A 57542-nucleotide genomic window follows, 5' to 3' on the forward strand; every position below is an offset into this window, starting at 1 on the left:
ACCGCGACCACCCCCACCATCGACGAGGCGGTGATACTCCCCGAGATCACCGCCGCCTAAACTAACGACAGCTGATCATCGCAACGAAGCGAAAGACCACCACTCAAACGGACGCGGCCGTCCGCGAATTGTTGAGGTTGCAGCTTCGCTCCGTAAGAACGCCCTGACAGGCTTTCAGAAGCAACTTCGTAAGGTGGCGCCGCTCGATGGACCGTTCAGCTTCGAACTTGACTTCGCCAGCGATCCTGATTATCGGCTTCTCCTTCCGAGCCTCGCGATCACCGTTAAGGAAGGCGGGCAATCTATCCGGCTTGAAGATTCCGGGTCGGGCACGCAAAGCATGGCGATCTTCGCTCTTTACGCATACCTCGCGGAGATCGAAGGAAAGGTCTTCATCCTTGGAATGGAGGAGCCCGAACAAAACCTGCACCCCCAGGCGCAGCGGCAGCTCATGAGCAACCTGGTCGGGATGGGGCTCCAGGTGATCTTCACAACCCACTCCCCAACGATCGTTGATGCCCTGGAGCATGAGCAGGTTATCTTGTGCCGTCGCGCGCAAGGGAAGACCCGGGGGCTGGAGTCTCGGCTGTCTCAAGTAAAGCCCGACTTCTTTAGCAGATCCGGGATCGATCGCGTTTCCTACTACCGATTCCACAGACGCCTAAACTCCGAGTTCCTGTTTGCGGACTTCGTCGTGGTGGTGGAAGGGCCAGCAGATGCAGCGGTCGTCGCGTCGCTCCTTGCCGACGCGGGCGCTGATGTGGCTTCTCTAGGCATCAACATCGTCACGCTCGGCAGCGTGACTTCGATTGGTCATATGTATCATCTGATGAAAGAACTTGAGATTGCGTCCGCATACATCGTGGATAAGGATTACTTTCTTCCCTACAGCAAGGATGACCGCCAGCGCAGCCTGAATGCATCTGGCTATCCCCAGTATCGAGCCGTAGCGAAGTCTGGAACTCTTCTTTCGACATTGTTTCCGAAAACAGGCGACCATTCAAAGTTAGTCCATAGCCTTCACTCAAATCACACGGAAGCAATGAAAATGTTGCGCACTGTTGGCGTATTTTGTTTCCGATACGCACTTGAGATCGACTTGGTGGCAGCACGGGAAACTCGACAGCGCCTGTTTCAATACATGGCGATACCTCCGGCGGAGCAGACTGAGTTACACCTTCTGACGAAACGCCATACCAACAAGGGGCTGAAAAGCATCGATGCAATAGTTGACGCGATTTCTGGTCTGCCGCCAACGTCCCTACCAAATTCCTTTAAAGCAATCCGTAGAGAAATTCCGATAATGGCGATCGCCGCAAAAAAGCACCCCTAGCTTCCTTGGATTCTTGCCCTGGGTTCAACCAGATGCAAGTGGTCCACGGGCGAGCCGCCGGTGTCAGCCTCGTCAAATTGAACTTCGCTCGGATGGCGCGCGACCCGTAGGCTCGAGCACCATGGCAGCCGGCGCAGTGATGCACACGTTCACGGGGCCGCTCGCCGACGTCGACCGGGGCGTGTACGAGGAGCTTTCGCTGCGGGTGGCGCGGCACCCGTCAGAGACCGACTCCTACATGCTCGTGCGCGTGCTGGCGTTCTGCCTCGAATGGGATGAGGGCGCCCAGTTCAGCGAGGGGGTCTCGGCGGTCGACGAGCCCGCGGTGGTCATCCGCGATCGCACCGGGCGGGTGACGGGCTGGATCGAGGTCGGCGCACCCGACGCCGACCGGCTGCACCGCGGCAGCAAGCTCGCCGAGCGCACCGCGATCTACACGCACCGCGACCCCGCCAAGGTGCTCGCGCTGTGGGCGGGCAAGAAGATCCACGAGGCGGAGCGCATCAGCCTGTACAGCTTCGCCCCCGGCTTCATCGACGAGGCCGTGGCGGTGCTCGAGCGCCGCAACACGATCACCGTGTCGGTGACCGAGCGGCAGCTGTACCTCGAGCTGAACGGGTCGATGTTCAGCACGGTGGTGCACGAGCATCCGCTCGCGTGATGGGGTAGGCGCATGGATGTGCGCGAACTGACCGCCGACGACTGCCACCTCGCGTATCTCGCGATGCGCGAGCTGCGACCGCAGGTCGGCGAGCTCGAGTCGTTCATCGCGCGGGTGACGCGGCAGTTCGCGCAGGGGTACCGACTCATCGGCGCGTTCGACGGCTCCGATGGCGGGCAGGAGCACGCGATCTCGGTCGCGGGGTTCCGCATCGACGAGAAGCTCGCGTGGGGCCGGCACGTCTACATCGACGACCTGTCGACGCTGCCGGAGGGGCGCGGCCGGGGCGGCGCGACGGCGCTGCTGCGGTGGATCGACGCGCTCGCCGCGGCGGAGGACATCACCGAGGTGCACCTCGACTCCGGCGTGCAGCCCGAGCGGCAGGCGGCGCACGCGCTGTACTTCCGTGAGGGGCACCGCATCAGCTCGTACCACTTCCAGAAGGCGTTGCCGTCGAGCTGAGCATCCACATGCACTGATAGTGCAGTATTCTGCACTGCATGGAGGACGAGATCACGGGCCTCGCGGTCGCCATCGGCGCGCGCGTGCGCTCAGAGCGCCAGGCGCGGCAGTGGACGCTCGACCAGCTCGCCGAGGCCGCGGGCGTCAGCCGCCGCATGCTAGTCACCGTCGAGCAGGGCGCCGCGAACCCCAGCCTGGGCACGCTGCTGAAGCTCAGCGAGGCGCTCGGGGTGGCCCTGCCGGTGCTCGTCGAGCTCCCTGCGCGCGAGTCCGCGACGGTCACGCGCGCTGGCACGGGCACGGTGCTGTGGCGCGGCGACCATGGCGGTCGTGGCACGCTCGTCGCGAGCGCGACGCTGCCCGACGCCTTCGAGCTGTGGGAGTGGACACTCGAGCCCGGCGACCGCCTCGACTCGGCCGCGCACACTCCCGGCACGCGCGAGCTGCTGCAGGTGCTCGACGGCGCCGTGATCGTCGAGGTCGACGACGTCGCGCACGAGCTGGCGGCGGGGGATGCGCTGGCCTTCGCCGGCGACGTCGCACACGCCTACGCGGCGGCGGGCCGCGATCGCGCGCGCTTCACCCTCGCGGTGTACGAGCCGGCGGCGGGCGGCGTGCGCTCAGCGGGGGTGCACTCGTGAGCGTCGGAGTCAGCCCGCTCACCCGCGTGCCGCCGTGGAGCTACGCCCTGCTCGCCATGCTCTCGGTGCAGCTGGGCTCAGCGCTCTCGGTCGGGCTCATCGACGAGGTCGGCGCGGCTGGCACGGCGTGGCTGCGGCTCAGCATGGGCGCGGTGCTCTTCATCGTCATCGCTCGGCCGCGGCTGTCGGCGATCCGTCGCGCCGACGTCGTGCCGCTGCTCGTGCTCGGCGTCGCGACCGGGCTCATGACCGTGTTCTTCCTCGCGGCGCTCGAGCGCATCCCGCTCGGCACGGCGGTCGCGATCGAGTTCCTCGGCCCGCTCACCGTCGCCGCCGCGCGCAGCGGCAGCCGTCGCGCGCTCGTCTGGCCGATCGTCGCGTTCGTCGGCGTCGTGCTGCTGACCGAGCCGTGGCTCGGCGAGATCGACCTGCTCGGCGTCGGCTTCGCGGCCATCGCCGCCGTCGGCTGGGGAACGTACATCCTCTACACGCAGCGCATCGGCGACCGGTTCGACGGCATCCAGGGGCTCGCGCTGACGATTCCGGTGGCGGCGCTCGCCGCGGCGGTCGTCGGCGTTCCGCAGGCGTGGGGCGCCATCGACGGCCGCGTGCTGCTCATCGCCCTCGGGCTCGCCGTGCTGCTGCCCGTGCTGCCGTTCGCGCTCGAGATGCTCGCCCTGCGGCGCATGACCCACACCGCCTTCGGCACGCTCATGGCCGTCGAGCCGGCCATCGGCCTGACGCTCGGCCTGCTCGTGCTTGCGCAGTCGCCGTCGCTCGTGCAGGTGGTCGGCATCGCCGTCGTCGTGCTCGCGGGCGCGGCCGCGCAGCGTGGCGGGCGGCGCGCGGCGGCGGATGCTCGGCGCGAGCCGAGCGACGGGGATCAGCTGCCCGAGCTCATCGGCTGAGCCGCGCCGCCCCGCGCGGTCGCGCTCGCACCCGCTCCGGCTCGCGCGAGCGCCCGGTCGCCGAGCGCGACGAGCACCATGTGCGGCACGGTCAGCGCGGCCAGCCCGATGAACACGACGCGCAGCAGCTGCTCGTCGAGGGTCGCGGCCGTCGCCGTCGCGGCCACGAACCACGCGGCGACCAGCAGCGGCACGATCGTGTACGCGACGACGACGAGTGCGACGACCCGGCGGGGCTGCTCGCGCTCCTCCGCGAAGCCCTCGCGCAGGTGCCGGGCGCTGTGCAGCGTGCAGAAGTAGACGATGAAGAACACCAGGGGCGGCGTGGTGAGGGCGAGCAGCGCGACGAGGGCCAGCTCGCCGGCCTCGTGCGGGGCGCGTCGAGCGGCGATGATCGCGGTGCCGAGCAGCAGGACGAGCAGCGGGATGCCCAGCGCGGCCTGCGCCGCGGCGACCGAGCGGGCGCCCTCGCCGGCGAGGGTCGCGTAGAGGCCGGCCACGGCATCCGTGTCGCGCAGCGCCGGCAGCGAGAGCATGCCCGCACCGGCGGCGAACCGCAGCACCGCGGGCCCCTCGCGCAGCCAGTCGCCGCCGAAGTGCGCCGCCGACACCACCAGGAACAGCACGAGCGCCGGCACCGGCGCCACGAGCCACAACCCGACGACCGCCGCCGCGACGCCGGCGTAGACGAGGTTGAACGCCGCGAACCCGACCGGCCCGCGCCACAGGCCGAGGCGGCGCGCGATGAGCGGGTCGAGGGCTCCGTGCGGCATGCCGAGCACGGCGGCGAGCAGCGCGATCGCCGCGATCTGCACGACGAGCGGCGGCTCGGGGTCGGCGAGCAGGAACGCGAGCGTCGTCGCGAGGGCGGTGCCGGTGAAGAGCCAGGTCTCGAGCGGCGGTCGGCGGCGACGGATGCCCGGGGCCGGGCCGCCGAGGCGCGTCGCCGTCGCCGGCGGGGTCGCCGTCGCGGTCACGACGCGACCTGCTCGAGGGGCTCCGGCTTGCCGATCGCCGCCGCGCGGGCCGGCCGCGGCCGCCGCGCCCCGAGGCCGACGAGGTCGCCGCGCCGGCGCCCGAGCGGTTCGGCGAGCCGCCGCGACCGGTCGGGCAGCTGCGCGAGGAACGGCAGCAGCGGCAGGCTCGCGATGATCGCGAGCAGGTCGCTGAGGCGCGCGCGATCGGTCAGGAACCGCAGCAGCCGCTCGGGCGCGACCCCCCGAGCCATGCGGGCGAAGTACTCGGCCGAGCGCTCCGGGTGCGCGCGCAGGGCCTGCAGGAAGATGCGGTCCATGTGCCGCCGCACGAACGGCTCGGGCGGGTGGCCGACGGGCGCCTCGCCGCGCGCGAGCCGCGCTGCGCAGTCGTCGGCCCACTGCTGCATGCGCGCGAAGCCGTAGCCGGTCGCGTCGCGCAGGGCGCCGCCGGCCGCGCCAGCGACGACGAGGCCGGGGATGCGCGGCGCGGGCACGTCGTCGGCGACGCGCCCCATCGGCAGCACGCCGCCCTCCTCGCGCAGCACGCGCACGCCCGGCTCGCCGAGTCGCACCCCGAGGTCGGCGAGCGCGGCGTCGCGCCCCGCCCGCACCTCAGCGGCGCGCAGCGGGTGGGGGGCGAAGCGCGTCCACTCGACGAGGGCCGTGGAGTGCGACAGCGGCAGCACGTAGACGAAGCCGAGGCCGGAGGCGTCGGCGCGCATCCCCGTCATGAGGCCCACCGCATCCGCCCCGATGCCGAGTGCGGCGAGATCGAGGCGACCGCCGTGGTCGACCTCCACGCCCGTGAAGCACTGGAACAGCAGCGCCCGCTGCCGCCTGGGCCGCGTGTCGACCACCCAGCGGGCGCGCAGCTCGCCCGCCGACGTCGAGACGACGAGCGCCTCGCCGTCGCGGCGCACCGCGCCCGCGGCGACGCCCAGGCGCAGCTCGACGTGCTCGCTCGCGGCGATGCGGGCGCGGCAGTGCGCGTAGTAGTCGGCAGCGCGCACGTAGCGGTAGGCCACGCCGTCGACGCGGTGCGGATGCGCGGCGCCGGCCTCGGCCTGGTAGACCCAGTCGTTCCAGGCGCGGGCGGTGAGCCCCTCGAGCCCGGCCGGCTCGTCGCCCCAGAAGCACCACGACCGGTCGTCGTCGTACCGGGTGCGCACGTCGACCGCGATCGCGCGCACGCTCGGCGCCGTCGTGGCGAGTCGCGCCGCGAGGGCCAGCCCGGCGCAGCCCGCGCCGAGGATCACCACGTCGGCGTCGTACGCGGGGGAGGGCTGCAATCCGGGCTCCGTCGCTCGAAGAGACGCGGCGCCGGGGGCCGGGCGCCGCTGGCGCGACGCTAAAGACGCTGGCTGGATGCTCGCCGCGCGTTCGATGACGAACAGCCGATCGTCTGCTCACCGTTCGTCGGGGGTACCCCGGCCGCCCGCTTCACATACCCGGGTGGGGTATGTCAGACTGGTCGTATGGAGACCAACGACACCCCTCGACTGAACCTGCTCGGCGACCAGAGCGCGAGCGCGGGCGGCTGCTGCGGCGGCGGCTCGTGCGGCTGCGGCCACGGCGCCGCCGAGACCGCGAGCGCCCCGGCCTCGAGCGACGCGGCCGCCACCGAATACCTCGTCACCGGCATGACCTGCGGCCACTGCGTCGCGAGCGTCAAGGAGGAGGTCGGCGCCGTCGCCGGCGTGCGGGCCGTCGACGTCGCGCTCGTCAAGGGCGGCGCCTCGCGCGTCACCGTCACCGCCGAGGGCCCCATCGACGAGGCCGCGATCCGCGCCGCCGTCGAGGAGGCGGGCTACCAGCTGGCCTGACGACACGAGTGCGACCACCGGCCCTCGGGCCGCGCCCGACGGGGCCGCGGACCGGGGGCCGCACTCGTTCCGCACGTCCGCTTGCGATACCCCCCTGGGGTATGCGAGACTCGACGGGTCGGCCCGCCACAACCGCGCCCGTGACCACCTCAGGAGGCTCACCATGACTCGCACGACCACCCGCCGCCGCGCATCCGTGGCCCTCGCCGGCGTCGCCGCGCTCGCCCTCGCCCTCACCGGCTGCGTCACCGTCAACACCGGCGGCTCGGGCGGCGGCATGGGCGGCATGGGCGACGGCATGGACGACCTGCCCGCGGGCGTGAACCGCGCCGACGCGATGTTCGCGATGATGATGATCCCCCACCACGAGCAGGCCGTCGAGATGAGCGAGCTCATGCTCGGCCGCGACGACATCGACGCCGAGATCGTCGACCTCGCCGAGCAGATCATCGCCGCGCAGGCCCCCGAGATAGAGCTCATGGAGGGCTGGCTCGACGACTGGGGCGTGCCCAGCATGGGCGGCGCCATGGGCGACGGCCACGGGGGTCACGGCGACGGCGGCCCCGGCGGCATGATGAGCGACGACGACCTCGACGCGATCGCCGAGGCCCAGGGCGACGAGGCCGAGCTGCTCTACCTCGAGGGCATGATCGAGCACCACGAGGGCGCCATCGACATGGCGCAGGACGTGCTCGACGACGGCGAATCGACCGAGGTCGCCGAGCTCGCCGAGACGATCATCACCACGCAGCAGGACGAGATCGACGACATGCGCGACCTCATCGCCGCCCGCAGCTGACCGGAGCCCCCAGCATGACCACCACCGCCACCCCCAGCACGAGCGGGCAGCCCACCCCGGCGAGCACCGCCCCCGAGCTACAGCTCGACCTCGTCGGCATGACGTGCGCCTCGTGCGCCAACCGCATCGAACGCGGGCTCAACAAGCTGCCCGGCGTGGAGGCGACCGTCAACTACGCCACCGAGCGCGCCACCGTGCGGCTCGCGCCCGACGCGGCCGCGGCAGCGGATGCGCGGCTCGACCCCGACGCGCTCGTCGCGGCGGTCGAGAAGGCCGGGTACCGGGCGTCGCTCGTCGTCCCTCGCAGCGCGAGCGCAGCATCCGCCGCCCCCGGATCGGGCTCGGCCGAGGCCGGCGCCGCCGGCGAGGCGCGCCCCGACGCGCTCGCGGCGCTGAAACAGCGGCTGCTCATCTCGACCGCGCTGACGGTGCCGGTGCTGCTGATGTCGATGATCCCGGCGCTGCAGTTCACGTACTGGCAGTGGCTCGCCCTCACCCTCGCGGCGCCCGTCGCCGTGTGGGGGGCGTGGCCGTTCCACCGGGCCGCGGCCGTCAACGCGCGGCACCTCAACGCCACCATGGACACCCTGATCTCGGTCGGCGTCTCGGCGGCGTTCCTCTGGTCGCTGTACGCGCTCTTCTTCGGCGAGGCCGGCATGCCCGGCATGACGATGACGCTGCAGCTGCTCGGCACGCCCGAGGCCGGCGCCCACGAGATCTACCTCGAGGTCGCCGCGGCCGTGACCGTGTTCATCCTGCTCGGCCGCTACCTCGAGGCCCGCGCCAAGCGCGACTCGAGCGCCGCGCTCAACGCCCTGCTCGACCTCGCCGCGCGCGACGCCGCCGTGCTGCGCGACGGCGTCGAGGTGCGCGTGCCCATCGACCAGCTGCAGCTCAACGACCGCTTCGTCGTGCGCCCCGGCGAGAAGATCGCCACCGACGGCGTCGTCGTCGAGGGCACGTCGACCGTCGACGCCTCGCTGCTCACGGGCGAGAGCGTGCCCGTCGACGTCGAGGTCGACAGCCGCGTCGTCGGCGGCACCATCAACGTCTCCGGCCGCATCGTCGTCGAGGCCTCGCGCATCGGCGCCGACACCGAGCTCGCCCGCCTCGCCCGCCTGGTCGAGGAGGCGCAGACCGGCAAGGCGCAGGTCCAGCGCCTCGCCGACCGCGTCTCGGGCGTCTTCGTGCCGATCGTGTTCGTGCTCGCGCTCGGCACGCTGCTCGGCTGGGTGCTGCTGAACGGGTCGATCGAGATCGCCTTCACCGCCGCCGTCGCGACGCTCATCATCGCCTGCCCGTGCGCGCTCGGCCTTGCCACACCGACAGCGCTGCTCGTCGGCACCGGTCGCGGCTCGCAGCTGGGCATCCTCATCAAGGGGCCCCAGGTGCTCGAGAGCACCCGCCGCATCGACACCGTCGTGCTCGACAAGACCGGCACCGTGACCACCGGGCACATGGAGGTGAGCGCCGTGGTGCCTGCGTCGGGAATCTCGGCCACCGACCTGCTGACCTTCGCCGCCGCCGCCGAGGAGGGCAGCGAGCACCCGCTCGCCCGCGCCGTCGTCGACCACGCGCGCGCCACGGGCACCGCGCTGCCTCGCGCGTCGGAGTTCGCCTCGCACGCCGGGCTCGGCGTCACCGCCGTCGTCGACGGACGGGCGGTCGCCGTCGGCCGTGCGTCGTGGCTCGCCTCCGAGTGGGCGATCGAGGTGCCGGATGCCGCGCTCGCGCCGCACGAAGCACAGGGCTCCACCCCCATCGCCGTCGCGATCGACGGAGCCTTCGCCGGCGTCGTCGTGCTCGCCGACGAGCTCAAGCCGACGTCGCGGCTCGCGGTCGCGCGGCTGCGCGAGCTCGGCCTCGAGCCGGTGCTGCTCACGGGTGACAACGCCGGAGCGGCCGCGGCCGTGGGCTCTGCGCTCGGCATCACGGATGTGCGGGCCGGGGTGACGCCGGCGGGCAAGCTCGAGGTGATCCGGTCGTTGCAGGCGTCCGGTCGCGTGGTCGCGATGGTCGGCGACGGGGTCAACGACGCGGCGGCGCTCGCGGCGGCCGACCTGGGCATCGCGATGGGCGGCGGCACCGACGCCGCGATCGCCGCGTCGGACCTCACGATCGTCTCCGGCGACTTGGCTCTCGTGGCCGACGGCATCCGGTTGGCGCGCCGCACGCTGCGCACCATCATCGGCAACCTCTTCTGGGCCTTCGGGTACAACGTCGCGGCGATCCCCGTCGCGATGCTCGGGCTGCTCAACCCGCTGCTCGCGGGGCTCGCCATGGCGTTCTCGAGCGTGTTCGTGGTGACGAACTCGCTGCGGCTGCGGTCGTTCCGGCCGCTGCCGCGGCCGTAGGGCGGGGCGGAGCGCCGCGGTGCGGGCCGGGGCGGGCTAGCGCGGCTGCGGCTCCGCCGCACGCACGCGCGGCATCGGCAGGGCGACCGGCGCGCCCGGGAGGCGCAGCTCGCCGACCGCGCCGGCCGGCACCACGGGCGACCGCGGGGGCACGGGCGGCAGCGGCACGTAGGCGGCGCCGAGCGGCGGGCGAGCATCCGCCTCGCCGCGATTCGGCCACAGGGCGAAGGCGCGCTCCGCCTGCGCGGCGATCGTGAGCGACGGGTTGACGCCGAGGTTCGCCGAGATCGCCGCGCCGTCGACGACGTGCAGGCCCTCGTGCCCGAACACGCGGTGGTACGGGTCGACGACGCCGGTCGCGGCGCTGCCGCCGATCGGGCATCCCCCGAGGAAGTGCGCCGTCATGGGCACGTCGAACACCTCGCTGATGCCCGACTGGGCGAATCCGTTCATGTGCTGCGCCATGAGCCCGTAGGCCTCGTTCGCCTCGGGGATGAACGTCGGGTTCGGTTCGCCGTGCCCCTGCTCCGACCGCAAGCGGAACCGCCCGAACAGCCCGCGCCCGGCGCGCACCGTGAGCGAGTTGTCGCGGTTCTGCATGACGAGGCCGACGATCGTGCGCTCGCTCCAGCTGCCGAGTCCGACGATCATCGAGGCGACGCGGGCGGGGTGGCGCAGCAGCTGGCCGATCCACAGCAGCCAGCGCGGCGTGCGCCGACCGCCCGGAACCGCGAGCGTCGCGAGCAGTGCGAGAGCGTTCGAGCCGTGGCCGTAGCGACAGGGCTCGATGTGCGTGTGCTCGTCGGGGTGGATCGACGACGTGATCGCGACGCCGCGGGTGAAGTCGACGCCGCGCGCGTGGCGCAGGGCGGTGGATGCTCCGCCGAGGGCCTCCGAGTTCGTGCGGGTCAGCTCGCCCAGCCGATCGGAGATGCCCGGCAGGTGCCCCTCGGCCTTCATGCGGTGCAGCAGCTGCTGGGTGCCCCAGGCTCCCGCGGCGACGACGACCTGATCGGCCGTGAGCGTGCGCTCGGTGCGACGGCCCTTGCCGGTGCGGCGCGTGGTCACCGCGTACCCGCCGCCGGGCCTCGGGGCGACCCGGGTGACCGTCGTGAGCGGCCGCACCTCGGCGCCCGCCGACTCGGCCAGATGCAGGTAGTTCTTCACGAGCGTGTTCTTCGCGTCGTGCCGGCAGCCCGTCATGCACTCGCCGCACTCGCGGCAGCCGCGCCGCGCCGGACCGGCGCCGCCGAAGTACGGGTCGGGCGACTCGACGCCCGCGCCCTCGCCGAAGTACACCCCGACCGGCGTGAGGTGGAAGCTGTCGGCGACGCCCAGGTCGGCCGCGACCTTGCGCATGACCTCGTCGGCGGGCGTGACGGTTGGGTTCATCGCCACGCCGAGCATGCGGCTCGCCTGGTCGTAGTACGGGTCGAGCTCGGCCTTCCAGTCGGTGATGTGCGCCCACTGCCGGTCGGTGAAGAACGCGTCGCTCGCCGGCCGGTAGAGCGTGTTCGCGTAGACGAGCGAGCCGCCGCCGACGCCGGCCCCGGCGAGGATCATGACGTCGTCGAGCAGGTGGATGCGCTGGATGCCCAGCAGGCCGAGTCTCGGCGCCCAGAAGAACCGCTTGAGATCCCACGAGGTGCGGGCGAACTCGTCGTCCGCGAAGCGGCGGCCCGCCTCGAGCACCGTCACGCGGTAGCCCTTCTCGACCAGGCGCAGGGCGGCGACCGAGCCGCCGAAGCCGGAGCCGATGACGATGACGTCGTGGTGGTCGGGCGACTCGTCCGTGCGCGTGCGTGCGTCGAGCATCCGCTAACCCCTCACGTAGCTGGCGATCGTGGCGACCGCGGCGGGCACGGCGGCGGGGGAGTCGTCGGCGGCGAAGCGGGTCAGGCGCTCGGCCGTGACGTGCGCGGTGCGGTTGTCGACCGACCACAGCGGCGTCGGCGACGGGCGCCACGGGCCGTGGCCGACCGTGCGCTCGACGTGCTCGGGGTCGAGCAGCAGCGCGTTGTGCACGACGCCGATGCCGCTGCCGACGTCGTGGATCTCGTGGCCGGGGAACGCGCCCCACGTCGCACCCGGCATGCCGAAGAGCGGGCCGACCCAGCAGTTGACGCCGACCGTGCCGTACTCCAAGCGCGAGACCGCGGCGTCGAGGGCGGGGCCGAGCGCGGCGTGCGTGCGGGGGTGCACGACCAGGCCCGCGCCGAGCGTGCCGGCGAGGCGCTCGTTGCAGACGGTGACTGCGGCGTCGAGGAACGCGGCCGGCTCGGCCGAGCCCGGCACGCGCACGACGCCGAGCACGGGGCCAAATACCTCGGTCGTGAACAGCGGCTCGGCGTCGTCGGCGGGGTCGAGGTGGTCGACGAGGGCGCGGGCGGCGGCCGGGTCGCCGCCGAGGTCGAGCGCGTCGGGGTGATGAGCGACGGCGGCGGCGCGGCGCTCGGCGGCGCCGGGGTAGTAGGCGGGGCGGGTCGGAGCGGCGGCGAGGTGCCCGCGCAGCATCGCCACGAGCGCGTCGGCGTGCGCCCACTCGGCCGGGATCACGACGAGCTGCGTCGCGATGCAGTTGAAGCCCGAGTTGTGCAGACGCTCGGTCGCGATGCCGCGCGCGACGGCGTCGAGGTCGGCGTCGCTCCAGTCGTCGCGGCCCTTCGCCGCACGCGCGCCCCCCGGCACGACGATGACCGGGCCGACGCCGCCGAGCTCGCTCGTGATCGGCTTGTCGAGCAGGGGGCGCTGCTCGCGTCGACGCTGCTCGTGCTCGGCTCCGGTGCCGTAGACGATCGCGTCGTGGCTCGCGCGGCTGCCGGTGATGTGCACGCGGTCGACCTGCGGGTGGTGGATGAGCGCCTGGCCGACCCGGGCATCCCCCTCGATGATGCGCACCAGATCGCGCTCGATCGCGGGGGCGAAGGCGGCGCGCAGCGCGTCGCCGACGGCCGCGTTGACGGGGTTGAGCTTGACGATCGCCGCGCTCGCCTCCTGGTACAACGCCGTCAGCACGTCGAGGGCGGGGATGCCCGTGATGTTGCCGGCGCCCAGCACCGCCGTGATCGTCGGGGCGCGCTCCGCATCGCGCAGGGCCCGCGCGACGCCCTCGCGCGCCTCGGCCAGGCTCACGCCGGGGCGCAGCCAGACGTCGGCGGAGTAGCCGGCGAGCACAACGTCCTTCACGGTGTACGGGAACGCTCGGATCGCGACCCGCCCCCGCGGCGCTCGCCGCAGCCGCCGCTCGGTGAGGGGCGTGCCGCCGGCCTCGATCGTGCGCAGCGTCTTCTCGAGCGCACTGGTGGCGCTGATGACGGCATAGGGGCCGCTCGACCACTCCTCGCCCGCGGCCGGGGTCGCCGGGTCGATGCGCTTCACGGCGCACGCAGCGGCCACCCAATCGGCCGCGGCGGCGGCAGTGCTGCGGCGCAGCTCGCGCAGCAGGGCACGCTTCTCGGCGAGGCTGCTCGCGACCCAGGCGGCGGCGCCGGCGCGCAGCGCGTCGAGGTCGGCATCGAGGGCGCTCGGCAGGGCGAGCGGGGTCGCCCCGGTCTGGTCCGCCACACCCATGACGCCTCGTCCTTCCCTCGCCGCACGCCGTCGTGCGCGACTGGGTCGAGCGTACGACGCGGTGGGGCGCGTCGGAGCACTCCCGCCTCCACCCCTTACCGCCGACGACCTGGACGCCCCCGAAGCCCCGCGTGGCAGGATGCGCGCATGCCCCGCATCGCCGCCGTCGCGCCTGTGCTGCCCGAGAACGTGCACGAGCAGCGCGAGATCACGGCGGCGCTCGCCGACCGGCTCGCGGGCGACACCGCCGCGCGCTCGGTGCTCGAGCGCGTGCACGCCGCGAGCGGCATCACGCGGCGGCACCTCGCCCTGCCGCTCGATCGGTACGCAGACCTCGACTCGTTCAGCGAGACCAACGCCCTGTTCGTCGAGCTGGCGATGCCCCTCGTCGAGCGGGCCGTGCGGGCGGCGCTCGACAGCGCTGGGCTCGCGCCGGCCGACGTCGATCACCTCTTCTTCACGACCGTCACGGGCGTGCAGGCTCCCTCGCTCGACGCGCTGCTGGCGACCTCGATGGGGTTCCGCCCCGACCTCAAGCGCGTGCCGAGTTTCGGGCTGGGCTGCGTCGCCGGCGCCGCCGGGATCGCGCGCGTCGCCGACTACCTCGCCGGGCATCCCACCGGGGTCGCGCTGCTCGTGAGCGTCGAGCTGTGCTCGCTGACGCTGCAGTGGGGCGACCAGTCGATGGCGAACGTCGTCGGCACCGGCATCTTCGGCGACGGGGCCGCGGCGGTCGTGATGGTGGGTGACGAGCATCCGCTCGCCGCTCGTCGCGGGGCCGACGTCGTCGCCACCCGCAGCGCCCTCTACCCCGACAGCGCCGAGATGATCGGCTGGCAGATCGGCGCGAGCGGCTTCACCCTCATGCTCGCCGCCGGCGTGCCCGCGCTCATCGACGGGCACTTCGCGGCCGGCGTCGACGAGCTGCTCGCGGCCGAGGGGCTGACCCGCGACGACGTCGACCGGTGGATCGCCCACCCGGGCGGCCCGCGCATCCTCGAATCGTTCACGGCCGCGCTCGACTTGCCGCCGGCCGCCCTCGACGCCTCGTGGCAGGTCATGGCGCGCACCGGCAACCTGTCGTCGGCCGCCGTGCTGCACGTGCTCGCCGAGGTCGGCGACCAGCCGGCCGGCACCCGCGCCGTGCTCTTCGCCCTCGGCCCCGGCGTCACCGCCGAGCTCGTCCTCCTGGAGTGGTCATGAGCGTCATCCTCTACTCGCTGCTCGTGCTCGCCACCGGCGTCGAGCGCCTCGTCGAGCTCGTCATCTCGAAGCGGCACGCCGCGGCCGCCTTCGCGCGCGGCGGCGTCGAGCACGGGCAGCGGCACTTCCCCTTCATGGTCGCCCTGCATACGGGGCTGCTCGTCGCGTGCATCGCCGAGGTCGTACTGCTCGACCGCCCCTTCATCGGCGCGCTCGGGTGGCCCATGCTCGTCATCGCGCTGCTGTGCCAGGCGGGCCGGTACTGGGTGATCGCCTCGCTCGGCGAGCAGTGGAACACGCGCGTCATCGTCGTGCCCGGCGCAGCGCGCGTCACCCGCGGGCCGTACCGGTTCGCCTGGCTGCGGCACCCCAACTACTGGATCGTCGCCATCGAGGGCATCGCCCTGCCGCTCGTGCACACCGCGTGGCTGACCGCGATCGTCTTCACCGTGCTCAACGCCGTGCTGCTGCTCGGCTTCCGCATCCCCGTCGAGAACCGGGCGCTGAGCGCTCTGCGAACTCCCGCATGATGCACTTTCGGCACCGCAGTGTCACACTGAGCGCATGATCCCGGCGGACGCCGATGTCGTCATCGCCGGCGGGGGCCCCGTCGGTCTCGCTCTCGCGCTCGAGCTGCACGGCCGGGGCCTCAGCGCGATCGTGCTCGAGCCGCGCACCGGCGACATCGACAAGGCCTGCGGCGAAGGCCTGATGCCCGGCGCGATCGAGGCGCTCGGCCGACTCGGCGTCGACCCGCCGGGGCATGCGATCAGAGGCATACAGTACGAGGATGCCCGTGGCGCGGTCACGCACCGCTACCGCTCGCGAGAGGGACGCGGCGTGCGACGCACGACGCTGAGCGCCCACCTCCGCGCGGCAGCCGAGGCGCGCGGGGTCGAGCTGCGCCCCGAGCGTGTCGAGCACTTCGTGCACGACGACCTCGGCGTCACCGTCAACGGCCTTCGCGCACGCTGGCTCGTCGGGGCCGACGGACTGCATTCCCGCGTGCGCATGGAAGCGGGGCTCGACGACTCGGTGCAGGGCCGTCGCCGGTACGGGCTGCGGCGGCACTACCGCGTCGCCCCCTGGAACGACGTCGTCGAAGTCACGTACGGCCCCGACTGGGAGCTCTACGCTACGCCCGTCGACGAGCGCACCGTCGGCGTCGCCGTGCTCGGGCCCAAGGGCGTCGACCTCGACGCGGCGATCACCGCGCACCCACGGCTTCGCGAGCGTCTCGCCGGCGCCGAGCTCGCCTCCGAGACCCGGGGCGCCGGCTCGCTGCGGCAGCGCGCCATCACCCGCACTCGCGGGCGCATCGCGCTCGTCGGCGACGCCTCCGGCTACGTCGACGCCATCACCGGTGAGGGCATGCGCGTCGGCTTCGCGCAGGCGGAGGTGCTCGCGGCCTGCCTCGCGCGCGACGATCTGCCCGCCTACGAGCGGGCGTGGGCGCGCTCGACGCGCGACTTCCGGCTGCTGACCGAGGGGCTCGTGCGACTCGCCGGGTCTCCGGCTCGACCGGCCATCGTGCCCGCCGCGCGGGCGATGCCCTGGCTCTTCGGCGCCGTCGTCGAACGACTCGCTCGCTAGCGCGGCCGGTGGTGGCTCAGGCCGCCGGGCGCGCCTTGGCGGGCAGCCCGAGCAGCGATCGCAGCTCGTCCGTCGACGAGGCGACGAGCGCCGCCTCGGCGTGCTCGGCATCCGAGCCGTACCCCCACGTCACGGCGATCGTCGGCACGCCATGTGCGGCGGCGCCCTCGATGTCGTGGATGCGGTCGCCGACCATGACGACGTTGTCGAGGGGCACGTCGAGCTCGCGCAGGCGCCGCAGGGCCTCCTCGACGACGTCGGCCTTCTCGCTGCGGGTCTCGTCGGCGGAGGCGCCCGTGATGACCGTGAAGCACTGCGCGATCGTGAAGTGCTCGAGCATGAGCGTCGCCGGCAGCTCGGGCTTCGATGTCGCCAGGCTCAGCGGGATGCCCGCCGCCGCGATCTGCTGCACGAGCGTGCCCATGCCGTCGAAGAGCGTCGCGTCGTAGGCGCCGCGGTCGAGGTACCGTTCGCGGTAGATGGCGAGGGCGCGGTCGGCGGTGGCCGCATCCATGCCCGCGAGATCGCGGAACGAGTCCATGATCGGTGGGCCCACCCAGCGCAGCAGCTGCTCGTATTCCGGAACCGGCATGCCGAGCTGCTCGAAGGTGTACGCGAGCGTGTCGGTGATGCCCGGCGCCGAGTCGGTGATCGTGCCGTCGAGGTCGAGCAGGATCGCCGAGAACGGCGGGCGGGGGGTCGGCAGCATGCCTCGAGCCTAGGCGAGCGCCCTCAGAACAGCCGGGGCACCCCGTCGTCGAGGCCGCGCATCGCGTCGTAGTCGAGCAGCAGGCAGCGGATGCCGCGATCCTCGGCGAGGGTGCGCGCCTGCGGGGCGATCTCCTGCGCGGCGAAGACGCCGGCGACCGGCGCCAGCAGCGGGTCGCGGTTCATGAGCTCGAGGTAGCGGGTCAGCTGCTCGACGCCGTCGATGCCGCCGCGGCGCTTGATCTCGACCGCGACGGAGCCGCCCTCGGGGTCGCGCGCGAGGATGTCGACCGGGCCGATCGCCGTCATGTACTCGCGGCGCACGAGCGTGTGCCCGGGACCCAGCAGCTCGATCTGCTCGGCGAGCAGCTTCTGCAGGTGCGCCTCGACGCCGTCCTTCTGCAGGCCGGGGTCGACGCCGAGGTCGTGGGCGGTCTCGTGCAGCACCTCGTGCACGCTCACGACGAGCATGTCGGCGGTCTTCGCGTGCGTGACGCGCCACAGCTCGACGACGCCGGCCTCGCGCTGGTCGTCGTCGGGCTCCTCGACGGTGAGGGTGCACGGGGGGCTCATCCAGTTGAGCGGCTTGTACGAGCCGCCGTCGGAGTGCACGAGCAGACTGCCGTCGTTCTTGTGGATGAGCAGCCGCGTCGCGAGCGGCAGGTGCGCGCTGAGGCGTCCGGCGTAGTCGACGGAGCAGCGGGCGATCACGAGTCTCACCGCTTTACGCTACCGGCCCGAGGTGCGGACGAGCGTCGTGCAAGATGGTCCGATGGGGCAGCGGGAGCACGTGGTCGAGCAGATCGCCGCGAACCTGTCGGGGCGACGGCTCGGGCATCCTCATCGAGTCGGCGTGGACGGGCTCGTGGGCGCCGGCAAGTCCGTCTTCGCGCGCGAGCTCGTGGCGGCGCTCCGCGCGCACGGCCGGCAAGCAGTGCACCTGGATTCCGACGGCTTCCATCATCCGCGGGCGATCCGATACCGGCAGGGCCGCGACTCCGCGCGGGGCTACTACGAGGACGCCTACGATCTGGAGGCGCTCGCCGACCGTGTGCTGAGACCTCTCGGGACGCCCGGATCCTCGACATACGCGATGAGAGTCCACGACATGTCGACCGACGAGACGATCAGCGGCGCGACGGCCACGGCCGATTGCGATGCGATCATCGTTTTCGACGGCACGTTCCTCCAGCGCGGCCAGTTGCGCGAGCTGTGGGACGACGTGATCTGGCTCGAGGTCGACCGGGCGACGGCGCTCGCTCGCGGTGCGGCGCGCGACGCGGTGAGTCTCGGGGGCGAGGCAGCCGCATTCGCCGCATTCGCGTCGCGCTACATGGCCGCGTGCGACCTCTCCACGATCGAGGAGCGTCCAGCTGAGCGCGCCTCCATCGTCATCGAGCACACCGACCCGATGGCGCCGCGCGTGATCCGGCTGCCAGGCGAGCCCGCGTCAGACTGACAGGCCGGCTCAGCCCCACAGCCCGGGGCGACGCTCCTCGGCCACCGAATTGCCGCCGTCGACGACGACGAGCTGCCCGGTGATGTAGCTCGCGCCGGGGGAGGCGAGCCACGCGATCGCGCTCGCGACCTCGTCGGGGCGACCGCTGCGCCCGAGCGGCACGAGCTCGCCCTCGACGGTTTCCTGCGCCAGCTGCGAGGCCGTCGCGATCCACCCGGGAGCGACCGCGTTCACCGAGATCCCGTGCCGGGCCTCGTCGATCGCGAGCCCGCGCGTGAAGCCCAGCACCCCGGCCTTCGCGGTCGCGTAGCCGAGGTCGTCGCGCGCCGCCTGCACCGCCCCGGTCGTGCTCGCGACCGTGACGATGCGGCCCCACCCGCGTTCGCGCATCCGCCCGATGACGGCCCGCGTCACCAGGAAGACGCTCGTGAGGTTGACGTCCACCGCGCTGCGCCACTCGTCGACGCTCATGCCGATGTCGCCGCGCGGGAACTCCTCGCCGACCGCGACCATGCCGGCGTTATTGACGAGGATGTCCGGCTCGGCGCCCAGCGCCCGCACCGCCCCGATCGCGGCGTGCGCCGCACTCTCGGTCTCGAGCCGCGCGACGACGCCGTCGGCGTCGTGCCCCTCGGCGCGCAGCTCGGCCACGCGCTGCTCGATGCGGTCGGTCGTGGCGGTCATGACGACGCGGGCACCGAGCTGCGCGAGCGCGCGGGCGCAGGCGAAGCCGATGCCCTCGGCCGAGCCGCACCCGGTGACGAGGGCGGTGCGACCCGAGAGGTCGAGCGCGGCGGGGAGGGGGTGCGCGGCGGCGGCCGGCTGCGCGGCGGCGGTGGAGGTGCTCATGCGCTCATCCTCGCGCGGTCGGGGCGTCCGGTCCGTTCGCCGATGCGATCTGCAGGAGTCGGCGGGTTCGTCGGCGCCGACTGACGCGTCACGTCGGGGCTCGGCGCTCCACGCTCCTGCAGATCGCACTGAGTGCGGCGGGGGCGCCGCGAGGGGGATGCCGCGGCGGGGGCGCCGCGACGGGGGCGCCGCGGCGAGGGCGTCGCGACGAGGGATCGCCGCGTCGGGTGTGTGGCGCTGCGACGCACCGCGGCGGCGCCGCGTCAGTCGGCGCGCGCCTCAGCGGCGACGTCGCCGGCCGCACCACCGCGCGCCGCCGCACCGCGCTCGCGCGCGGCCCCCGACGCGAGCGCCGCGACGAGGATGAGCACGAGCACCACCCACAGGGCGTTCAGCAGCCCGATCTGCTCGCCGAGGAACCCGATGACGGGCGGCCCCACGAGGAACGCGAAGTACCCGACGGTCGCGACCGCGGCGACCGAGGCGGCGGCGCGGCGCGGGTCGTCGGCGGCGGCCGACATGCCGACGGGGAAGCCGAGCGATGAGCCGAGGCCCCAGGCGAAGATGCCGAGCGCGGCGATGACGGGCTGCTCGACCGTGATGACGACGGCGAGGCCGACCGCGGCGAGCACGGCCGATCCGCGCAGCACGGGCACGCGGCCGAAGCGGTCGAGCACCCACACGCCGGCGATGCGGCCGGTGGTCATGGCGGCGGCGAAGATGCCGAAGGCGAGGGCTCCGGTCGCCTCGTCGGCGCCGCGCCCGTCGACGACGGCGAGCGCGAGCCAGTCGTTCGCGGAGCCCTCGGCGAAGGCCATGCCGAGCACGATGAGCCCGATGAAGAGGATGCGCGGCTCGCGCCAGATCGACAGGCGCTCTCGCCACGTGGTGCGCTCCGATCCCGGCCCGTCGTCGTCGAGGCCCGGCAGCGCCTCGTCCCGCGGCAGCAGCCGCACGACCGCGACGGTGAGCCCGATGAGCACGAGCCCGGTCACGCCGGCGTGCCAGTCGACGCCGACGCCGAGGTCGGCGACGCCGGCGGCGATGGCCGCGCCGACGACGGTGCCGATGCTCCACGAGGCGTGGAACCACGGCATGATCGCGCGACCCTGCGCCTGCTCGACGCCGGCCCCTTCGACGTTCATGGCGACGTCGGTGATGCCGGCTCCTGCGCCGAAGACGACGAGCGAGGCGAGCACGAGCGCGTACGAGCCGAACGTCTCGGCACCGATGCCGATGCCGGCGAGGGCGAGCGAGGTGGCGGTGAGCCCGCCGAGGATGACCCGGCGGGTGCCGAAGCGGGCGATGATGTGGCTCGAGCCGAGCAGGCCGATGATCGAGCCGGCGGCCATGCCGAAGATGAGCACGCCGAACTGGTCGGTGCGCACGTCGAGCGCGTCGCGGATCGCGGGCGTGCGCGCCACCCAGGTCGCGGTGGTGACGCCGCACAGGGCGAAGATCGCGAAGACGGCGAAGCGCCACGGGGCGAGGCGCGGGGTGGTGGTGGGCGTGCTCACGAGCGGTGACTCTCTGACTGGCGAGGGGAGGGCGCCGCGACCTGCAGCACCCGGCGAGGGGCGGAGGAACGCCGATCGAATCGATTCGACAGGCGAATTCGACTACGCTAACAGCCGATGGCGACCCCGGCAAACCCCTCAGGCGACGGCGCTCGGGCGACGCTCGCGCAGGTCGCCGCCCGCGCCGGCGTGAGCCCGTCGACGGCGAGCCTGGCCTTCAGCGGCGCCGGCCCGGTCGCCGACGAGACCCGCGAGCGCGTGCTCGCCGCCGCCCGTGAGCTCGACTACGGCGGCCCCGACCCCCGCGCTCGCAGCCTGCGCACCGGCCGCAGCGGCATCATCGCCGTCGTCATGGAGGACCGCATCCGCGTCGCCTTCCGCGACCCCATGGTCGTGACCCTGCTCGACGGCATCGCCGACGAGATCGGCACCGCCGGCTACAGCCTCCTGCTGCTGACCGACAGCCTCGAGCGCGCCGAGGGCGGTCTGCGCGATGCGCCGATGGATGCCGCGCTCCTGCTCGGCTGCAGCACCGATCTCGACCCCGCCGTCAAGGTGCTGAGCCAGCGCCAGGTGCCGCTCATCGGCGTCGAGGCCGAGCCGCGCCTGGGCATGCACCTGGTCGACATCGACAACCGCGAGGGCATGCGCGCCGGCGCGCAGCACCTGCACGACCTCGGCCACCGCCGCGTCGGCACGATCACGCTGCCGATGGATCGCGAGCACACCCGCGGCCCCCTCGACCCGGAGTGGGTCGAGCGCTCCGTCGCCTACACGGGGCTCGAGCGGCTCGCCGGAGTGCGCGATGTCTTCCCCGACGCCCCCGCCGTCGTCGCCGCCGGCAGCCTCATCGAGGAGGGCCTCGTCGCGGCCCGCGCCCTGCTCGACGCGCACCCCGACCTCACGGCGATCATCGGGCAGAGCGACCTGCTGGCCCTCGGCGCCATCCAGGCGATCGAAGAACGGGGGATGCGCGTGCCCGACGACGTGAGCGTGCTCGGCTTCGACGGCGCCCGCATCGACGGCCTCACGAGCCACCGCCTCACGACGGTCGTGCAGCCGGGCGTGGAGAAGGGTCGGGCCGCCGCGCGACTCGCGCTCGCGGCCCTCGCCGGCGAGCCGGTGGAGAGCGTGGTGTTCCGCACCGAGCTGCGGCGAGGCGACACCACGGCCGCGCCCCGCACCGCCTGAAGTCGCCCGCGCCTGAGCGCAGCATCCGCGTCGCCTGATGGAGCACTGGGCGCCGCCCCCGTCAACCGGGTACCGCGCGCCCGCTCGGGCGACGACCGTGGAGGCACCGACTCGACGAACGAGAGGAGCCACGATGAACGACCGCATGAACCACAAGGGCGAGGAGCTCGGCGGCAAGCTCAAGGAGGGCGTCGGCAAGATGACTGACGACGAGCGCCTCGAGGCCGAGGGCCGCGCCGACCAGACCAAGGCGAACCTCAAGCAGGCGGGCGACGACGTGAAGGACGCGTTCCGCTGATCGTCACCGCGTGAGCCGACGGGCGCCCGACCTCCAGGTGGTCGGGCGCCCGTTCGCGTGCGGGGCACGCTCGGGGGTCGCTCCGGGCCACGACTTGACAGGCGGTGCGCGAGGAGTACGGTTGCGCGAGTGCCGCACTCCAGGGCCCGCTCGGTCCGCCCTCGAAAGCGCCTTCAGCTCAGCCCGCCGCAGGCCGTCGTCCTCGGGTTCCTCGGCGCCATCCTCGCCGCGACAGGTCTGCTCGCGATGCCGTTCTCGCACCCCGACGACGACTCGGTGACGATCCTCGACGCGGCGTTCACCGCGGTCTCCGCGGTCTCGGTCACGGGGCACGTCGTCGTCGACACCGCCACCGCCTGGTCGTTCGTCGGACAGCTCGTCATCGTGTTCTTCATCCAGCTCGGTGGCCTCGGCATCATGCTGGTCGCCTCGCTCATCGGTCTCGCCCTCGCTCGGCGCTACTCGCTGCGCGGACGCGCGCTGACCGGCGCCGAGAACCAGGGCGTCACCACTGGCGATGCCGCGCGCCTGGCGAAGGGCATCCTCGCCACGAGCCTCGCCATTGAGGGCGTCGTCGCTCTTATCCTCACCGTTCGGTTGGCGTCTCAGTACGGCGAGAGCCTCGGAGACGCGATCTGGCACGGAGTCTTCCTGGCGGTGTCGAGCTTCAACAACGCCGGCTTCGCCCCCTACTCCGACAACATGATCGGCTTCGCGACCGACCCCGTCATCGTGCTGCCGATGGCGTTCGCGACCATCCTCGGCGGGCTCGGCTTCCCCGTCCTGCGGCAGTTGCGAAAGGAGTTCCGCCGTCCGCTTCACTGGACGATGAACACCAACATCGTGCTCGCCATGACCGGTCTGCTGCTCGTGCTCGGCACCGCCTACATCGCGGTGCTGGAGTGGAGCAATCCGGCCACGATCGGCGGCATGACGCCGTCGGAGCGCGTGCTCGTCGCCTTCTTTCACTCAGTGCAGGCTCGCACCTCGGGCTTCAACAGCGTCGACATCGGCCAGATGACGAGTGAGACCTGGCTCGGCCTCGATGTGCTCATGTTCATCGGCGGCGGGCCGGCTGGCACCGCGGGCGGCATCAAGGTGACGACGTTCGCCGTGCTGCTGTTCATCATCCTGACCGAGCTGCGCGGGCAGCAGGCCGTGAACATCTTCGGCAAGCGGCTCTCGCGCGCCGTGCACCGTGAGGCCATCACGATCGCGCTGCTCTCCCTCGCCGCGGTCATGTCGGCGACCGTCGTGCTCATGCTCGTGAGCGACCTCGAGCTCGACGTTCTGCTCTTCGAGGCGATCTCCGCCTTCGGCACCGTGGGCCTGAGCACCGGCATCACGGCCGACCTGCCGCCGGCCGGCCAGATCGTGCTCATGGTGCTCATGTTCCTCGGCCGCCTCGGCCCGCTCACGCTGGGCACAGCACTCGTGCTGCGCCAGCGCGCCCTGCTCTACGAACTGCCCAAGGAAAGGCCCGTCATTGGCTAGTCGACTCTTCTCCAGCTCGCGCACGGCCCGCATCGCCGAAGCCGATTCGGTCGCCGTCATCGGCCTCGGCCGGTTCGGCCAGTCGCTCGCGCTCGAGCTCATGGCCTCCGGCACGGAGGTGCTTGGCATCGACGCGAGCGAGGAGATCGTGCAGGGTCTCAACGGCGAGCTCACCCAGGTGGTGCGCGCCGACTCCACCAAGCCCGAGGCGCTGCGCCAGCTCGCGGTGCACGAGTTCGATCGCGTCGTCGTGGCGATCGGCTCCGACATCCAGGCGAGCATCCTCACCACGTCCGTGCTGCTGCAGTTCGGCATCCCGCAGATCTGGGCGAAGGCGACGAACGATGCGCACGGCCAGATCCTGTCGCAGCTCGGCGTCGACCACGTGATCTACCCGGAGAAGGACATGGGGCGACGCGTGGCCCACCTCGTGCGCGGCGCAGCCCTCGACTACATCGAGGTCGGCGACGACTACGCGATCGTGAAGACCAGCCCCGCGGCGAGCATCGTCGGCCGCCGCCTCGGCGAGACCCGAATCCGGCAGCAGCACGGCGTCACCGTCATGGCCGTGCGCCGCGACGGCTCGCCGTGGTGCAACGCCGACGCCGACACGGTGCTGCGTGAGGGCGACACCATCCTCGTCGCCGGGCCCATCCGGGCCGCGGAGGAGTTCGCCCAGCTGCGTTGAGAACTTCGCGGGCGCGACGGGGCCGCCCTCAGCGCGACGCGCCCGTCACCACCCACGCTGTCCCGCGCGCCCGCAGCCCCAGCGTCACCGCCCGGGCCCCCAGGTACACGAACGTGAACGCGCCCAGCAGGGCCGCGAGCCCCGCGCCCGTCGCGGCGACGAGGGCGAGCGCCGCCAGGTACGCGAGCAGGTTGAGGATGCCCGTGAGCGCCAGATACCGCCCGTCACCGGCCCCGATGAGCACGCCGTCGAGCACGAACACGAGCCCGGCGAGCGGTAGCCCGAGCGCGAGGATCAGCAGGGCGCCGGGCAGGGCATCCCGCACCCGCTCGTCGGAGGTCACGACCAGCGACAGCGGCACCGCGAGCGCCACCACGACGACCGTCAGCGCCGCGCCGACCACGACGCCCCACCCGACGAGCCGCCGCGTGAGCGCGTGCACGCGCGCGACGTCCGCGGCGCCCAGCCCGTGACCGATGAGCGCCTGCCCGGCGATCGCGAGCGCGTCGAGGGCGAGGGCGAGGAGGCTGTAGACGGCGAACCACACGTGCGTCGCCGCGAGCTCGACCGTGCCGAGCTGCGTCGCCGCGACCACCGTCACGACGAGCGCCACCCGCAGCGACAGCGTGCGCAGCAGCAGCCACGACCCCGCCGACAGCGCCGCGCGCACCCCCAGCAGGCCCGGCCGCAGCGGGGCGGCAGCGTCGCGCCCGGCCCGCACGACCACGCCGACGAGCACCACCGCCATGCCCCACTGGGCGACGACCGTGCCGATCGCCGAGCCCGCGATGCCGAGCCCGAGCCCGTAGATGAGCAGGGCGTTGAGCACGATGTTCGCGCCGAAGCCCCACAGGGCGACCACGAGCGGGGTGCGCGCGTCCTGCAGGCCACGCAGCACGCCCGTCGCCGCGAACACCAGCAGCATCGCCGGCAGACCCCACACGCACAGCACGAGGTACTGCACGGCCGCCCCCGCGACCGGCTCGCTCGTGCCGAAGGCGTCGACGATGAGGGGTGAGGCCGGCCAGAGCAGCGCCAGCAGCAGCACGCCGATGCCGGCCGCGAGCCACAGCCCGTCGACGCCCGCGGTGATCGCGCCGGCCCGGTCGCCGGATCCCAGCCGTCGCGCCACCGCCGGGGTCGTCGCGTAGGCGAGGAACACGAGCAGACCGATCGCCGTCTGCAGCACCGTCGAGGCGACGCCGAGCCCGGCGAGGGCATCCGCCCCCAGATGGCCGACCATCGCCGTGTCGGTCAGCACGAACAGCGGCTCGGCCACGAGCGCGCCCAGCGACGGCACGGCGAGCCGCAGGATCTCGCGGTCGACGGGTCGCAGGCGCACCCGACCACGCTACGGCCCTAGGCTCGGCCGCATGCTGGCCGTGCTCCGCCACCGGCGATTCGCCGCGCTGTTCGCCTCCCAGGTCGCCTCGCTCGTCGGCACCGGCGTGCTCACCGTCGCGCTCGCGCTCGTCGCCGTGCGCATCGCCGGCGACGACGCCGGCCTCATCATCGGCATCGCGCTCACGATCCGCATCGCCGCGTACGTCGTCGTCTCGCCGATCGCGAGCGCGCTGATCGCCGGCCGGTCCAGCAGGGCCGTCATGATCGGGGCGGATGCTGCGCGCATCCTCGTCGCCGTCGCCCTCGTCTTCGCCACCGAGGCCTGGCACCTCTACGTCGCCATCCTGCTGCTGCAGTCGGCGTCGGCCGTGTTCACGCCCACCTACCAGGCCGTCATCCCCGACGTGCTGCCCGACGAGGAGGACTACACGAAGGCGCAATCGCTCTCGCGCCTCGCCTACGACCTCGAGTCGCTGCTGAGCCCCGCCCTGGCCGCGGCGCTCGTGCTCGTGCTGCCGCCGAACGCGCTCTTCGGCGTCACCGCCGCCGGGTTCGCGATCTCGGCGCTCGCCGTCTGGCTGTCGCGCGTGCACGACCACGCGGGTGCAGCGGTGGAGCCGTTCGCCGGGCGCCTCACGCGCGGCGTGCGCATCATGGCGCGCACCCCCTCGCTGCGCTTCGTCGCCGTGCTCGACGCGGTCGTCGCCGCCGTCTTCGCCACGGTGCTCGTCAACACGGTGGTCTTCCTGCTCTCGCTCGGCGTCGGGCAGGGCGGCGACCCGGCGACGGGGCTCGCCGTGATGCTCGTCATGTTCGGGGCGGGGTCGATCGTCGTCGCGATCCTGCTGCCGGGCATCCTGCACCGGGTCGACGACCGCGCCGTCATGACCGTCGGCGCCGCGGTCGTGCCCATCGCCCTCGCGGCCACGGCGAGCCTCGCCGCGACCGGACTTCTCACCGTGCCGATGCTCGCGGTGCTGTGGGCGGTGCTGGGTGCGGCGACCTCCGCCGTGACGACGCCGAGCGCGCGGCTCATCCGCCGCGACGTGCCGCACGACGACCGCGCCGCCGTCTTCGCCGCCCGCTTCTCGACCTCGCACGCCTGGTACGCGCTCACCTACCCGGTGGCGGGCATCCTCGGCGCCGGGCACGGCCCGGAGGATCCGACCGCGGTGCTCGCGGCGTTCGCGATGGTCGCGCTCGTCGTCGCCGTCGTCGCCTCCCGCGGCTGGACGGGCGCCGTCGCCGCCGACGAGCACGCGCAGCCGCACCCGGAGCACGCCGTGCACGAGGCGCACCAGCCCACCACGAAGGGCGCGCACGAGGCGCACTGAGCCGCGCGGGTTAGGCTCGGCAGGGTGACCGACACCCTTCGCAGCGGCATCCTCACCGACGAGCTCGAGCCGGGCATCCGCCCCCAGGACGACCTCTACCGCCACGTCAACGCGCGCTGGCTCGCGCGCACCCCGATCCCGGCCGACAAGGCGCGTTACGGCAGCTTCATGGTGCTCGCCGAGGAGGCCGAGAAGGCCGTGCGCGCCATCATCGAGGAGGCGCAGCAGGCCGAGCCCGGCACGCTCGAGCGCAAGGTCGGCGACCTCTACGCGAGCTTCATGGACGAAGACCGCATCGAGGCGCTCGGCGCCGCCCCGCTCGCCCCGCACCTCGCCGCCGTCGACGCCATCACCGACACGGATGCCCTGCTCGCCACCCTCGGACGCCTCGAGCGCGAGGGCGCCCGCGGGTTCGTGCAGCTCTTCGTCGACAACGACCCCGGCGACCCCGAGCGCTACCTCGTCTTCGTCGAGCAGGGCGGCATCGGCCTGCCCGACGAGTCGTACTACCGCGAGGAGGCGCACGCCGACACGCGCGCGAAGTACGTCGCCCACCTCGAGCGGATGCTCGCCCTCGCCGGCCTCGACGCCCCCGCCGAGCGCGCCGCCCGCATCATGGCGCTCGAGACGCACCTCGCGAGCCACCACTGGGACAAGGTGCGCAACCGCGACAGCCAGGCCACCTACAACCTGCGCACGTGGGCCGAGTGGGAGGCCGCGGCGCCCGGGCTCGACCTCGCCCGGTGGCGCGACGCCTACGGCATCACCGAGCAGCAGGTCGCCGAGGTGGTGCTGCGCCAGCCCTCGTTCTATGCCGGGCTCGCGGCCGCGATCGAAGGCCGCCCCCTCGAGGAGTGGACGGACTGGCTGCGCTGGTCGGTCATCCGCTCGCTCGCCCCGTACCTCTCGAAGGATTTCGTCGACGCGACCTTCGACTTCTACGGCCGCACCCTCACCGGCACCCCCGAGCAGCGCGCCCGCTGGAAGCGCGGCGTGAGCTTCGTCGAGGGCGCCATGGGCGAGGCCGTCGGCGAGGTGTACGTGCAGCGGCACTACCCGCCGGAGGCGAAGGCCGCGATGGACGAGCTCATCGCTCGCCTCATCGAGGCGTACCGGCAGTCGATAACCGAGCTCGAGTGGATGACCGCCGAGACCCGCGAGCGCGCCCTCGACAAGCTGTCGAAGTTCACGCCGAAGATCGGGTACCCCATTCGCTGGCGGGATTACTCGTCGCTGTCGGTCGTGCCGGATGATCTGGTCGCCAACGTGCGCGCGGCCGGCGAGTTCGAGTTCCACCGCGAGCTCGGCAAGATCGGTCGGCCGATCGACCGCGACGAGTGGTTCATGACGCCGCAGACCGTCAACGCGTATTACAACCCGGGCTTCAACGAGATCGTGTTCCCGGCGGCGATCCTGCAGTTCCCCTTCTTCGACGCGGGGCGGGATGCTGCCGCCAACTACGGCGCGATCGGCGCGGTCATCGGCCACGAGATCGGGCACGGGTTCGACGACCAGGGCTCGCGCTACGACGGCGACGGCGCCCTGCGCGACTGGTGGACGGAAGCCGACCGCGCCGCGTTCGAGGAGCGCACCCGCTCGCTCATCGCCCAGTACGACGCGCTCGAGCCGACCGAGGCGCCGGGCCACCGGGTCAACGGCGCGCTGACGATCGGCGAGAACATCGGCGACCTCGGCGGCCTCGGCATCGCGTGGAAGGCCTACCTGCTCTCGCTCGACGGCGAGGAGCCGCCGGTCATCGACGGGCTCACCGGCGCGCAGCGGTTCTTCCTCTCGTGGGCGCAGGCGTGGCAGATCGCCATCCGGCCGGAGGAGGCGCTGCGGCTGCTGTCGATCGACCCGCATTCGCCGAACGAGTTCCGGTGCAACCAGATCGTGCGTAATATCGGGGCGTTCTATGAGGCGTTCTCGGTCGGCCCTGACGACGCCCTGTGGCTCGACCCGAAGGAGCGCGTGACCATTTGGTGACGACCCCGATGCTGCGCGACCGGAGCGCCCGCCTGGCGGCTCCGGTGTCAGCGCGGCGTCGGGCCGCTGAGCGGGCCCCCTCCTTCCGGCCGTCGTTCCGCGCCCTCGGGGCTCTCGCCTACGAGGGCGCGCGGGTGTCGGTGGCGGCCGTCGACATCCAGTCGGGGCAGAGCGTCTTCGCCGTCGACGAGCGCATCGTGCTGCCGACGGCCTCGATCGGCAAGATCCTGCTGCTCATCGAGGTGAGCGCCCGACTGTCGGAGCGCTCGCTGTCGGAGTTCGCGATCGTCGACCGGGCGACGCAGGATGCGGTGGCCGACTCCGGCCTCTGGCAGCACCTGCAGGCGCCCGCCCTGCCCCTCAACGACCTCGCCGCGCTCGTCGGCTCGACGAGCGACAACGTCGCCACGAACGCGCTGCTGCGCCATATCGGGCTGGATGCCGTGCGCGCGCGCACGGAGTCGCTCGGGCTCGTGCGCACCGCCCTGCTCGACGTCGTCCGCGACTCGCGCGGGCCGGATGACGCGCCGCAGCTCTCCGTCGGCTCGACCGCGGAGCTCGCGTGGCTGTTCTACGCCCTCGCCCACGGCCACATCATCGACCCGACGACGAGCCAGCGCGTGCTCGGCTGGCTGTCGCTCAACACCGACCTCTCGATGGTCGCGAGCGCGTTCGGCCGCGACCCGCTCGCGCACCGCAGCGTCGAGCACAGCACGTGGATGGTGAACAAGACGGGCACGGATGCCGGCGTGCGGTCGGAGGCGGGCATCCTGCGCGGCCCCCGGGGCGGCCTCGCCTACGCCGTCTCGGTGCAATACGAGGAGCGCGACCTGCAGACGCGGCTGCGGGTGCTGGACGCGCTGCGCGTGTTCGGGCTCGACCTGCTGGAGTTCGTGCACTGAGCCGGCCATCCGCCTGATCGTCACCTGGGAGTCGCGACGAGCTAGACAGACCTGTCCAGGATTGCGCGACGGGGAGTCGAGGAATACTGTCGGCCTCGCATCCGGCTTCGGCACACCCGACGTTCGCCGATCCGCGGAGGCGGCAGCACCCGACAACCCGACGGTCGACGTTCCCCGACGACGGCCGAGACCCGCGCCCGACCCTCCCCCGACGGTCGCACGCGGGGCCCCCGTGATACCCGATCACCGGCACGCCCCCGCCTCGACGACGGCGCGCCCGGCTCCCACCCCCAGGAGCGCATCATGCCGCTGCACAAGCGAATCCTCGCCGCAGCCACCGCGATCGCCCTCGCCCTCGGCATGGCCGCGGGTGGGGCGACACCCGCGATGGCCGCCGCACCCGACGACACCAAGGTCTGGGTCTGCAAGTACTCGGGCACCCCCGGTGTCAACGAGCAGTACAAGGACGGCAAGAACCCGATCGAGGTGAGCGTCAGCACCATCGACGACACCAGCGACTTCGATCCGGTGACCGGCACCGGGTACTTCCCCGACAGCCAGGGCCGCTCGTACTCGCTCGGCTACTCGACGAACTTCTCCGGCGACCCGACCATCGAGGACTGTCCGCGGCCCCAGCTGCCCATCCCCGGGTACACGGTCACCGACCAGACCTGCGACACCGGCGGATCGATAGTGCTCGACGAGTCGCAGTGGATCACCTACGTCGTCACGAACTCCGAGGGTCAGGTGATCCCGAACGATCAGCTGACGAACCTGCCGCCGGGCACCTACACGGTCACGCCGACCGCCGTGCCACCCGCGATCCTCGATGACGAGTTCTACGATCCGGTGGCGGTGATCGACGCGATCGACCCGGCGCTGTGCGCCGACCTGGCGACCGCATCGATCGCGTTCACCGCGGCGACGTGCACCACCGGCGAGCAGCTGAACCCCGGCGGGTACGCGATGACGGGCGCGACGGTCACCTCGTCGACGGTCGTTGACGGCGTGTACACCGTGGTCTTCACCGCCGACCCCGGCTACCTGTTCGCCGCCGGCACCGGCGTCTCGAACGACCGCACGCAGCTGACCTTCACGGGCACGCTCGACGGCCCCGACCTCACGCAGTGCGCCGTCGCGAGCGCGACGCTCGCCTTCACCGTGGCCACCTGCACGACCGGTGAGCAGCTCAACCCCGGCGGCTACGTCGTGGTCGGTGCGACGCTCACCTCGTCGACCGTCGTCGACGGCTCGTACACGATCGTGTTCACGGCCGTTCCGGGCTCGCTCTTCCCGGCGGGCGGCGACGGCGTCTCGGGCGACCGCACGCAGCTGACCCTGACGGGCACGCTCGACGGCCCCGACCTGACGCTCTGCCCGGTCGCGACGGCGACGCTCGCGTTCACCGACCCGACATGCGACGACGCCCAGATGCTCGACGAGGACGGCTTCCAGACCGTCAACGCCGAACTGGTCTCGGTGGAGGTCGATGGCGACGCCTACACCGTCGTCTTCGAGACCACCGGTGACGCCCTCTTCGCGGTCGGCGACGGGGTGTCTCCCGACCGCACGCAGCTGACCCTCACGGGAACGCTCGAACCGAACGACGAGCGCCTCTGCCTCGTGGTCGACGCGACGTTCACGCTGCCGCCCGCCACGTGCGAGGTCGGCGAGGACTGGGAGAACCCGATCATCGACGCTGACGCGGGTGTCATCTGGGGCGAGCCCGTCTTCGACGCCGAAGCCGGCACCGTGTCGATCACGTTCACGGCGACCGCCGCGTACATCTTCGTGACCGATGACGGCGGCGAGCTCGCCTTCTCGAAGACGAAGACCGTGACGCTCGACGTGGCCGATCGTGACCCCGAGCTCTGCGACGTGGCGACGGCGAGCGTTCCCCTGCTCGACGCCACCTGCGAGCTGGGGCAGCGAGTCGACCTGGAGAACATCTCCGGCGTCAACGCCTCGTTCGAGGTCATCGACGACGGGTCGTACGACGGATCGTACGAGGTGCTCTTCACCGCGGACGAGGGCGCGCGGTTCGCCGGCGACCTGGTGACGATCTCCGTCACCGGTGACCTGGCCGACCGTGATCCGTCTCTCTGCTTGGAGCCGACGGTGACGGTGCCGGTGATCGATCCGACCTGTGAGGTCGGCGCGATCCTGGACGTCGAGAACATCGATGCGGAGAACGCGACCTGGGTCGTGGTCGACGACGGTTCGGAGTCGGGCACCTACGAGGTGGAGTTCACCGCCGATGAGGGTTACCGCTTCGAGGGCGACCAGACGACGCTGACCGTGTCCGGCGAGCTCGATCCGGCCGATCCGACGCTGTGCCTCGTGGTCGATGCCTCCTTCACGCTGCCGCCCGCCACGTGCGAGGTCGGCGAGGACTGGGAGAACCCGATCATCGACGCCGACGCCGGCGTCATCTGGGGCGAGCCTGAGTTCGACCCGGAGACGCGGACGGTCTCGATCACCTTCACCGCGACCGGAGCGAACATCTTCGCGACGGAGGTCGAGGGCGAGACGACCTATTCGAAGACGAAGACCGTGATGCTCGACGTGGCCGATCGTGATCCGTCTCTCTGCTTGGAGCCGACGGTGACGGTGCCGGTGATCGATCCGACCTGTGAGGTCGGCGCGATCCTGGACGTCGAGGGCATCGATGCGGAGAACGCGACCTGGGTCGTGATCGACGACGGTTCGGAGTCGGGCACCTACGAGGTGGAGTTCACCGCCGATGAGGGTTACCGCTTCGAGGGCGACCAGACGACGCTGACGGTGTCGGCCGACCTGGCCGATCGTGATCCGTCGCTCTGCCTGGAGCCGACGGTGACGGTGCCGGTGATCGACCCGACCTGTGAGGTCGGCGCGATCCTGGACGTCGAGAACATCGATGCGGAGAACGCGACCTGGGTCGTGGTCGACGACGGTTCGGAGTCGGGCACCTACGAGGTGGAGTTCACCGCCGATGAGGGTTACCGCTTCGAGGGTGACCAGACGACGCTGACCGTGTCCGGCGAGCTCGCCGGACCGAACGCCGAGCTGTGCCTCGAGGCAATCGCCGCCATCGCGGTCACCGACGCCGACTGCTTCTTCGACTCGACGCTCGACGAGGAGGGCTTCACGGCGGAGAACGCGACCTACGAGATCACGGCCTACGACCCGGCGACGCGGGAGTACGAGGTCGTCTTCACGGCGGACTACGGCTACCGCTTCGACACGGAGCTCGACGGCGTCAGCGAGGACGGCACGACGAGAACGTTCTCCGGAACGCTCGACGCGGCCGACCCCGACGGCGACGGCTGCGTGCTGCCGGTGACGGATGCGCGGCTCGCCTTCGTCGACGCCACGTGCCTCGACCCTGAAGCGCTCGACGTCGAGGGCTTCCAGTTCGACTCGGAGCTCGCCGAGCTCGGGAGCGTGACTGTCGAGGGTCTCGAGTACGAGGTCGTGTTCGTCGCGCTCGGGGAGGACACCGTGTTCTTCCAGGGCAATGAGCCGGTCGACGGTCGCGTGGTGTCGGAAGATGGCAGGACGCTCACCTTCACGGGCACGCTCGACGGCCCCGATGAGGAGCTCTGCATCGACGTGGTCGTGCCCCCGGTGACGGTGGCCGACGACTGTTTCGAGCAGTCGTACACGGTCACGGCCGTCGAGGGTGTCACGTACACCCGCACGGTTAACGGTCTGGAGTTCCCGGTCGAGTTCGGTGACAGCGACACCGTCACCTTCGACGCCGTGCCCTTCGACACGGTCACGGTCACCGCGACCGCCCAGCCGGGATACCTGCTGGCGGAGGGCTACGAGCCGTTCGAGTACACCTACGAGTTCGATGACGAGTGCCTGCCTACGGCGCCCGTCACGACGGCGTCGGTGACGTGGAAGCAGGCGGACTGCCTCGGCAACCCCGGCAGCTTCACGCTGACGAACGAGCCGGGCGTCATCTGGACGGTCGACGGGGTCGTCGTCGAGGGCAACAGGACGTACACCTCGGCGGTCGGCTCCACGCCGACCATCGTGGCCGACCTCGAGCCCGCGAGCGAGGAGTTCCCGACCGGATTCGGCTGGAACGACCCCGACCAGCAGACCCTGTGGAACCTCGTATTCGAGGCCGCGAAGGACTGCCTGCCCACCCTGGCGCTCACCGGCGCGACCAACGCGCTCGGTGGCCTGGGCATCGTGGCCGTGCTCATCATGTTGGCCGGCACCGGCCTCGTGATCGCACGTCGTCGTGAGGCGACCCGCATCCAGGGCTGATCTCTCGGCCCGCGGGGCCGGAGCGGTGAGGCGACCCGAACACGTCGCACCGCTCCGGCCCCGTCTTCGCGCGCACCCTCACCAAGGTGAGCAAAGCTTGTGCCCAATCCAGGGGTAGACGAATCGGTCTGTGTTGTCGGCGACCCGAGGAGCCAATAAGGTCGGCCTTGCCTCCGGATGCGGCCCACCCGACGTTCGCCGGATCGCGGAGGCTGCTCTACCCGAACACACTCGGTCGACGTTCCCCGACGGCGGCCGATGCCGCGGCCGCGCGCTCTCCCCCGAGATCTCGGTCGCGATCCCCCTAACCCGATACCCGAGCGCGCCCGTACCCGGAGGCGCTCTGGCTCCGACCCCCAGGAGCACATCATGTTGCGCAAGCGCATTCTTGCCGCAGCCACCGCAGCGTTCCTCGCCCTCGGCATGGCCGTCGGCGGAGCGAGCCCCGCGATGGCGACCGGCAACCCCGACAACACCAACACAGCTGCCTACTGGGAGGGCCAGTACCCGGATGCGGTCGAGTGTTACGACTTCGACCCGAACGAGGCGAACCCGTACGGCTCGGTCGTCGACGGCGCCGTCGTGCTGAACCCCTTCGACCCCTCGTGGGCGGGCGACGAGTACCTCGTGCTGATCGTCAAGGGCGGTGCCGTCGACTACGGTTCCGGCCCTGGGAACGTCGTCTTCGAGAACCCGACCGCGGGCACGAGCTACTTCCCGCCGCTGAACAACGGCGGTCAGGTCGCCGGCGTCTCCCACTACATCATCTGCATGGGCGAGAGCGACGAGCCCGAGACCGTGACGCCGTCGGCCACGCCGACCGACGCGACCTGCGAGGTGACGACCGGGAGCATCCTCTTCGCGAGCGTGACCGGCATCGAGTCGTACTCGCTCAACGGCCAGACCTACGCTCCCGGCAGCTCGGCGTCGGGTCTCGAGCCCGGCCAGTACTCGGTGAGCGCCACCGCGGCGAGCGGCTACCAGCTCGCCGGCGGCTCGTCCCCCTTCACCGTGACCGTGGGCGGCCCCGCTGACGGCGAGTGCGACGAGGAGCCCACCTTCGTGGTTCCCGCCTTCACCGTCGTCGACGAGGACTGCCTCAGCGGCACCGTGCTCGCGGGTGGTTCGATCACCCTCGACACGCAGGACGGCCGCATCTCCTACGTCGTGACCGATTCCGAGGGCAACGAGGTCACCGACCTGACCGACCTCGCGCCGGGCACCTACACCGTCACGCCCACCGCCGTGGGTGAGGGCGTCGTCCTCGACCTCCTCTCCTACGAAGACCAGGCCGTCGTCAGCGCCTACGAGGGCGAGTGCTCGGAGCCCGAGACGGTCGTGCCGGCGTTCACCGTCGTCGACGAGACCTGCGTGAGCGGCATCCTCCTGGAGGGCGGCTCGATCTCGCTCGACACCAAGGGCGGCACCATCACCTACGTCGTGACCGACGCCGAGGGCAACGAGGTCTTCGACCTGACCGACCTCGCACCCGGCACCTACACCGTGACCCCGACCGCCATTGGCGACGTCGAGCTCGACCTCGAGGGCTACGACGACCAGGCCGTCGTCGCGCCGTTCGATGGCGAGTGCGGCTCGGTGCTGCCGATCACCGACGCGTCGATCGCCTTCCTCGACCCGACGTGCGAGAGCCCCGAGCAGCTCGACGAGCCGAACTTCGAGTTCGACAGCGAGCTCGCTCAGCTCGAGTCGATCGAGGTCGACGACGAGGGCAACTTCACGGTCGTCTTCCGCACGCTCGACGAGGGCACTCGGTTCTTCCAGGGCGGCGACTTCGGCACCGCGAGCCACTCGGAGGTGACGCGCACGGTGAGCGAGGGCGGCACGGTGCTGACCTTCACCGGCACGCTGGCCGGCCCGAACACCGAGCTCTGCCCGGAGCTGGTCGTGCTGCCCGAGCCCGTCGTCGTGGACGACTGCTTCGAGCAGAGCGTGACTCTCACCGACACCGAGGGCGTCGCGTTCGCCTACTCGGTCAACGGCGGACTGGCCATGCCGGTCGAGTTCGGCGACGACGACACCGTGACGATCGAGGCCGATCCGTTCGACACGATCAAGGTCACGGCGACCGCTGAGGAGGGCTACGTGCTCGACGAGGGCTACGAGCCCTGGGAGTACACCTTCACCTTCCCGGAGGACTGCCTGCCGACCGGCCCGCTCACGAGCGCCTCGGTGACGTGGACGCAGCCCGACTGCCTCGGCAACCCGGGTTCGTACACGCTGACGAACGGTCTCGGCGTCATCTGGACCGTCGACGGCGTCGAGGTCGCGGGCAACACCACCTACTCGGTGGCTGCCGGTGCGACGCCGACGATCGAGGCGAGCCTGGCCGGTGCGAGCGAGGAGTACCCGCTCGGCTTCGGCTGGGAGGACGGCGACCAGCAGACGCTGTGGAACCTGACCTTCGCCGCGACCGGCACCTGCGACATCCCGACCCTGGCCCTCACCGGCGCGTCCAACGCGCTCGGCGGCCTGGGCGTCGCCGCGGTGCTCATCATGATGGCCGGCACCGGCCTCGTGATCGCCCGTCGCCGTGAGGCGGCGCGAGTCCAGGGCTAGTACCCGGCCCTGCGGGGCCGGGGCGGCGGCGCGACCCGAAAACGCGCCGCCGCTCCGGCTCCGCCCCCTCCCGAGCTGAGGAGGAGCATCCGCACCTGAGAACCGGGTGCCGCCACCCAGGCGGCACCCGGTTCTGCGTGTGAGCATCCGAGCGTGATCAGCACGTCTCTCGCCCGCCGGCTGCGCGACGCCGGCCTGCGCTGGAAGCCCGCCTCCGGCGACCGCTTCCAGATCGACCGCCCCGAGCTTGACGCCGACGTCTTCACCGTCAGCGACCTCACCATCGAGCCGCACGAGTACCCGACCGGCACCGTGCTCGGCTTCAACGGGACCACCGAGTGGGCGCTCGACTCCGTCGCTGTCGAGGATGCTCTGTGGCTGCCGCGCGAAGACCAGCTGCGCGACCTGCTGCGCGCGGCCTTCACGAGGCTCGAGCGCGACGGCGACGACTACCGGGTGGTGCTGCGCGGCGCGGACGGGCACGAGGTCGTGTTCACGAGCGTGTCAGCGCCCGAGGCGTACGGCCTCGCGTTGCTCTCGATGCTCGAGCGCGTCACCGCCTGACGGGCATCGCCCGCGCGGAGCTCGGACCATACGCACCGCTGTTCACGGCATGCACAGCCTTCCGAGGCGTAGTGCATGCCGCGAACCGCCGTGTGTGCGAGCGAAACAGCGTGCCGCCGAGCCGGGGTTGGCGCCGTCGAGCGCGTCGCGCATCGCGAACCGGGTTGCGTCGGCCAGAGGCCGTCAGGCGGTCGCAGCGCTCGGCGGCGCGCCCGCGTCCGAGCCCGCACCCTCGTCGAGCGCCGCGACCGTCGGCGCCACCGGTGACGGTGTGCCCGGCACGACCGCACCCGAGCGACCGACCGGCAGCCCGAACAGGGTCTCGATGGCGGCGGCGACGTCGTGCCCGCGGCCGGCGACGGCGTGCCGGCGGGCGAGGGTTGACGGCGTGTGCAGGAAGACGCTCGTGAGGTGCCGCAGCGCCTCCTCGACGCGGCCGTCGGCGTCGCCGCGGCGACGCGCGCGCTCGATCTCCTCGTCGACGAGCTCGAGCACGTGCTGGCGCAGCGCGACGATCGACGGCTCGACGGCGGCGGCGGTCACGTAGGCGTGCGCCGACTCGGCGACGACGCTGCGCGCCTCCTCCTCGGCCGACCAGTGCACGAGCGGCGCGTGCAGCCTGATCGTCTCGAGGTCGAGCAGCGTGACGCCCTCGATCTCGCCCACGGCGGGGTCGACGTTGCGGGGCAGGCCGAGGTCGACGACGTACGCGGGCGCGGAGGCGGGAACGTCGGCCGCCGAGAGGCTGAGCCGCGTTGTGCAGGTGATGACGACATCCGCGCCGGTCATCGCCTCGGTGAGGTCGTTGGTCCAGGCGAGGCCGTGGCGGGTGCCGAACACCTGGGCGCGCCCGCTGGGCGAGTACACGGTGATCTGCTCGGCGCCGCGGTCGCGCAGCGCGGCGACGGTGGTGGCGGCGTAGCGGCCGGTGCCGACGAGCACGACGCGCGCCGAGCTCCAGTCGGCGAGGCGGCTGCCGACGAGGTCGAGGGCGAGACGGGCGAGGCTGCGACCGGTGCGGCTCGCGTCACCCTGGGCGCGCGCGGCCCGCGCGGTGCGGATCGCCTCCTGGAAGACCCGATCCAGACGACCGGTGGATGCTCCGCTCTCGCGCGCCGCCTGCGCGGCTCGCCGCACCTGCCCGGCGATCTCCTCCTCACCGACGGCGACCGACTCGAGCCCAGCCGACACGGCGAAGAGGTGGTGCACGGCGGCGGGGGCGTCGAGCACCTCGGCGGTCGCCGTGACGTCGGCGGGAGCATCCGCGCTCACGGAGCGGAGGGCGCGCGCGACGGATTCCCGCGCGAGGGCGTGGGTCTCGTCGGGCGAGGCGTCGGCGGGGGAGTCGACGTCGAGGTAGACCTCGAGGCGGTTGCACGTGGCGACGGTGACGGCGCCGCGCACCGCCGGGTCGCTGCCGCGCACCGCGCCGGTCAGGGCGTCGGCGTCGACCGCGAGCCGCTCGAGGATCTCGAACGGCGTGTTGCGGTGATTGGCGGTGACGCAGAGGAGCACTGCACGAGTCTACGTCCGCGCAGATGGGAGCCAGGTCGGTGCCGACCTCGCCCCGAGTGCCGCATTCGGCGTCGCGAACGGGCCGGTCAGGGCGGCGTTCGGCCCCGGCGGGCTCCCACCTTCGTGCGCCTATCCTTGAGCAGTGCCGTTGAGCCCCTCGCATCCCCTCATCGACGGTCGCACGACGCAGGCGCCGCTGATCCGCGCCTACCGCGGCGACCGCCCCGAGCGCACCCCCGTCTGGTTCATGCGCCAGGCCGGCCGCTCGCTGCCGGAGTACCGCGAGCTGCGCGCCGGCGGCGACATGCTGCAGGCGTGCCTGACCCCCGAGCTCGCGAGCGAGATCACGCTGCAGCCGGTGCGGCGCCATGGCGTCGACGCGGGCATCTTCTTCAGCGACATCGTCGTGCCGGTGCTGCTCGCGGGCGTCGACGTGCGCATCGAGGCGGGGCGCGGCCCGGTCATCGACGCGCCGATCCGGTCGGCGAGCGACGTGCTGCGGCTGCGCCCGATCGACCCGGATGCTCTGGCCCCGGTGCGCGAGGCTGTCGCGCTGACCGTCGCCGAGCTCGGCAGCACCCCGCTCATTGGGTTCGCGGGGGCACCCTTCACGCTCGCCGCCTACCTCGTCGAGGGCGGCCCGTCGAAGGATCAGCTGCGCACGCGCGCCCTCATGCACAGCGACCCGCACACGTGGGCCGCGCTGCTGAACTGGTGCGCCGACGTGACCGGCGAGTTCCTGCGCGCGCAGGTCGAGGCGGGTGCGAGCGCCGCGCAGCTCTTCGACTCGTGGATCGGCTCGGTCTCGCAGCGCGACTACTTGCGCCGCGTCGCCCCGCACTCGCGCCGCGCCTTCGATCACCTGCGCGGCCTCGAGGTGCCGAAGGTGCACTTCGGGCTCGGCACCGACCGCATCCTCACCGAGATCAAGGGCCTCGGTGTCGACGCCGTCGGCATCGACTGGCGCCTGCCGCTCGACGAGGCGAGCGAGCACCTCGGCGGCGACGTGCCCGTGCAGGGCAACATCGACCCCGCCCTGCTGAGCGCGCCGTGGCCGACGCTGCGCGCCCACGTCGACGACGTGCTCGAGCGCGGCCGCACGGCCCCCGCCCACGTCGTGAACCTCGGCCACGGCGTCCCGCCGGAGACCGACCCCGACGTGCTCACCGGCATCGTGCGCTACGTCCACGGAGAGTCGCAGGGCTGATGCGCGAGACCCTCGTCGTCGGCGCCGGCATCGCGGGCCTCGTGGTGGCGCGCGAGCTCGTGCTGCAGGGCCACCGCGTGCGCGTGCTCGAAGCGGTGGAGCGCGCCGGCGGCCAGCTGCTGCGGAAGACGATCGCGGGCATCCCCCTCGATGCGGGCGCAGAGGCGTTCGCGACGCGCGGCGGCACCGTGCGCGCCTATCTCGAGCGACTCGGCATCGCTGACCGCATCGTGGCGCCGCTGGACGCCCCCGCGTGGCTGCACGCCCGCACCGGCACGACGGTGCCGCTGCCGGCGGTGAGCCTGCTGGGCATCCCGTCGGCGCCGCTCGCGGAGGACGTCGTCGCGGTCGTCGGCCGGCGCGCCGCCTGGCGCGGCATGGCGGATGCCCTGCTGCCCGGCCCCGTCGGCGCGAAGTCCGCCACCCTCGGCGAGCTGGTGCGGCGGCGCATGGGCGACGGCATCCTCGAACAGCTCGTCGCCCCGGTCGTCGAGGGCATCCACTCCAAGCACCCCGACGAGCTGCCGGTGAGCGTCGCGCCGGGGCTCGTGCACCACCTGCTGCGCGAGAACTCGCTCGCGCGCGCCGTCATGCGCCTGCGCACCGACGCCCCCGCCGGCTCGCTCGTCGCCGGCCTCGACGGCGGCATGGGGCTGCTCGTCGACACCCTGCTCGCCGAGCTCGACCGCTACGGCGTGCCCATCGAGCACGGCGTGCGGGTCGCGGAGGTGCATCCCGATCGCGTGGTGCTCGCCGTCGATCCGGATGCCGACGGCGACCTTGAGGCCGAGGGCGAGGTGCGCGAGGGCCTCGTCGTCGTCGCCGCGCCCGGCCTCGTCGACCCCGTCGGCGGCCGCGCCGCGACGCGCACCGCCACCCACCTCATGACGCTCGTCATCGAGGCCGGCACCGACGCCGCCCGCGCGCTCGCCGAGAACCCGCGCGGCACCGGCGTGCTCGTCGCGCGCGGCACCGACGTCACGGCTCGCGCGCTCACGCACGTGAGCGCGAAGTGGGCGTGGGTGCGGCGGGCGGCCGCCGGGCGCGAGGTCGTGCGGCTCAGCTACGAGAGCCCGCCGAGCGTCGAGACGGCGCGGCGCGACGCCGAGCTGTTGCTCGGCGTGAGCATTCCCGCCACCGCGGTCGCGGCGGCCGAGGCGACCACCTGGCTGCGGGCCGGCCGCGTCGAGGTCGACCCGGGCATCCTCATCACCGGTGAGCAGGTCGCCGGAACCGGCCTCGCGAGCGTCATCGACCACGCGCACCGCCTCGCAGAGACGATCGGCGCCCCCGACTCCGAGACCGCCGCCGGCCGCGGCACCGACCCCGTCGAAAGGACAGCATCGTGAGCGATCAGCTCGCCTACACCGTCTACGTCGTGCTGCGACGCGACCCGCACCGCCCCGCCTCGGGCGGCGGCGTGCAGGAGGCCGTCGCCGCCGTGACCGCCGACGGCGTCACCGTGCGCGGCGTCTACGACGTGAGCGGGCTGCGCGCCGACGCCGACATCATGCTGTGGCTGCACGGCGATGACCCGGAGAAGATTCAGACGGCCGTGCGCACGCTGCGCCGCGCCGAGCTGCTCAGCAGCCTGCTGCCCACCTGGAACGCCATGGGCGTGCACGTGCAGGCCGAGTTCAGCCGCAGCCACGCGCCCGCGTTCATGTACGGCAAAGAGCCCAAGCGGTGGCTCTGCGTCTACCCCTTCGTGCGCTCGTACGAGTGGTACCTGCTGCCGGAGGAGGAGCGCCGCGACATGCTCGCCGAGCACGGCCGCAAGGGCAGCGCCTTCACGGGCGTGCTCGCCAACACCGTCGCGAGCTTCGCGCTCGGCGACTACGAGTGGCTGCTCGGCCTCGAGAGCGACGAGCTGCTCGACCTCGTCGACATGATGCGCGACCTGCGCTACACCGAGGCGCGCCGCCACGTGCGCGAAGAGGTGCCCTTCTACACCGGTCGCCGTCTCGACGACGCCGACCTCGACGCTCAGATCCTGGAGGTCATCAAGTGACGATCACCAACAACGGCCTCGGCCCCGACGGCAAGGCCGTCGTCGTCGACCTGAACGAGGGCCGCTTCGAGGGCGAGCAGTTCGCCCGCGCCGCGACCGACACGGCGCAGAAGTACGCGGTGCCCGGCCACGTCGAGGCGCCTGTCGCCTACGACGCCGTCATCCTCGCCGGCTTCGGCGGACCGGAGGGGCAGGACGACGTCATCCCCTTCCTGCGCAACGTCACGCGCGGCCGCGGCATCCCCGATGAGCGCCTGGAGGAGGTCGCGCACCACTACCGCCACTTCGGCGGCGTGAGCCCGATCAACGAGCAGAACCGCCAGCTGCAGAAGGCGCTGCAGGCCGAGGCCGACCGGCGCGGGCTGAACATCCCGATCTACTGGGGCAACCGCAACTGGGATCCCTACCTGCCCGAGGCCCTGCAGCAGGCCTTCGACGACGGCCACCGCACGATACTGGGCCTCGCGACGAGCGCCTACTCGAGCTTCTCGAGCTGCCGCCAGTACCGCGAGGACTTCGCGCGCGCCCTCGACGAAACCGGCCTCTGGGGCCAGGTGCGCATCGACAAGGTGGGCCAGTTCTTCGACGCGCCCGGCTTCGTCGCGCCGTTTGTGACGGGGGTGGTGGATGCCCTGCGCACGCTGCTCGCGGAGGGCGCCGACCTGTCGACGACCCGCGTGCTGTTCGCGACCCACAGCATCCCGACCACCGATGCCGAGCGCAGCGGGCCGCGCGACGTCGACTGGGGCGAGGGTGGCGCGTACGCCGCGCAGCACCTCGCGGTGAGCGAGGTCATCATGCAGAAGGCGCTTGCGGAGTTGCGCAACGACCCCGCCCTGTCGCAGCTGCCCGACGTGAACTGGCAGCTGGTGTACCAGAGCCGTTCCGGCCCGCCCACGCAGCCGTGGCTCGAGCCCGACATCAACGACGCCATCGCCGACCACGCCGCGAGCGGCGCGACGGCGATCGTCATGGTGCCGGTCGGCTTCGTCTCCGACCACATGGAGGTCATGTGGGATCTCGACACCGAGGCGATGGAGACGTGCGAGGAGCACGGCCTGCGCGCCCTGCGCGTGCCGACCCCCGGCGTCGACCCCGTGTACGTGAGCGGCCTCATCGACCTCGTCGAGGAGCGCCTGCGGGGCGCGAAGAAGAGCGAGCGCGTGCGCGAGACGACCCTCGGCCCCTGGTACGACGTGTGCCGCCCCGGCTGCTGCGAGAACGTGCGCGCGGGCTTCAAGCCCGCCATCTCGGGTCTGCAGCCGTGATTCGGCTCGGCACGCGCGGCAGCGCGCTCGCCCTCGCGCAGTCGCAGCGCGTCGCCGACTCGATCGCGGCCCGCACGGGTGAGGAGGTCGAGCTCGTGCGCATCGTCACGCACGGCGACGTCTCGACCGCGCCCCTCGCGACGATGTCGCGCGAGGCGCCGGGCGGCGTCGGCGTGTTCGTCGCCGCCGTGCGCGAGTCGCTGCTCGCCGAGGAGTGCGACGTCGTCGTGCACTCGCTCAAAGACCTGCCGACGAGCCCGCACCCCGGCCTCATCATCGCCGCCGTGCCGAAGCGCGCCGACGCGCGCGACGCCGCCATCGTGCGCGACGGCGTCGCCCTCGCCGACCTGCCGGCGGGCTCGCGGGTCGGCACCGGCTCGCCGCGCCGGCAGGCGCAGCTGCGCCGCCGGTTCCCCGACCTGGAGGTCGTCGAGCTGCGCGGCAATGTCGACACGCGCCTCGCGCGCGTGCTCGGCCGCGAGGCCGGCGTCGCCGCCGACGGCAGCGACGTCGAGGCGATCGAGCCCGACCTCGACGCTGTCATCCTCGCCGCCGCCGGGCTCGAGCGTCTCGGCCGGCTCGACGTCGTGACCGAGTACTTGGGGCTCGAGGGCTGGCCGACCGCGCCCGGGCAGGGCGCCCTCGCGATCGAGACCCGCCGCGACCTCAGCGGCCCCCTCAAGCGCGCGCTGCTCGCCCTCGACCACCGCTCGACGCGGCTCGCCGTCGAGGCGGAGCGCGCGGTGCTGCGCCGTCTCGAGGCCGGCTGCTCGGCGCCGCTCGGCGCCCACGCCTTCCTCGACGACGGCATGATGTTCCTCTCCGCCCGGGTCTACTCGCCGGAGGGCGAGCAGGTCTCGAGCGCCCACGCCGGCTACGTCGACGACAGCGACGACCCGGCCGAGGAGCTGGCGGCGCGCGTCACCGACGAGCTGCTCGCGAACGGCGCTGCCGACCTGGCGCCGCTGGGGGGTGGGCGATGAGCGAGCTCGGGCCGAGCATCCGCCCCCGCCGCCTGCGGCAGAGCGCGGCGATGCGCCGCCTCGTCGCCGAGACCGATCTGCGGCCGCGCCACCTCGTGCTGCCGCTCTTCGTGCGCGAGGGGCTCGAGGCTCCGCAGCCGATCGGGTCGATGCCGGGCGTCGAGCAGCACTCGCTCGACAGCCTGCGCGCGATCGCCGTGCGCGCGGCCGAGGCGGGGCTCGGCGGCGTCATGCTGTTCGGCGTGCCGGCCGTGCGCGACGCGGTCGGCTCGGGCGCGACCGACCCCGAGGGCATCCTCAACGTCGCCGCCCGTGCGCTCGCCGCCGAGGTCGGCGACGCCCTCGTGGTGCAGACCGACCTCTGCCTCGACGAGTTCACCGACCACGGCCACTGCGGGGTGCTGGATGCCCGCGGCCGCGTCGACAACGACGCCACCCTCGAGCGCTACGCCGACATGGCCGTCGCGCAGGCGCAGGCGGGCGCCCAGGTGCTGGGCCTCAGCGGCATGATGGACGGCCAGACCGCCGTCGCGCGCGCCGCCCTCGACGAGGCCGGCTTCACTGACGTGGCCCTGCTCGCCTACTCGGCGAAGTACGCTTCGGCGTTCTACGGGCCGTTCCGCGACGCGGTCGAGTCGCAGCTGCAGGGCGACCGCCGCACCTACCAGCTCGACCCCGGCAACGGGCGCGAGGGCGTGCGCGAGGCCCTGCTCGACCTCGACGAGGGCGCCGACATCGTCATGGTGAAGCCCGCGCTCGCCTACCTCGACGTGCTGCGCCAGGTCGCCGACATCTCGACCGTGCCCGTCTGGGCCTACATGGTCTCGGGCGAGTACGCGATGATCGCGGCCGCCGCGGCGAACGGCTGGCTCGACGGGGACCGCGCCCAGCTCGAGGCGCTCGTTTCGATCCGCCGAGCCGGAGCCGACGCCGTGCTCAGCTACGCCGCACTCGACCTCGCCGAGAAGGGACTGCTCTCATGACCCGCTTCATCTCGGGCCGCACCCCGACGACCAACGCCGAGGCGTTCGAGCGCGCGCTCGCCGTCACCCCTGGCGGCGTGAACTCGCCCGTGCGCGCGTTCCGCTCGGTCGGCGGCACGCCCGTCTTCCTGCAGAGCGGCCGCGGCCCCTACGTCACCGATGTGGAGGGCACCGAGTACGTCGACCTCGTGGGGCAGTGGGGTCCGGCGCTGCTGGGCCACGCGCATCCCGACGTCATCGCCGCCGCGCACGCGGCCGTCGATCGCGGTCTCGGTTTCGGCGCCGCGTCGACGGGCGAGGTCGAGCTCGCCGAGCTCGTACTCGACCGCCTCACGCTGCCCGCCGCCGACGGGGGAGAGCCCCGACGCGGCATCGAGAAGCTGCGGCTCATGTCGACCGGCACCGAGGCGACCATGACGGCGATCCGGCTCGCGCGCGGCGCGACCGGCCGGCCGCTGCTGGTGAAGTTCGCGGGGCACTACCACGGTCACTCCGACTCGCTGCTGTCGGAGGCGGGCTCGGGCATCGCGACCCTGGGCATCCCCGGCTCCGCGGGCATCACCCCCGAGACGGCCGCCCAGACGATCGTCATCCCCTACAACGACGAGGATGCCCTCGCCGAGGTCTTCGCCGCCCACGGCGACCGCATCGCCGCGGTCATCACCGAGGCCGCCGCCGCCAACATGGGCGTCGTGCCGCCGAAGCCCGGCTTCAACCGGCTGCTCGCCGACACCGCGCGCGCGCACGGCGCGCTGCTCATCGCCGACGAGGTCATGACCGGCTTCCGCGTCTCGGCCGCCGGCTGGTGGGGGCACGAGGAGGCCCACGGCGTCGCCTATGACGCCGACCTGACCACCTTCGGCAAGATCATCGGCGGCGGCCTGCCCCTCGCGGGCCTCGGCGGCCGCGCCGAGCTGCTCGACCTGCTCGCCCCCCTCGGGCCCGTCTACCAGGCGGGCACGCTGAGCGGCAACCCGGTCGCCGTCGCCACCGGAGCCGCGATGCTGCGCGGCGCCGGTGGCGAGGTCTACGAGCACTTGCCACGCGTCGCGCACGCGATCGCCGACGGGCTGTCGGCGGCGCTCTCGGCCGAGGGCGTCGCGCACTCGGTCGCGTGGGCGGGCTCGCAGTTCTCGATCTTCTTCCGCGAGAGCGCTCCGCAGAACTACGCGGAGGCGCAGGCGCAGGAGGTCTGGCGCTTCGGCCCGTTCTTCCACGCCATGCTCGAGCACGGCGTCTCGCTACCGCCGAGCGTCTACGAGGCGTGGTTCGTCTCGGCGGCGCACGACGACGCCGCGGTCGAGCGCGTGCTCGCCGCGGCGGCGCCGGCGGCGCGCGCGGCGGCAGCCGCGCAGCCCGCGCGCTAGCCGCGGCAGCCCGCGCGCTAGCCGCGGCCGCCCGCGCGGTAGCGGCGGAGCGCCGCGCCGTCCGCGCGGCCGCTCCGCGGGGTGCCCGGCGACGTGAGGTCGATGCGATCTGCAGGAGTCGGCGCGTGCGCGGACGGCGCCAGCCGCGTAGACGGCGGATCGCACCGGCGTTGCTCCTGCAGACCGCATTGGAGACGCGGGAGCGCACCCGCCGAGCGGGCCAGGGGAGTGGCTGCTCCTCCCGGCCCGCTCGAAGCCGCGCGTCAGTCGAGCGCGGCGACCGCCGCCTGCAGCTCGGCGATGAGCTCGTCGAGCGCGTAGTCGTACGACAGCGGGGTCGGTGGGGTCATCGACGCCGCGACGTCGCTGCCGACGACGCGCGCGATGGAGCCCTGCTGCACCTGTTGCATCGTGCCGGCATGGGGCGTGGCGAGGAACTGCTCGACCTCACCGGGCTCGTTGCCGCGCACGACCAGCACGTCGCTGACGAGCTGCGAGACCGTCTCGTACGACAGCGAGTACGAGAACGAGGTCTCGCCCGTGTCGAGTTCGTCGACGGCGGGGGCGTTGACGAAGCCGAGGTCGAGCAGCACCTCCACGCGCGGGTCGTTCTCGTTCCAGACGTAGAACGTGCCGGCCGTGTCCCACACGAACGCGACCGTGCGGCCGGCGAACTGGGGGTTCTCGGCGGCGCGCGCGGCGAGGTCGGCGTCGATGCCGTCGAGCAGCGCCTGCGCCTCCGGCTCGAGCCCGAGCGCCTCGCCCGTGAGGGTGACGATCTCGCGCCAGGGTGTCGCCCACGGCTCGCCGGGGTAGGCGACGACGGGAGCGATGTCGCTGAGCGTGTCGTACTGCTCGGCGGTGAGCCCCGAGTACTGGGCGAGGATGACGTCCGGGTCGGCCGCCGCGATCTCCTCGTAGGCGAGGTCCTCCCCGGTGTCGGGCAGCACCGTCGGATGCTCGGCCCCGGCCTCGTCGAGCGCGTCGACGGTCCACGGCGGCAGGCCGTCCGTGCCGTTCTCGACGGCGCGCGGCGCGACGGCGACCGGCACGACGCCGAGCGCGATGGCCGAGTCGAGCGTGCCGACCCCCAGGGCGACGACCCGCTCGGGCGCCTCCTCGATGACGGTCTCACCGAAGACGTGCTGGATCGTGACAGGCCAGGCGGCCGAATCCGCCGGCGTCGAGCCGGGGGTCTCGGAGCCTACGGGCGCGGCGGCGGAGCATCCGCCGAGGGCGATTGCGCCGACGGCCAGGACGGCGGTCAGGGGGACGAGACGACGACGCATCACGGCGCCCCTCAGCCGCGCGCCGCGACGGCCGCCGCGAGCTGGTCGACGACCTCGTCGAGGCCCCACGGCAGCGACAGCGCGGTGGGCGGCGAGACCGAGGCGATGAACTCGGTGCCGACGAGCTGCGCGACGGCGCCCTGCTGCACGGCCGGCAGCGACTGCGCGTAGGGGGCGTCGAGCAGCGCCTGCGCCTCCTTCGGCGTCGAGCCGTAGACGACGAGCACGTCTGAGGTGAGCTCCGAGACCCGCTCGTACGAGAGGGTGAAGTAGAACGGCGACTCGTCGGTGTCGAGCGCGTCGACGGCCGAAGCGTTGACGAAGCCGAGGTCGAGCATGAACTCCACGCGCGGGTCTTCGTCGGCGTAGACGTAGAAGGTGCCGGCGGTGTCCCACGCGGTCGCGAGGCTGACGCCCTCGAACTCCGGATGCTCGGCCGCGGCCTCCGCGATGGCGTCGTCGATGCCCGCCAGCACCTCCTCGGCCTCGCCCTGCAGCCCCAGGGCCTCACCCGTGATCGAGATGATGTCGCGCCACGGGGTGGACCACGGCTGGTCGGGGTAGGCGACGACGGGAGCGATGTCGCTGAGGGTCTCGTACTGCTCTTCGGTGAGCCCCGAGTACTGGGCGAGGATCACGTCGGGGTCGGCGGCGGCGATCTCCTCGTAGGGCACGTCCTCTCCCGTGTTGGTGAGGATGGTGGGCATCGCGTCGCCGCGCTCCTCGAGCGCTTCGCGGATCCACGGCAGCACGCCCTCGTCGTCGCCGCCGTACGACTCGAAGGGGATCGCGACGGGCGTCACGCCGAGCGCGATGGCGGCGTCGGCGCTCGCCCAGCCCCACGTGACGACGCGCTCGGGCGCCTCGTCGATCGTGGTCTCGCCGAAGGCGTGCTCGATCGTGACGGGGAAGGCCGCGTCGTCGGCGGCGCTCGCCGCGGAGTCGGTGGGGGCGCTCGCGGGCTCGGTCGAGCATCCGACGAGACCGAGGGCGAGGGCGGGGGCGAGGGCCGCGGCGAGGAGGCCGAGGCGGCGGCGCGAGGGCACGGTGCTGCTCCTGAGGGGACGGGAGGGCTCGCCGCGGGCGCGTCGACGCGCTCGTGCGGGTTCGCGGCGCTGCGACGGCCCTCGGACTTGTGAGGTAAGGCTAACCTAACTCACCGAAGCCGGGTGCGGCAAGCGCGCTCGCTGAGCGTCGACCGAGCATCCGCTCTCAGCGTGTTCGGGGCAGGATGACCGGCCGACCGGTATCCGGATCCTCCAGCAGGCGCGCCTCGATGCCGAACGCCCGCCGCACCACTTCGCCGGTGAGCACCTCACCCGGCGCGCCCTGGGCGAGGATGCGCCCCCCGGCCATGACGACGAGCTCGTCGGCGTATCGCGCGGCGAGGGTCAGGTCGTGGATCACGAGCACCACGGTCATGCCGCGCGCGACCTCGGCCCGCAGCACGTCGAGCACCTCGACCTGGTGGGCCACGTCGAGCGCGCTCGTCGGCTCGTCGAGCAGCAGGATGCGCGGCTGCTGGGCGAGCGCCATCGCGATCCACACGCGCTGCCGCTGGCCGCCGCTGAGCTCGTCGACCCGGGCGTCGACGAGGGTGCTCGTCGCGGTCGCCTCGAGGGCCGCCGCGACGATCGCGTCGTCGTCGCTGCGGTGCCCGCGGAACATCCCCTGGTGCGGGTAGCGCCCGCGCGCGACGAGCTCGGCGACGCGAATGCCCTCCGGCGCGATCGGGCTCTGCGGCAGCACGCCGATCGTGCGGGCGAGCCGGCGACTGGGCAGGCGCCCGAGGTCGACGCCGTCGAGCGTGACGCGCCCCGCCGCGGGCGGCAGCAGCCGGGCGAGGCCGCGCACGAGCGTCGACTTGCCGCTCGCGTTGGCGCCGACGACGACCGTGAGCGCGCCGGGACGCACCTCGAGGTCGACGTCGTGCACGATCGTGCGGTCGCCGTAGCCGAGGCGCAGGCCATGCGCGCGCAGCCGGGGCGGCGGCCCATCGGCGCCGCGCAGCAGCTCGAGCGGTGAGGCGAGGGTCATGAGGGCGCTCCCTTCGAGGCGCGGGCGAGCGTGAGGGGTCGGGTGAGGGGTCGCGTGCCGGAGCCCTCGCCGCGCAGCAGCAGCGCCAGCAGCACGACGGCGCCGGCGGCTCCGGTGATGAGCCCGACGGGCGGCTCGAGCGCGCCCGGCAGCGCGTGCTGGGCGATGACGTCGGCGAGGGCGACGATCGCGGCGCCGGTGAGCGCGGCGGTGCCGAGCGCGGGGCCGCGGCCGCGCATCCGTCGAGCGATGGGCCCGGCGGCGAACGCGACGAACGCGATCGGCCCGGCGACCGAGACGGCGACGGCGGCGAGGATGCCCGACACCGTCATCGCCGCCACCCGCGTCACGACGGGGCGGGCTCCGATCGCGCGCGCGGAGCCGTCGTCGAGCGCCTGCGCCGCGAGCGGGCGCCGCGCGACCACGAGCCCCGCCGCCGCGAGCAGCACGACCGTGCCGACGAGCAGCACGTCCTCCCACGAGGGCGAGCCGACCGAGCCGACGAGCCAGAAGTAGGCGCTCTGCGCCTGCGTGAGGTTGGCGCGCGTGAGGGCGTAGCCGACGACGCCGTTGGCGAGGAAGGCGACGGCGATGCCGATGACGACGAATCGGGTGCCGGTCACGCCGCGGCCGCTCGCGACGACGACGACCGTGAGGGCGACGAGCGCGCCGGCGAGGGCGGCGCCGCTCACCGTGAGCCCGGTCGCGCCGCCAGCGATCGCGAGCACGGCGGCGGCGCTCGCCCCGCCGGTGACGCCGACGATGTCAGGGCTCGCGAGCGGGTTGCGCACGACCGACTGCAGCAGCGCGCCGCTGAGCCCGAGGGCGGCTCCGACGACGAGCGCGAGCGCGAGGCGGGGCAGCCGCAGACCCTGCACGATGAAGGTCGCGCCACCGGCGCCGTCGAGGCCGAGCAGCCCGGCGACGACCTCAGCGGGGGCGAGGGGCACGTCGCCGAGCGCGAGGGCGAGCATCCCGATCGCGACGATGACGGCGAGGATGCCCGCCGTCACCCCGACCGTGCGCCGCCGGTCGCGCGCGCGGCCGGCCTCGATCGCGGCGATCGTGGCCAGGCAGGCGTCGGGCAGCGCGTTCCGGGGGATGCTCGGCGCGCGTCGCTCGAGCAGCCCGCTCACGCCGTCACCCCGCGCCGCGAGCGCACGAGCGCGATGAGCAGGGGAGCCCCGAGCACGGCGACGACGATGCCCGCCTCGAGCTCGCCGGGCGGCACGACGAGTCGGCCGAGCACGTCGGCGACGAGCACGAGCGCCGCGCCGGCGACCGCGGCGACGGGCACCCGCACGGCGTGACCGCCGCCGACGAGCGCGCGGGCGGCGTGCGCGCCGACGAGGCCGACGAAGACGATCGGCCCGGCGAGGGCGGTCGCGGTGCCGGCGAGCACGACGATGACGGCGATCGCGGCGGCGCGCGTGGGCAGCAGCCGGAATCCGAGGCCGCGCGCGACGTCGTCGCCGAGGGCGAGCGCGTCGAGCGCGCGGCTGACGAGCACGGCGCCGACGAGCCCGAGCACGACGAGTGGCGCGAGAGCGAGGGCGGCGTCGAGGTCGCGGCCGGTGAGCGAGCCGACCGTCCAGAAGCGGTAGCGCTCGAGGGTCTCGGGGTCGCCGAGCAGCACGAGCGTCGTGAGCGACGACAGCGCGGCGGTCACGGCAGACCCGGCGACGACAAGCAGCGCAGGGCTCGAGCCGACGCGCGCGCTCGCGGCAACGAGCGCGATCACGGTCGCGGCGGCGAGGGCGCCGACGAGGGCGAAGGCGGCGAGCTCGACGACCGAGGTGACGCCCGCGAGCGCGATGCCGAGCACCACGGCGAACGACGAGCCGGCGGTGACGCCGAGCAGACCGGGGTCGGCGATCGGGTTGCGCGTGACGCCCTGCATGACGACTCCGGCGACGCCGAGGGCCGCGCCGGCGAGCAGCCCGATGACGGTGCGCGGCACGCGCAGCTCGCGCACGACGACCGCATCGACCGAGCCGGAGCCGAGCGAGCCGGGGTCGAGCAGCGCGGCGAGCACAACGGCGGGGTCGGTCGCGCGGGCGCCGACCGAGAGGCTCACGGCGACGGCGGCGAGCAGCAGCGCGATGAGGATGCCCGCGCCGAGCATCCGCCGCCCCTGCGAGCCGCGCGCCCGCGGGCCGCGCGCCGGCCGGGCCGCGCGCCCGCCGCCCGCGCCCGCCTCGCGCGCCGCGGCAGCGCCGGCGCCTGCTGCCCGTTCGCCGGCCGCGACCGGCACCGCCGCGCTCACTGCGCTTCGGAGCGCCCGCGCCGCCAGTACCCCATGAACGCAACGTTCGAGCGGGCGACGCCGAGGTCGCTCACGAGGTGTCGGCGCAGGGCCTTGACGGTCGCGGCCTCGCCGGCGATCCAGGCGTAGAAGTCGCCCGTGGTGGGGTCGACGGGCGAATCCCACAGCAGCTCGACGTCAACGTCAACGTCGTCGAGCGGCTCGGGGGCGGCGCGCACGACCGAGGCGAGCTCGGCGGTGTGCCGCGGCAGCCACGCGCGCACGGCCCGCTGCAGCAGCTCGCCGTGCGGGGCGACGGCCTCGAAGCCCTGCGAGGTCTCGCAGCCGGCGTCGCGCGCGAGCCAGGCGATGCGCGAGGCGCCGCGGGCGACGACGTTCTGGATGTCGGCGCTCGACGGCACCTCGATGAACGCCTGCGCGGTGACGCCCTCCGGAAGCGATTCGATGATCGAGCAGATGGCGGGCAGCGCGGTCTCGTCGCCCGCGAGCAGCAGGTGCCGCGCGGCGCCGGGCCGCCAGTCGCAGCCGATGGTCGGGTCGGCGGTGCGACCGTCGGGCCCGACGATGATGAGGCGGTCGCCGACGGATGCTCCGCGCAGCCAGCGCGCCGCCGGCCCGTCACCCGCCGCCGGGTCGGGGTCGTGCCGCACGAGGTCGACGTCGAGCTCGCGTCGCTCGGGCCGCGCCGACCGCACCGTGTAGGTGCGGAACGCGGGCCGCGCCGGCTCGGGAAGCGCCCGCCAGCGCGCGTACCAGTCGCCCGCCCGCAGCGCCGCCTCGTCGTGCTCGCCGAGGTCGGGCAGCGTGCCGTCGGGCAGCGGCAGCACGAGCTTGATGCGCTGGTCGAGCCCGGTGGTGCCGAGGTGCCGCAGGTCGTCGCCCGCGAACGTCACGCGCACGAGGTGGGGCGAGAGCGGCAGGATGCGCCGCACGACGACCGCGAAGGGGCGGTAGGCCGGCCAGGGCGCGGGGTCCGCGGCGCTCGGGCTCTCGCGAACCGGTGAGGTAAGCATTACCTAAGTATGACCGAGGCCGCGCGCACCCCGCCACCCCACTTCGACGCGGTTCGTCTGGGAACTGCCTCCACGTCTCCTTCACGCCTCGGAGCACCGCGACTAGCCTGGGGTGGTCCCTGGGCCTCGATCGGCCCGGGGGCTCGACGACGGAGAGAGGTACGACAATGCGCGGAAAGATCCTGTTCCTGACCGGCCTGGGTGTCGGCTACGTGCTCGGCACGAAGGCGGGTCGCGAGAAGTACGACCAGATCACGAAGGCGGCCAGCCGCTTCTGGAACGACCCGCGGGTGCAGACCCGCGTCGACCAGGTCGAGGATTTCGTCAAGGAGAAGGCGCCCGAGGTCGCCGAGTTCGTCAGCGGCAACGCCAAGAACGTCGCCTCGAAGGTGGCCGGCAAGAAGAACGGCGCGAAGTCGGCCTCGAGCACGAGTGCGACGACCGGCTCGACCGGCTCCGGATCGACCACGACGCGCTCGACCGGGTCGGGCACGACGGCGTCGAGCACCTCCTGATCTCGCACGGAGGCGCTCGATGACGACCCCACGCTCGACCCCCTCGCCCGCCGCTGAGCGGCGCGGCCTCTTCGCGCTCATCGCCGACGTGCCGCGGCTGATCGGCGACCTCGTGCGTGCCGAGATCGCGTCGCTCAAGGCTGAGATCGCCGCCAAGCTCAAGCAGGCGGGCATCGGCGCGGGGCTGCTCGTCGGCGCGGGCGTGTTCGCGTTCTTCGCGGCGCTCGTGCTCATCGCCGCGGGAGTGCTCGCGCTCTCGCTCGTGCTGCCCGCGTGGGCGGCGGCGCTCATCATCGGCGTCGTGCTGCTCATCATCGCGGGCGTCATCGCCGCGGTCGGCGTGAACCATCTCAAGAAGGGCGTTCCGCCGACCCCCACCGACACGCTCGAGAGCGTGCAGGAAGACGTCCGCGCCGTGCGCGGGCTGAGGAAGTGAGAGAAGCCATGACCGATTCGCCCACCACCGCCTCGACCACCGCCGGCGCCGGCTACTCGCCCGCGACGACTGGGCCGTCGGCGGCCAGCACCCCCTCGGCCTCCGTGGAGGAGACCCGGCGCAAGCTCGAGCAGACGCTCGACGCGATCGAGGAGAAGCTCGACGTCAAGAAGCAGGCCGGGCAGGTCGCCGAGCGCGTGCAGCGCTCCTACAACGACAACCCCGTGCCCTGGATCATCGGCGCGACCGCGGTGGCGATCGGCGTGATCGGCCTCGTCGCCTGGGCGATCCTCTCCGACGACTAGGCGTCCCTCACGCCGTCAACGGCGCCCGCAGCCCCGGAATTCCGGCACTGCGGGCGCCGTTCGGCGTTCCCGGGGCCGCCGGCGCTCGATTAGGCGAGCGCAGCATCCGGGGTGACAATGAGGGGGATGTCCTCCTCGACGCGAGATGCGATCATCGACCGCACCCCCACCGGTTCCCTCCCGGTGATCAAACCCCTGCTCGGGTGGCGCGTGCTCGTGCCCCGCGGGGGCAAGTGGGGCGACGGCATCGCCGCGGGCCTGCGCGCGCTCGGCGCGGCTCCCGTCATCGCGCCCCTCATCAACTTCGCCGGCACCGAGAACCCCGACGAGCTCGTCGCCGAGCTCGACCGCCTGCGCGAGGGCCGCTACGCGTGGCTCGTCGTGACGAGCGCGACGACCGTCGACGTGCTCGTCGGGCAGGGCGTGCACGTGCCGGAGGGCACCCGCGTGGCCGCGGTCGGCGAGACCACCGCGAACGCGCTGCAGCTCGCCGGGTACCCCGTGCACTTCGTGCCGAGCGACCACTCGGCGCGGGGGCTCGTCAAGGAGTGGCCGGGCGAGGTCGCCGACGGCGACGTGCTCGTGCCGCAGTCCGAGATCGCCGAGCCGACCCTTGTCAGCGGACTGCGTGAGCGCGGCATCGCAGCGCGATTCGTGAGCGCGTACCGCACCGTCGGGGTGGCGGCCCCGGCATCCGTCGTGGAAGACGTCGCCGAAGGACGCATCCGCGCGCTCCTCGTGAGCTCCGGCAGCGTCGCCCGGCAGATCGCGGAGCAGTTCGCGCCGCTGCCCGAGTCGACCGTGGTCGTCTGCATCGGCCCGCGCACCGCCTTCGACGCGCGCGCGGCCGGCCTTCGCGTCGACCGCATCGCCGAGGAGCGGTCGTCGGCGGCGCTGATCCGCGCGCTCGCCGAGTTCGCGATGGATCCGGAGGATCGCCGCCCGCCCGTCATCCCGTAGCGGATGCCCGGCGCGCGCCGCGCGGCTAGCCGAAGAGCAGCGCCGCCTCGTCGTAGCGAGACTGCGGCACCGTCTTGAGCGTGCCGAGGGCCTCCTCGAACGGCACATGCACGATCTCGGTGCCGCGCAGGGCGACCATGCGGCCCCACTCGCCCTCGTTGACGGCGTTGATCGACGCCATGCCGAGGCGCGTGGCGAGCACGCGGTCGAAAGCGCTCGGGGTGCCGCCGCGCTGGATGTGCCCGAGCGTCGTCGCGCGCGTCTCGATGCCGGTGCGGGCTTCGATGAGCGGCGCGATGCGCTCGCCGATGCCGCCGAGGCGCGGGCGGCCGAAGGCGTCGAGGCCTCGCTCGGAGTGCGGCTCGTCATCCTCGGGCAGCGTGTAGCCCTCGGCGACGACGACGAGCGGCGCGCGGCCGCGGTCGTAGGCGCTCTTCACCCACGCGGCCACCTGGTCGAGGCTCGTCTTCTGCTCGGGGATGAGGATGGCGTGCGCGCCGGCGGCCATGCCCGAGTGCAGGGCGATCCAGCCGACGTGGCGGCCCATGACCTCGGCGACCATGCAGCGGTTGTGCGCGTCGCCCGTGGTGCGCAGGCGGTCCATCGCCTCGGTCGCGATGCCGACGGCGGTGTCGAAGCCGAAGGTGTAGTCGGTGGCGTCGAGGTCGTTGTCGACCGTCTTGGGCACGCCCACGATCTTGACCCCCGCATCCGTCAGCCGCTTCGCGGCCGCGAGCGTGCCCTCGCCGCCGATCGCGATGAGGGCGTCGAGGCCGTTCTCAACCATGACCTCGTTGATGCGGTCGACGCCGCCGCGACCCTCAAAGGGGTTTGTGCGGCTCGTGCCGAGGATGGTGCCGCCGAGCTTGCTGATGCCCTTCACCTCGTGGCGCGACAGCGGCAGCGTGTCGTTCTCGACGAGGCCCTTCCAGCCGTCTTTGAACCCGACGAACTCGTGCCCGTGCACGGTGGTGCCGACGAGCACCGCCCCGCGGATGACGGCGTTGAGGCCCGGGGCGTCGCCGCCTGAGGTCAGCATTCCGATGCGCATGGGCTCTATCTAAGTCGAGGGAGGGTCGTCCGACGAAAACGGGGCGCTCGCGCCAGAGCCTTGCGCCTCTGTCGCTGGGCGGATGCTCGGCGCTAGAGTGCGCGCTGAGAGCACCCGAGGGGTGCTCGACCTCCACCCCGCCTGCGACAGGAGACCGCGATGACCGACCCCACTACGCCCGGCGACCCGGCCGCTCAGCCGGCCCAGCCCGCCGCCGCCCCGGCCTCGTACCCGGCGGCGCCGCCCGCGCCGGCCGCGCCCGCCTACTCGGCGCCCGCCACCGCCACCGGTGAGGACCCGGGCCGCACGCTCGGCATCATCGCCCTCGTGTTCGCCTTCCTCTTCCAGATCGTCGGCCTCATCCTCGGCATCGTCGCGCGCAACAAGTCGAAGGCCGCGGGCTACAAGAACGGCCTCGCGACCGCCGCGATCTGGCTCAGCATCGTCTTCATGGTGCTCGGCCTCATCATCGGCATCGGGGCGATCGTCGCCGGCGGTGCGCTGTTCGGCGGTTTCATCGGCCAGGTCGCCGAGGTCTGCAACGAGCTCGGCACGGGCGTCTGGGAGATCGACGGCGTCACCTACACCTGCGAGTAGTCCCTCGCTGCGTCGGGGCGGCGGATGCGCATCGAGCGTCCAGCCGCCCCGACTAGTTTTCGCCTCATGACGTCGCCCTCCCTCCTCGACCTCGCCGACGAGCAGTACGTGCTGCTGACGACGACCCGGAGGTCGGGCGTCGACGTCGCCACTCCCGTGTGGGTGGGCCGCGATGGCGACGCGCTCATCGTCACGACCGCGCGCGATGCCGGCTAGACGAAGCGCATCCGCCACACGCCGC

52 protein-coding genes and 1 pseudogene are annotated in these 57542 nt (G+C 72.9%); 36 read left to right on the forward strand and 17 right to left on the reverse strand.

All coding sequences use genetic code 11. The features are described from left to right. Nucleotides 1-112 precede the first annotated feature (112 nt). The 6 genes and pseudogenes from ID804_RS12525 to ID804_RS00025 form a co-directional block, all read left to right on the forward strand. Nucleotides 113-505: pseudogene (locus ID804_RS12525) on the forward strand (ATP-dependent nuclease); the annotation flags it as partial. Then, a complete protein-coding gene (locus tag ID804_RS00005) occupies nt 482-1333 on the forward strand; it encodes an ATP-dependent nuclease (RefSeq protein WP_464515809.1) in 852 nt (283 codons plus the stop codon). The pseudogene ID804_RS12525 and the gene ID804_RS00005, both read left to right, overlap by 24 nt. 121 nt (nt 1334-1454) lie before the next feature. Beyond that, nucleotides 1455-1994, forward strand: a complete 540-nt coding sequence (locus tag ID804_RS00010) for a YaeQ family protein (protein ID WP_169076943.1) — start codon at nt 1455-1457, stop codon at nt 1992-1994. A 12-nt stretch (nt 1995-2006) separates the two neighbouring features. After that, complete coding sequence (locus ID804_RS00015) at nt 2007-2456, forward strand: GNAT family N-acetyltransferase (RefSeq protein ID WP_169076944.1); 450 nt, start codon at nt 2007-2009, stop codon at nt 2454-2456. A 38-nt stretch (nt 2457-2494) separates the two neighbouring features. Beyond that, complete coding sequence (locus ID804_RS00020; protein ID WP_169076945.1) at nt 2495-3097, forward strand: helix-turn-helix domain-containing protein; 603 nt, start codon at nt 2495-2497, stop codon at nt 3095-3097. Further along, nucleotides 3094-4005 (forward strand): EamA family transporter, encoded by a 912-nt coding sequence (locus ID804_RS00025; protein WP_396789505.1) that lies wholly within the window; start codon nt 3094-3096, stop codon nt 4003-4005. Before ID804_RS00020 ends, ID804_RS00025 begins: the two co-directional genes overlap by 4 nt. Here the strand turns inward: ID804_RS00025 and ID804_RS00030 are convergent. Both ID804_RS00030 and ID804_RS00035 read right to left on the reverse strand, forming a co-directional pair. Further along, a complete protein-coding gene (locus ID804_RS00030) occupies nt 3981-4982 on the reverse strand; it encodes a Brp/Blh family beta-carotene 15,15'-dioxygenase (RefSeq protein ID WP_169076946.1) in 1002 nt (333 codons plus the stop codon). The genes ID804_RS00025 and ID804_RS00030 overlap by 25 nt on opposite strands. Next, the gene (locus ID804_RS00035) at nt 4979-6271 is read right to left on the reverse strand and encodes a lycopene cyclase family protein (RefSeq protein ID WP_169076947.1); all 1293 of its coding nucleotides are present in this window, start codon (nt 6269-6271) and stop codon (nt 4979-4981) included. The genes ID804_RS00030 and ID804_RS00035 overlap by 4 nt, the downstream gene beginning before the upstream one ends. A gap of 186 nt (nt 6272-6457) precedes the next feature. On the opposite strand from ID804_RS00035, the gene ID804_RS00040 reads away from it, so the two are divergent. From ID804_RS00040 to ID804_RS00050, 3 genes are all read left to right on the forward strand, one after another. Continuing rightward, entirely contained in the window at nt 6458-6805 is a 348-nt protein-coding gene (locus ID804_RS00040; RefSeq protein ID WP_169076948.1) for a heavy-metal-associated domain-containing protein, read from the forward strand. A 163-nt stretch (nt 6806-6968) separates the two neighbouring features. Continuing rightward, complete coding sequence (locus ID804_RS00045) at nt 6969-7604, forward strand: DUF305 domain-containing protein (protein WP_169076949.1); 636 nt, start codon at nt 6969-6971, stop codon at nt 7602-7604. 14 nt (nt 7605-7618) lie between these two features. Beyond that, nucleotides 7619-9958, forward strand: a complete 2340-nt coding sequence (locus tag ID804_RS00050) for a heavy metal translocating P-type ATPase (protein WP_169076950.1) — start codon at nt 7619-7621, stop codon at nt 9956-9958. A gap of 36 nt (nt 9959-9994) precedes the next feature. Here the strand turns inward: ID804_RS00050 and ID804_RS00055 are convergent, their stop codons facing one another. After that, the gene (locus tag ID804_RS00055) at nt 9995-11773 is read right to left on the reverse strand and encodes an FAD-dependent oxidoreductase (RefSeq protein WP_169076951.1); all 1779 of its coding nucleotides are present in this window, start codon (nt 11771-11773) and stop codon (nt 9995-9997) included. Nucleotides 11774-11776: 3 nt separating this feature from the next. Beyond that, the gene (locus tag ID804_RS00060) at nt 11777-13528 is read right to left on the reverse strand and encodes an aldehyde dehydrogenase family protein (protein WP_169076952.1); all 1752 of its coding nucleotides are present in this window, start codon (nt 13526-13528) and stop codon (nt 11777-11779) included. A gap of 147 nt (nt 13529-13675) precedes the next feature. On the opposite strand from ID804_RS00060, the gene ID804_RS00065 reads away from it, so the two are divergent. From ID804_RS00065 to ID804_RS00075, 3 genes are read left to right on the forward strand one after another with little or no spacing between them, the layout of a single operon-like run. Then, nucleotides 13676-14731, forward strand: coding sequence for a type III polyketide synthase (locus tag ID804_RS00065; protein WP_169076953.1), 1056 nt, complete (start codon nt 13676-13678; stop codon nt 14729-14731). Further along, a complete protein-coding gene (locus ID804_RS00070; RefSeq protein ID WP_169076954.1) occupies nt 14728-15261 on the forward strand; it encodes an isoprenylcysteine carboxyl methyltransferase family protein in 534 nt (177 codons plus the stop codon). The genes ID804_RS00065 and ID804_RS00070 overlap by 4 nt, the downstream gene beginning before the upstream one ends. A 34-nt stretch (nt 15262-15295) precedes the next feature. After that, nucleotides 15296-16324, forward strand: a complete 1029-nt coding sequence (locus ID804_RS00075; RefSeq protein ID WP_169076955.1) for an NAD(P)/FAD-dependent oxidoreductase — start codon at nt 15296-15298, stop codon at nt 16322-16324. Nucleotides 16325-16340: 16 nt separating this feature from the next. On the opposite strand, the gene ID804_RS00080 is transcribed toward ID804_RS00075, so the two are convergent. Beyond that, on the reverse strand, nt 16341-17033 hold the full coding sequence (locus ID804_RS00080; RefSeq protein ID WP_169076956.1) for an HAD hydrolase-like protein: 693 nt from the start codon (nt 17031-17033) through the stop codon (nt 16341-16343). 23 nt (nt 17034-17056) lie between these two features. After that, nucleotides 17057-17752, reverse strand: a complete 696-nt coding sequence (gene nucS / locus ID804_RS00085; RefSeq protein WP_169076957.1) for an endonuclease NucS — start codon at nt 17750-17752, stop codon at nt 17057-17059. Between the two features lie 70 nt (nt 17753-17822). Between nucS and ID804_RS00090 the strand changes: the two genes are divergently transcribed. Next, nucleotides 17823-18491: a nucleoside/nucleotide kinase family protein gene (locus tag ID804_RS00090; protein WP_317451109.1), complete on the forward strand. Its 669-nt coding sequence runs from the start codon at nt 17823-17825 to the stop codon at nt 18489-18491. 9 nt (nt 18492-18500) lie between these two features. On the opposite strand, the gene ID804_RS00095 is transcribed toward ID804_RS00090, so the two are convergent. Together ID804_RS00095 and ID804_RS12380 are read right to left on the reverse strand one after the other, a co-directional pair. Beyond that, nucleotides 18501-19340 carry an SDR family NAD(P)-dependent oxidoreductase gene (locus tag ID804_RS00095; RefSeq protein ID WP_169076958.1) on the reverse strand — a complete coding sequence of 280 codons (840 nt, stop codon included), beginning with the start codon at nt 19338-19340 and terminating at the stop codon, nt 18501-18503. 263 nt (nt 19341-19603) lie between these two features. Further along, nucleotides 19604-20857 (reverse strand): MFS transporter, encoded by a 1254-nt coding sequence (locus tag ID804_RS12380; protein WP_169076959.1) that lies wholly within the window; start codon nt 20855-20857, stop codon nt 19604-19606. Between the two features lie 117 nt (nt 20858-20974). Here ID804_RS12380 and ID804_RS00105 point away from each other — a divergent pair, with 117 nt between their 5' ends. The 4 genes from ID804_RS00105 (at nt 20975) to ID804_RS00120 (ending at nt 24528) form a co-directional block, all read left to right on the forward strand. Beyond that, nucleotides 20975-22048 carry a LacI family DNA-binding transcriptional regulator gene (locus ID804_RS00105; protein WP_169076960.1) on the forward strand — a complete coding sequence of 358 codons (1074 nt, stop codon included), beginning with the start codon at nt 20975-20977 and terminating at the stop codon, nt 22046-22048. A 133-nt stretch (nt 22049-22181) separates the two neighbouring features. After that, nucleotides 22182-22346: a CsbD family protein gene (locus ID804_RS00110; RefSeq protein ID WP_169076961.1), complete on the forward strand. Its 165-nt coding sequence runs from the start codon at nt 22182-22184 to the stop codon at nt 22344-22346. Between the two features lie 129 nt (nt 22347-22475). Then, complete coding sequence (locus tag ID804_RS00115) at nt 22476-23840, forward strand: TrkH family potassium uptake protein (RefSeq protein ID WP_317451110.1); 1365 nt, start codon at nt 22476-22478, stop codon at nt 23838-23840. After that, nucleotides 23833-24528, forward strand: a complete 696-nt coding sequence (locus ID804_RS00120; RefSeq protein WP_211160869.1) for a potassium channel family protein — start codon at nt 23833-23835, stop codon at nt 24526-24528. Before ID804_RS00115 ends, ID804_RS00120 begins: the two co-directional genes overlap by 8 nt. Before the next feature lie 28 nt (nt 24529-24556). Here the strand turns inward: ID804_RS00120 and ID804_RS00125 are convergent, their stop codons facing one another. Beyond that, nucleotides 24557-25870 (reverse strand): MATE family efflux transporter, encoded by a 1314-nt coding sequence (locus ID804_RS00125; RefSeq protein ID WP_317451111.1) that lies wholly within the window; start codon nt 25868-25870, stop codon nt 24557-24559. Nucleotides 25871-25901: 31 nt separating this feature from the next. On the opposite strand from ID804_RS00125, the gene ID804_RS00130 reads away from it, so the two are divergent. From ID804_RS00130 to ID804_RS00155, 6 genes are all read left to right on the forward strand, one after another. Further along, the gene (locus ID804_RS00130) at nt 25902-27206 is read left to right on the forward strand and encodes an MFS transporter (protein WP_223158878.1); all 1305 of its coding nucleotides are present in this window, start codon (nt 25902-25904) and stop codon (nt 27204-27206) included. A 24-nt stretch (nt 27207-27230) separates the two neighbouring features. Further along, a complete protein-coding gene (locus ID804_RS00135) occupies nt 27231-29192 on the forward strand; it encodes a M13 family metallopeptidase (protein ID WP_169076962.1) in 1962 nt (653 codons plus the stop codon). Next, nucleotides 29189-30094, forward strand: a complete 906-nt coding sequence (locus tag ID804_RS00140) for a serine hydrolase (RefSeq protein WP_317451112.1) — start codon at nt 29189-29191, stop codon at nt 30092-30094. The genes ID804_RS00135 and ID804_RS00140 overlap by 4 nt, the downstream gene beginning before the upstream one ends. A gap of 303 nt (nt 30095-30397) precedes the next feature. After that, on the forward strand, nt 30398-34357 hold the full coding sequence (locus tag ID804_RS00145) for a hypothetical protein (protein WP_169076963.1): 3960 nt from the start codon (nt 30398-30400) through the stop codon (nt 34355-34357). A gap of 369 nt (nt 34358-34726) precedes the next feature. Then, nucleotides 34727-36934, forward strand: a complete 2208-nt coding sequence (locus ID804_RS00150; RefSeq protein WP_169076964.1) for an MSCRAMM family protein — start codon at nt 34727-34729, stop codon at nt 36932-36934. A 153-nt stretch (nt 36935-37087) separates the two neighbouring features. Further along, the gene (locus ID804_RS00155) at nt 37088-37498 is read left to right on the forward strand and encodes a pilus assembly protein CpaE (RefSeq protein ID WP_169076965.1); all 411 of its coding nucleotides are present in this window, start codon (nt 37088-37090) and stop codon (nt 37496-37498) included. 183 nt (nt 37499-37681) lie between these two features. On the opposite strand, the gene ID804_RS00160 is transcribed toward ID804_RS00155, so the two are convergent. Continuing rightward, entirely contained in the window at nt 37682-39013 is a 1332-nt protein-coding gene (locus ID804_RS00160; RefSeq protein ID WP_169076966.1) for a glutamyl-tRNA reductase, read from the reverse strand. A 142-nt stretch (nt 39014-39155) separates the two neighbouring features. Here ID804_RS00160 and hemE point away from each other — a divergent pair, with 142 nt between their 5' ends. From hemE to ID804_RS00195, 7 genes are all read left to right on the forward strand, one after another. Beyond that, the gene (gene hemE, locus ID804_RS00165; RefSeq protein WP_169076967.1) at nt 39156-40220 is read left to right on the forward strand and encodes a uroporphyrinogen decarboxylase; all 1065 of its coding nucleotides are present in this window, start codon (nt 39156-39158) and stop codon (nt 40218-40220) included. Then, the gene (locus ID804_RS00170) at nt 40220-41569 is read left to right on the forward strand and encodes a protoporphyrinogen/coproporphyrinogen oxidase (protein ID WP_169076968.1); all 1350 of its coding nucleotides are present in this window, start codon (nt 40220-40222) and stop codon (nt 41567-41569) included. The genes hemE and ID804_RS00170 overlap by 1 nt, the downstream gene beginning before the upstream one ends. Then, a complete protein-coding gene (hemQ, locus tag ID804_RS00175; RefSeq protein WP_396789519.1) occupies nt 41566-42231 on the forward strand; it encodes a hydrogen peroxide-dependent heme synthase in 666 nt (221 codons plus the stop codon). Before ID804_RS00170 ends, hemQ begins: the two co-directional genes overlap by 4 nt. A 119-nt stretch (nt 42232-42350) precedes the next feature. Next, nucleotides 42351-43499: a ferrochelatase gene (locus ID804_RS00180; RefSeq protein ID WP_317451166.1), complete on the forward strand. Its 1149-nt coding sequence runs from the start codon at nt 42351-42353 to the stop codon at nt 43497-43499. Beyond that, on the forward strand, nt 43496-44482 hold the full coding sequence (gene hemC, locus ID804_RS00185; protein WP_317451113.1) for a hydroxymethylbilane synthase: 987 nt from the start codon (nt 43496-43498) through the stop codon (nt 44480-44482). The genes ID804_RS00180 and hemC overlap by 4 nt, the downstream gene beginning before the upstream one ends. Next, nucleotides 44479-45465 carry a porphobilinogen synthase gene (gene hemB, locus ID804_RS00190; protein WP_169076969.1) on the forward strand — a complete coding sequence of 329 codons (987 nt, stop codon included), beginning with the start codon at nt 44479-44481 and terminating at the stop codon, nt 45463-45465. Before hemC ends, hemB begins: the two co-directional genes overlap by 4 nt. Continuing rightward, nucleotides 45462-46832, forward strand: coding sequence for a glutamate-1-semialdehyde 2,1-aminomutase (locus ID804_RS00195; protein ID WP_169076970.1), 1371 nt, complete (start codon nt 45462-45464; stop codon nt 46830-46832). The genes hemB and ID804_RS00195 overlap by 4 nt, the downstream gene beginning before the upstream one ends. Nucleotides 46833-47095: 263 nt before the next feature. Here ID804_RS00195 and ID804_RS00200 read toward each other — a convergent pair whose 3' ends face one another. The 6 genes from ID804_RS00200 to ID804_RS00225 form a co-directional block, all read right to left on the reverse strand. After that, nucleotides 47096-48121 carry an iron-siderophore ABC transporter substrate-binding protein gene (locus tag ID804_RS00200; RefSeq protein WP_169076971.1) on the reverse strand — a complete coding sequence of 342 codons (1026 nt, stop codon included), beginning with the start codon at nt 48119-48121 and terminating at the stop codon, nt 47096-47098. Nucleotides 48122-48132: 11 nt separating this feature from the next. Continuing rightward, nucleotides 48133-49167: an iron-siderophore ABC transporter substrate-binding protein gene (locus ID804_RS00205; RefSeq protein ID WP_169076972.1), complete on the reverse strand. Its 1035-nt coding sequence runs from the start codon at nt 49165-49167 to the stop codon at nt 48133-48135. Between the two features lie 166 nt (nt 49168-49333). After that, nucleotides 49334-50158: an ABC transporter ATP-binding protein gene (locus ID804_RS00210; protein ID WP_169076973.1), complete on the reverse strand. Its 825-nt coding sequence runs from the start codon at nt 50156-50158 to the stop codon at nt 49334-49336. Next, nucleotides 50155-51294, reverse strand: coding sequence for a FecCD family ABC transporter permease (locus ID804_RS00215; RefSeq protein WP_169076974.1), 1140 nt, complete (start codon nt 51292-51294; stop codon nt 50155-50157). Before ID804_RS00215 ends, ID804_RS00210 begins: the two co-directional genes overlap by 4 nt. Beyond that, entirely contained in the window at nt 51291-52283 is a 993-nt protein-coding gene (locus ID804_RS00220; protein ID WP_169076975.1) for a FecCD family ABC transporter permease, read from the reverse strand. The genes ID804_RS00215 and ID804_RS00220 overlap by 4 nt, the downstream gene beginning before the upstream one ends. 137 nt (nt 52284-52420) lie before the next feature. After that, a complete protein-coding gene (locus tag ID804_RS00225) occupies nt 52421-53437 on the reverse strand; it encodes a siderophore-interacting protein (protein ID WP_169076976.1) in 1017 nt (338 codons plus the stop codon). A gap of 167 nt (nt 53438-53604) precedes the next feature. On the opposite strand from ID804_RS00225, the gene ID804_RS00230 reads away from it, so the two are divergent. The 4 genes from ID804_RS00230 to ID804_RS00245 all read left to right on the forward strand — a co-directional run bounded on the left by ID804_RS00230 (nt 53605) and on the right by ID804_RS00245 (nt 55653). After that, a complete protein-coding gene (locus tag ID804_RS00230; RefSeq protein WP_169076977.1) occupies nt 53605-53952 on the forward strand; it encodes a YtxH domain-containing protein in 348 nt (115 codons plus the stop codon). 19 nt (nt 53953-53971) lie between these two features. Next, nucleotides 53972-54388: a phage holin family protein gene (locus tag ID804_RS00235; RefSeq protein WP_169076978.1), complete on the forward strand. Its 417-nt coding sequence runs from the start codon at nt 53972-53974 to the stop codon at nt 54386-54388. A gap of 8 nt (nt 54389-54396) precedes the next feature. Further along, on the forward strand, nt 54397-54693 hold the full coding sequence (locus ID804_RS00240; protein ID WP_169076979.1) for a DUF3618 domain-containing protein: 297 nt from the start codon (nt 54397-54399) through the stop codon (nt 54691-54693). 126 nt (nt 54694-54819) lie between these two features. Continuing rightward, nucleotides 54820-55653, forward strand: a complete 834-nt coding sequence (locus ID804_RS00245; RefSeq protein WP_169076980.1) for a uroporphyrinogen-III synthase — start codon at nt 54820-54822, stop codon at nt 55651-55653. A gap of 25 nt (nt 55654-55678) precedes the next feature. On the opposite strand, the gene ID804_RS00250 is transcribed toward ID804_RS00245, so the two are convergent. Then, nucleotides 55679-56704, reverse strand: a complete 1026-nt coding sequence (locus ID804_RS00250) for a 6-phosphofructokinase (RefSeq protein WP_169076981.1) — start codon at nt 56702-56704, stop codon at nt 55679-55681. Nucleotides 56705-56863: 159 nt separating this feature from the next. On the opposite strand from ID804_RS00250, the gene ID804_RS00255 reads away from it, so the two are divergent. Then, complete coding sequence (locus tag ID804_RS00255) at nt 56864-57301, forward strand: DUF4190 domain-containing protein (RefSeq protein WP_169076982.1); 438 nt, start codon at nt 56864-56866, stop codon at nt 57299-57301. Between the two features lie 66 nt (nt 57302-57367). Beyond that, a complete protein-coding gene (locus ID804_RS12120) occupies nt 57368-57517 on the forward strand; it encodes a PNPOx family protein (RefSeq protein ID WP_211160870.1) in 150 nt (49 codons plus the stop codon). Nucleotides 57518-57542 lie beyond the last annotated feature (25 nt).

Source organism: Microcella alkalica, assembly GCF_014595885.1.
GTDB lineage: Bacteria > Actinomycetota > Actinomycetes > Actinomycetales > Microbacteriaceae > Microcella > Microcella alkaliphila_B.

What these genes read in the sequence shown, in the direction of transcription:
- ID804_RS12120 (WP_211160870.1), top strand. Translation starts at nt 57,368, where the DNA reads ATGACGTCGCCCTCCCTCCTCGACCTCGCCGACGAGCAGTACGTGCTG.
- ID804_RS00240 (WP_169076979.1), top strand. Translation starts at nt 54,397, where the DNA reads ATGACCGATTCGCCCACCACCGCCTCGACCACCGCCGGCGCCGGCTAC.
- ID804_RS00245 (WP_169076980.1), top strand. Translation starts at nt 54,820, where the DNA reads ATGTCCTCCTCGACGCGAGATGCGATCATCGACCGCACCCCCACCGGT.
- ID804_RS00010 (WP_169076943.1), top strand. Translation starts at nt 1,455, where the DNA reads ATGGCAGCCGGCGCAGTGATGCACACGTTCACGGGGCCGCTCGCCGAC.
- ID804_RS00060 (WP_169076952.1), bottom strand. Translation starts at nt 13,528, where the DNA reads ATGGGTGTGGCGGACCAGACCGGGGCGACCCCGCTCGCCCTGCCGAGC.
- ID804_RS00255 (WP_169076982.1), top strand. Translation starts at nt 56,864, where the DNA reads ATGACCGACCCCACTACGCCCGGCGACCCGGCCGCTCAGCCGGCCCAG.
- ID804_RS00195 (WP_169076970.1), top strand. Translation starts at nt 45,462, where the DNA reads ATGACCCGCTTCATCTCGGGCCGCACCCCGACGACCAACGCCGAGGCG.
- ID804_RS00070 (WP_169076954.1), top strand. Translation starts at nt 14,728, where the DNA reads ATGAGCGTCATCCTCTACTCGCTGCTCGTGCTCGCCACCGGCGTCGAG.
- ID804_RS00200 (WP_169076971.1), bottom strand. Translation starts at nt 48,121, where the DNA reads ATGCGTCGTCGTCTCGTCCCCCTGACCGCCGTCCTGGCCGTCGGCGCA.
- ID804_RS00130 (WP_223158878.1), top strand. Translation starts at nt 25,902, where the DNA reads ATGCTGGCCGTGCTCCGCCACCGGCGATTCGCCGCGCTGTTCGCCTCC.
- ID804_RS00150 (WP_169076964.1), top strand. Translation starts at nt 34,727, where the DNA reads ATGTTGCGCAAGCGCATTCTTGCCGCAGCCACCGCAGCGTTCCTCGCC.
- ID804_RS00075 (WP_169076955.1), top strand. Translation starts at nt 15,296, where the DNA reads ATGATCCCGGCGGACGCCGATGTCGTCATCGCCGGCGGGGGCCCCGTC.
- ID804_RS00015 (WP_169076944.1), top strand. Translation starts at nt 2,007, where the DNA reads ATGGATGTGCGCGAACTGACCGCCGACGACTGCCACCTCGCGTATCTC.
- ID804_RS00055 (WP_169076951.1), bottom strand. Translation starts at nt 11,773, where the DNA reads ATGCTCGACGCACGCACGCGCACGGACGAGTCGCCCGACCACCACGAC.
- hemB (WP_169076969.1), top strand. Translation starts at nt 44,479, where the DNA reads ATGAGCGAGCTCGGGCCGAGCATCCGCCCCCGCCGCCTGCGGCAGAGC.
- ID804_RS00065 (WP_169076953.1), top strand. Translation starts at nt 13,676, where the DNA reads ATGCCCCGCATCGCCGCCGTCGCGCCTGTGCTGCCCGAGAACGTGCAC.
- ID804_RS00105 (WP_169076960.1), top strand. Translation starts at nt 20,975, where the DNA reads ATGGCGACCCCGGCAAACCCCTCAGGCGACGGCGCTCGGGCGACGCTC.
- ID804_RS00230 (WP_169076977.1), top strand. Translation starts at nt 53,605, where the DNA reads ATGCGCGGAAAGATCCTGTTCCTGACCGGCCTGGGTGTCGGCTACGTG.
- ID804_RS00080 (WP_169076956.1), bottom strand. Translation starts at nt 17,033, where the DNA reads ATGCTGCCGACCCCCCGCCCGCCGTTCTCGGCGATCCTGCTCGACCTC.
- ID804_RS00170 (WP_169076968.1), top strand. Translation starts at nt 40,220, where the DNA reads ATGCGCGAGACCCTCGTCGTCGGCGCCGGCATCGCGGGCCTCGTGGTG.
- ID804_RS00225 (WP_169076976.1), bottom strand. Translation starts at nt 53,437, where the DNA reads ATGCTTACCTCACCGGTTCGCGAGAGCCCGAGCGCCGCGGACCCCGCG.
- ID804_RS00040 (WP_169076948.1), top strand. Translation starts at nt 6,458, where the DNA reads ATGGAGACCAACGACACCCCTCGACTGAACCTGCTCGGCGACCAGAGC.
- ID804_RS00250 (WP_169076981.1), bottom strand. Translation starts at nt 56,704, where the DNA reads ATGCGCATCGGAATGCTGACCTCAGGCGGCGACGCCCCGGGCCTCAAC.
- ID804_RS00050 (WP_169076950.1), top strand. Translation starts at nt 7,619, where the DNA reads ATGACCACCACCGCCACCCCCAGCACGAGCGGGCAGCCCACCCCGGCG.
- ID804_RS00220 (WP_169076975.1), bottom strand. Translation starts at nt 52,283, where the DNA reads ATGCTCGGCGCGGGCATCCTCATCGCGCTGCTGCTCGCCGCCGTCGCC.
- ID804_RS00045 (WP_169076949.1), top strand. Translation starts at nt 6,969, where the DNA reads ATGACTCGCACGACCACCCGCCGCCGCGCATCCGTGGCCCTCGCCGGC.
- ID804_RS00110 (WP_169076961.1), top strand. Translation starts at nt 22,182, where the DNA reads ATGAACGACCGCATGAACCACAAGGGCGAGGAGCTCGGCGGCAAGCTC.
- ID804_RS00095 (WP_169076958.1), bottom strand. Translation starts at nt 19,340, where the DNA reads ATGAGCACCTCCACCGCCGCCGCGCAGCCGGCCGCCGCCGCGCACCCC.
- ID804_RS00235 (WP_169076978.1), top strand. Translation starts at nt 53,972, where the DNA reads ATGACGACCCCACGCTCGACCCCCTCGCCCGCCGCTGAGCGGCGCGGC.
- ID804_RS00145 (WP_169076963.1), top strand. Translation starts at nt 30,398, where the DNA reads ATGCCGCTGCACAAGCGAATCCTCGCCGCAGCCACCGCGATCGCCCTC.
- ID804_RS00020 (WP_169076945.1), top strand. Translation starts at nt 2,495, where the DNA reads ATGGAGGACGAGATCACGGGCCTCGCGGTCGCCATCGGCGCGCGCGTG.
- ID804_RS00210 (WP_169076973.1), bottom strand. Translation starts at nt 50,158, where the DNA reads ATGACCCTCGCCTCACCGCTCGAGCTGCTGCGCGGCGCCGATGGGCCG.